Origin of the sequence: Caballeronia jiangsuensis (assembly GCF_046030135.1) — a bacterium.
GTDB classification, from domain to species: Bacteria; Pseudomonadota; Gammaproteobacteria; order Burkholderiales; family Burkholderiaceae; genus Caballeronia; species Caballeronia jiangsuensis.
The window spans coordinates 1-57,671 of sequence record NZ_JAQQDB010000035.1 but is presented as its reverse complement, the minus strand read 5'-3'; the positions used below and the strand labels follow the sequence as shown (position 1 = coordinate 57,671).

Annotated in this window: 50 protein-coding genes and 4 pseudogenes (1 of these 54 running past the window's edge); 21 read left to right on the top strand and 33 right to left on the bottom strand. The window is 61.2% G+C overall.

Annotation, left to right across the window (positions count from 1 at the left end; genetic code table 11):
* Positions 1 to 913 carry the 3' portion of an ATP-binding protein gene (locus PQR08_RS29180; RefSeq protein ID WP_408163177.1) on the top strand. Its footprint begins 773 nt before the window's first position, so 913 of the gene's 1,686 nt are visible here — the last part of the coding sequence; its start codon lies off the left edge, out of view; the stop codon is at positions 911 to 913.
* Positions 914 to 1,216: 303 nt separating this feature from the next.
* Here the strand turns inward: PQR08_RS29180 and PQR08_RS29175 are convergent, their stop codons facing one another.
* From PQR08_RS29175 to PQR08_RS29165, 3 genes are all read right to left on the bottom strand, one after another.
* The gene (locus PQR08_RS29175; RefSeq protein WP_408163218.1) at positions 1,217 to 3,514 is read right to left on the bottom strand and encodes a c-type cytochrome; all 2,298 of its coding nucleotides are present in this window, start codon (positions 3,512 to 3,514) and stop codon (positions 1,217 to 1,219) included.
* A 19-nt stretch (positions 3,515 to 3,533) separates the two neighbouring features.
* Positions 3,534 to 4,037, bottom strand: coding sequence for a (2Fe-2S)-binding protein (locus tag PQR08_RS29170; protein WP_408163175.1), 504 nt, complete (start codon positions 4,035 to 4,037; stop codon positions 3,534 to 3,536).
* 103 nt (positions 4,038 to 4,140) lie between these two features.
* On the bottom strand, positions 4,141 to 5,298 hold the full coding sequence (locus PQR08_RS29165; protein ID WP_408163173.1) for an FAD-dependent monooxygenase: 1,158 nt from the start codon (positions 5,296 to 5,298) through the stop codon (positions 4,141 to 4,143).
* A 272-nt stretch (positions 5,299 to 5,570) separates the two neighbouring features.
* Here PQR08_RS29165 and PQR08_RS29160 point away from each other — a divergent pair, with 272 nt between their 5' ends.
* From PQR08_RS29160 to PQR08_RS29140, 5 genes are all read left to right on the top strand, one after another.
* Positions 5,571 to 6,323, top strand: coding sequence for a maleate cis-trans isomerase family protein (locus PQR08_RS29160; RefSeq protein ID WP_061176329.1), 753 nt, complete (start codon positions 5,571 to 5,573; stop codon positions 6,321 to 6,323).
* A gap of 30 nt (positions 6,324 to 6,353) precedes the next feature.
* Positions 6,354 to 7,205: an alpha/beta fold hydrolase gene (locus PQR08_RS29155; protein ID WP_408163171.1), complete on the top strand. Its 852-nt coding sequence runs from the start codon at positions 6,354 to 6,356 to the stop codon at positions 7,203 to 7,205.
* 28 nt (positions 7,206 to 7,233) lie between these two features.
* Positions 7,234 to 8,277: a 2,5-dihydroxypyridine 5,6-dioxygenase NicX family protein gene (locus PQR08_RS29150; RefSeq protein WP_408163169.1), complete on the top strand. Its 1,044-nt coding sequence runs from the start codon at positions 7,234 to 7,236 to the stop codon at positions 8,275 to 8,277.
* A 10-nt stretch (positions 8,278 to 8,287) separates the two neighbouring features.
* The gene (locus PQR08_RS29145) at positions 8,288 to 8,941 is read left to right on the top strand and encodes an isochorismatase family protein (protein WP_162068533.1); all 654 of its coding nucleotides are present in this window, start codon (positions 8,288 to 8,290) and stop codon (positions 8,939 to 8,941) included.
* A gap of 73 nt (positions 8,942 to 9,014) precedes the next feature.
* Entirely contained in the window at positions 9,015 to 11,294 is a 2,280-nt protein-coding gene (locus PQR08_RS29140; RefSeq protein WP_408163216.1) for a xanthine dehydrogenase family protein molybdopterin-binding subunit, read from the top strand.
* A 17-nt stretch (positions 11,295 to 11,311) separates the two neighbouring features.
* Here PQR08_RS29140 and PQR08_RS29135 read toward each other — a convergent pair whose 3' ends face one another.
* Positions 11,312 to 11,755, bottom strand: a complete 444-nt coding sequence (locus tag PQR08_RS29135) for a MarR family winged helix-turn-helix transcriptional regulator (protein WP_162069141.1) — start codon at positions 11,753 to 11,755, stop codon at positions 11,312 to 11,314.
* Positions 11,756 to 12,213: 458 nt separating this feature from the next.
* On the opposite strand from PQR08_RS29135, the gene PQR08_RS29130 reads away from it, so the two are divergent.
* Positions 12,214 to 13,518, top strand: a complete 1,305-nt coding sequence (locus PQR08_RS29130; RefSeq protein WP_408163167.1) for an MFS transporter — start codon at positions 12,214 to 12,216, stop codon at positions 13,516 to 13,518.
* On the opposite strand, the pseudogene PQR08_RS29125 reads toward PQR08_RS29130, so the two are convergent.
* Positions 13,508 to 13,672 (bottom strand): annotated as a pseudogene (locus PQR08_RS29125) (Lrp/AsnC family transcriptional regulator); the annotation flags it as partial. The gene PQR08_RS29130 and the pseudogene PQR08_RS29125 sit on opposite strands and share 11 nt — an antisense overlap.
* A gap of 2 nt (positions 13,673 to 13,674) precedes the next feature.
* On the opposite strand from PQR08_RS29125, the gene PQR08_RS29120 reads away from it, so the two are divergent.
* Positions 13,675 to 14,046, top strand: a complete 372-nt coding sequence (locus tag PQR08_RS29120) for a LysR substrate-binding domain-containing protein (protein WP_408163166.1) — start codon at positions 13,675 to 13,677, stop codon at positions 14,044 to 14,046.
* Here the strand turns inward: PQR08_RS29120 and PQR08_RS29115 are convergent.
* The 17 genes and pseudogenes from PQR08_RS29115 to PQR08_RS29035 all read right to left on the bottom strand — a co-directional run bounded on the left by PQR08_RS29115 (position 14,029) and on the right by PQR08_RS29035 (position 35,122).
* Positions 14,029 to 15,134 (bottom strand): annotated as a pseudogene (locus tag PQR08_RS29115) (S-(hydroxymethyl)glutathione dehydrogenase/class III alcohol dehydrogenase). The gene PQR08_RS29120 and the pseudogene PQR08_RS29115 sit on opposite strands and share 18 nt — an antisense overlap.
* A 298-nt stretch (positions 15,135 to 15,432) precedes the next feature.
* Positions 15,433 to 16,371, bottom strand: coding sequence for a substrate-binding domain-containing protein (locus tag PQR08_RS29110; RefSeq protein WP_408163164.1), 939 nt, complete (start codon positions 16,369 to 16,371; stop codon positions 15,433 to 15,435).
* Between the two features lie 28 nt (positions 16,372 to 16,399).
* The gene (locus PQR08_RS29105) at positions 16,400 to 17,392 is read right to left on the bottom strand and encodes an ABC transporter permease (RefSeq protein ID WP_408163162.1); all 993 of its coding nucleotides are present in this window, start codon (positions 17,390 to 17,392) and stop codon (positions 16,400 to 16,402) included.
* Positions 17,393 to 17,395: 3 nt separating this feature from the next.
* Positions 17,396 to 18,922 carry a sugar ABC transporter ATP-binding protein gene (locus PQR08_RS29100; protein ID WP_408163160.1) on the bottom strand — a complete coding sequence of 509 codons (1,527 nt, stop codon included), beginning with the start codon at positions 18,920 to 18,922 and terminating at the stop codon, positions 17,396 to 17,398.
* Positions 18,919 to 19,941 (bottom strand): zinc-dependent alcohol dehydrogenase, encoded by a 1,023-nt coding sequence (locus PQR08_RS29095; protein WP_408163159.1) that lies wholly within the window; start codon positions 19,939 to 19,941, stop codon positions 18,919 to 18,921. The genes PQR08_RS29100 and PQR08_RS29095 overlap by 4 nt, the downstream gene beginning before the upstream one ends.
* A gap of 93 nt (positions 19,942 to 20,034) precedes the next feature.
* Positions 20,035 to 21,051 (bottom strand): aldo/keto reductase, encoded by a 1,017-nt coding sequence (locus PQR08_RS29090; RefSeq protein WP_408163157.1) that lies wholly within the window; start codon positions 21,049 to 21,051, stop codon positions 20,035 to 20,037.
* 739 nt (positions 21,052 to 21,790) lie between these two features.
* Complete coding sequence (locus tag PQR08_RS29085; RefSeq protein ID WP_408163155.1) at positions 21,791 to 23,242, bottom strand: MFS transporter; 1,452 nt, start codon at positions 23,240 to 23,242, stop codon at positions 21,791 to 21,793.
* Between the two features lie 329 nt (positions 23,243 to 23,571).
* A complete protein-coding gene (locus PQR08_RS29080; RefSeq protein ID WP_408163153.1) occupies positions 23,572 to 24,378 on the bottom strand; it encodes a shikimate dehydrogenase family protein in 807 nt (268 codons plus the stop codon).
* Positions 24,375 to 25,382, bottom strand: coding sequence for a Gfo/Idh/MocA family protein (locus PQR08_RS29075; protein ID WP_408163151.1), 1,008 nt, complete (start codon positions 25,380 to 25,382; stop codon positions 24,375 to 24,377). Before PQR08_RS29075 ends, PQR08_RS29080 begins: the two co-directional genes overlap by 4 nt.
* Before the next feature lie 22 nt (positions 25,383 to 25,404).
* Positions 25,405 to 26,337 carry an electron transfer flavoprotein subunit alpha/FixB family protein gene (locus PQR08_RS29070; protein ID WP_408163149.1) on the bottom strand — a complete coding sequence of 311 codons (933 nt, stop codon included), beginning with the start codon at positions 26,335 to 26,337 and terminating at the stop codon, positions 25,405 to 25,407.
* Positions 26,338 to 26,352: 15 nt separating this feature from the next.
* Positions 26,353 to 27,102: an electron transfer flavoprotein subunit beta/FixA family protein gene (locus PQR08_RS29065; RefSeq protein ID WP_408163147.1), complete on the bottom strand. Its 750-nt coding sequence runs from the start codon at positions 27,100 to 27,102 to the stop codon at positions 26,353 to 26,355.
* Between the two features lie 52 nt (positions 27,103 to 27,154).
* A complete protein-coding gene (locus PQR08_RS29060; protein WP_408163146.1) occupies positions 27,155 to 28,114 on the bottom strand; it encodes an ABC transporter permease in 960 nt (319 codons plus the stop codon).
* A gap of 7 nt (positions 28,115 to 28,121) precedes the next feature.
* Positions 28,122 to 29,621, bottom strand: a complete 1,500-nt coding sequence (locus PQR08_RS29055) for a sugar ABC transporter ATP-binding protein (RefSeq protein ID WP_408163145.1) — start codon at positions 29,619 to 29,621, stop codon at positions 28,122 to 28,124.
* 17 nt (positions 29,622 to 29,638) lie between these two features.
* Complete coding sequence (locus PQR08_RS29050; RefSeq protein ID WP_408163144.1) at positions 29,639 to 30,658, bottom strand: ABC transporter permease; 1,020 nt, start codon at positions 30,656 to 30,658, stop codon at positions 29,639 to 29,641.
* Positions 30,655 to 31,734: a sugar ABC transporter substrate-binding protein gene (locus PQR08_RS29045; RefSeq protein ID WP_408163143.1), complete on the bottom strand. Its 1,080-nt coding sequence runs from the start codon at positions 31,732 to 31,734 to the stop codon at positions 30,655 to 30,657. The genes PQR08_RS29050 and PQR08_RS29045 overlap by 4 nt, the downstream gene beginning before the upstream one ends.
* Positions 31,735 to 31,848: 114 nt before the next feature.
* Positions 31,849 to 33,522, bottom strand: a complete 1,674-nt coding sequence (locus PQR08_RS29040) for a GMC family oxidoreductase (protein WP_408163142.1) — start codon at positions 33,520 to 33,522, stop codon at positions 31,849 to 31,851.
* Positions 33,523 to 33,613: 91 nt separating this feature from the next.
* Entirely contained in the window at positions 33,614 to 35,122 is a 1,509-nt protein-coding gene (locus PQR08_RS29035) for an aldehyde dehydrogenase family protein (protein WP_408163141.1), read from the bottom strand.
* A gap of 238 nt (positions 35,123 to 35,360) precedes the next feature.
* Here PQR08_RS29035 and PQR08_RS29030 point away from each other — a divergent pair, with 238 nt between their 5' ends.
* Entirely contained in the window at positions 35,361 to 36,113 is a 753-nt protein-coding gene (locus tag PQR08_RS29030; protein WP_255504216.1) for a TetR/AcrR family transcriptional regulator, read from the top strand.
* A gap of 45 nt (positions 36,114 to 36,158) precedes the next feature.
* Here PQR08_RS29030 and PQR08_RS29025 read toward each other — a convergent pair whose 3' ends face one another.
* Positions 36,159 to 37,703 carry an acyl CoA:acetate/3-ketoacid CoA transferase gene (locus tag PQR08_RS29025; protein WP_408163140.1) on the bottom strand — a complete coding sequence of 515 codons (1,545 nt, stop codon included), beginning with the start codon at positions 37,701 to 37,703 and terminating at the stop codon, positions 36,159 to 36,161.
* A gap of 202 nt (positions 37,704 to 37,905) precedes the next feature.
* Here PQR08_RS29025 and PQR08_RS29020 point away from each other — a divergent pair, with 202 nt between their 5' ends.
* The 7 genes from PQR08_RS29020 (at position 37,906) to PQR08_RS28990 (ending at position 43,931) form a co-directional block, all read left to right on the top strand.
* The gene (locus PQR08_RS29020) at positions 37,906 to 39,051 is read left to right on the top strand and encodes an acyl-CoA dehydrogenase family protein (RefSeq protein WP_408163138.1); all 1,146 of its coding nucleotides are present in this window, start codon (positions 37,906 to 37,908) and stop codon (positions 39,049 to 39,051) included.
* Positions 39,048 to 39,827: a 3-ketoacyl-ACP reductase gene (locus tag PQR08_RS29015; RefSeq protein WP_408163136.1), complete on the top strand. Its 780-nt coding sequence runs from the start codon at positions 39,048 to 39,050 to the stop codon at positions 39,825 to 39,827. The genes PQR08_RS29020 and PQR08_RS29015 overlap by 4 nt, the downstream gene beginning before the upstream one ends.
* Positions 39,828 to 39,835: 8 nt before the next feature.
* Positions 39,836 to 41,005 carry a dihydrodipicolinate synthase family protein gene (locus PQR08_RS29010; RefSeq protein ID WP_408163134.1) on the top strand — a complete coding sequence of 390 codons (1,170 nt, stop codon included), beginning with the start codon at positions 39,836 to 39,838 and terminating at the stop codon, positions 41,003 to 41,005.
* A 2-nt stretch (positions 41,006 to 41,007) separates the two neighbouring features.
* Positions 41,008 to 41,427 (top strand): Dabb family protein, encoded by a 420-nt coding sequence (locus PQR08_RS29005; RefSeq protein ID WP_187609179.1) that lies wholly within the window; start codon positions 41,008 to 41,010, stop codon positions 41,425 to 41,427.
* Positions 41,342 to 42,193, top strand: a complete 852-nt coding sequence (locus tag PQR08_RS29000; RefSeq protein ID WP_408163132.1) for a sugar phosphate isomerase/epimerase family protein — start codon at positions 41,342 to 41,344, stop codon at positions 42,191 to 42,193. Before PQR08_RS29005 ends, PQR08_RS29000 begins: the two co-directional genes overlap by 86 nt.
* 17 nt (positions 42,194 to 42,210) lie before the next feature.
* Positions 42,211 to 43,191: a Gfo/Idh/MocA family protein gene (locus PQR08_RS28995; protein ID WP_408163131.1), complete on the top strand. Its 981-nt coding sequence runs from the start codon at positions 42,211 to 42,213 to the stop codon at positions 43,189 to 43,191.
* A gap of 302 nt (positions 43,192 to 43,493) precedes the next feature.
* Positions 43,494 to 43,931 (top strand): acyl-CoA thioesterase, encoded by a 438-nt coding sequence (locus PQR08_RS28990; RefSeq protein ID WP_408163129.1) that lies wholly within the window; start codon positions 43,494 to 43,496, stop codon positions 43,929 to 43,931.
* 805 nt (positions 43,932 to 44,736) lie between these two features.
* Here the strand turns inward: PQR08_RS28990 and PQR08_RS28985 are convergent.
* The 6 genes and pseudogenes from PQR08_RS28985 to PQR08_RS38835 form a co-directional block, all read right to left on the bottom strand.
* Positions 44,737 to 45,579 (bottom strand): GntR family transcriptional regulator, encoded by an 843-nt coding sequence (locus tag PQR08_RS28985; RefSeq protein WP_408163127.1) that lies wholly within the window; start codon positions 45,577 to 45,579, stop codon positions 44,737 to 44,739.
* A 97-nt stretch (positions 45,580 to 45,676) separates the two neighbouring features.
* Positions 45,677 to 46,642, bottom strand: a complete 966-nt coding sequence (locus PQR08_RS28980) for an ABC transporter permease (RefSeq protein WP_408163214.1) — start codon at positions 46,640 to 46,642, stop codon at positions 45,677 to 45,679.
* 177 nt (positions 46,643 to 46,819) lie between these two features.
* Positions 46,820 to 47,185 (bottom strand): annotated as a pseudogene (locus PQR08_RS28975) (DUF2254 family protein); the annotation flags it as partial.
* Between the two features lie 457 nt (positions 47,186 to 47,642).
* Positions 47,643 to 47,897: a hypothetical protein gene (locus PQR08_RS28970; RefSeq protein WP_408163125.1), complete on the bottom strand. Its 255-nt coding sequence runs from the start codon at positions 47,895 to 47,897 to the stop codon at positions 47,643 to 47,645.
* 150 nt (positions 47,898 to 48,047) lie between these two features.
* The gene (locus PQR08_RS28965) at positions 48,048 to 48,611 is read right to left on the bottom strand and encodes a lipid-binding SYLF domain-containing protein (RefSeq protein ID WP_408163123.1); all 564 of its coding nucleotides are present in this window, start codon (positions 48,609 to 48,611) and stop codon (positions 48,048 to 48,050) included.
* 452 nt (positions 48,612 to 49,063) lie between these two features.
* Positions 49,064 to 49,328 (bottom strand): annotated as a pseudogene (locus tag PQR08_RS38835) (IS110 family transposase); the annotation flags it as partial.
* Between the two features lie 420 nt (positions 49,329 to 49,748).
* Here PQR08_RS38835 and PQR08_RS28960 point away from each other — a divergent pair.
* The 3 genes from PQR08_RS28960 (at position 49,749) to PQR08_RS28950 (ending at position 51,413) form a co-directional block, all read left to right on the top strand.
* A complete protein-coding gene (locus tag PQR08_RS28960; protein WP_408163121.1) occupies positions 49,749 to 49,964 on the top strand; it encodes a DUF2950 family protein in 216 nt (71 codons plus the stop codon).
* 386 nt (positions 49,965 to 50,350) lie between these two features.
* Positions 50,351 to 50,746 (top strand): glycine zipper family protein, encoded by a 396-nt coding sequence (locus PQR08_RS28955; protein ID WP_408163212.1) that lies wholly within the window; start codon positions 50,351 to 50,353, stop codon positions 50,744 to 50,746.
* Between the two features lie 157 nt (positions 50,747 to 50,903).
* Complete coding sequence (locus PQR08_RS28950) at positions 50,904 to 51,413, top strand: hypothetical protein (protein ID WP_408163119.1); 510 nt, start codon at positions 50,904 to 50,906, stop codon at positions 51,411 to 51,413.
* A 62-nt stretch (positions 51,414 to 51,475) separates the two neighbouring features.
* Here PQR08_RS28950 and PQR08_RS28945 read toward each other — a convergent pair whose 3' ends face one another.
* From PQR08_RS28945 to PQR08_RS28935, 3 genes are read right to left on the bottom strand one after another with little or no spacing between them, the layout of a single operon-like run.
* Entirely contained in the window at positions 51,476 to 52,534 is a 1,059-nt protein-coding gene (locus PQR08_RS28945) for a hypothetical protein (protein WP_232470894.1), read from the bottom strand.
* 37 nt (positions 52,535 to 52,571) lie between these two features.
* A complete protein-coding gene (locus PQR08_RS28940; protein ID WP_408163117.1) occupies positions 52,572 to 53,825 on the bottom strand; it encodes an LssY C-terminal domain-containing protein in 1,254 nt (417 codons plus the stop codon).
* Positions 53,822 to 55,111 carry an LssY C-terminal domain-containing protein gene (locus PQR08_RS28935; RefSeq protein WP_408163115.1) on the bottom strand — a complete coding sequence of 430 codons (1,290 nt, stop codon included), beginning with the start codon at positions 55,109 to 55,111 and terminating at the stop codon, positions 53,822 to 53,824. Before PQR08_RS28935 ends, PQR08_RS28940 begins: the two co-directional genes overlap by 4 nt.
* Positions 55,112 to 56,002: 891 nt before the next feature.
* Between PQR08_RS28935 and PQR08_RS28930 the strand changes: the two genes are divergently transcribed.
* Both PQR08_RS28930 and PQR08_RS28925 read left to right on the top strand, forming a co-directional pair.
* On the top strand, positions 56,003 to 56,350 hold the full coding sequence (locus PQR08_RS28930; protein WP_408163113.1) for a hypothetical protein: 348 nt from the start codon (positions 56,003 to 56,005) through the stop codon (positions 56,348 to 56,350).
* A 95-nt stretch (positions 56,351 to 56,445) separates the two neighbouring features.
* A complete protein-coding gene (locus PQR08_RS28925) occupies positions 56,446 to 57,015 on the top strand; it encodes a BPSL1445 family SYLF domain-containing lipoprotein (protein WP_408163111.1) in 570 nt (189 codons plus the stop codon).
* Between the two features lie 475 nt (positions 57,016 to 57,490).
* Here PQR08_RS28925 and PQR08_RS28920 read toward each other — a convergent pair.
* Positions 57,491 to 57,671: hypothetical protein (locus tag PQR08_RS28920; RefSeq protein WP_408163109.1), on the bottom strand; the 181-nt coding region annotated here is incomplete at its 5' end.

Here is a 57,671-nt window from a genome sequence, read left to right as displayed (position 1 = left end):
CACATTCTCACGCACGAGCAATCTCGATCTGAAGGCCGTGAACGTTACTTCGCTGCTCCAGGGCATGCGTGACATCATCTCGATCTCACTCGGACCGGCCATCGCGTTCTACACTCATGCAGATGCGGAAGATCTCTGGACACGGGCGGACGCCAATCAGCTGGAACTCGCCGTGCTCAACCTCGCCATTAACGCGCGTGACGCCATGCCGGGCGGTGGCCGCCTTTCCATCCACGCAGGCGAGCGCCCTGCGCCGGACGAGGCACTTGCCGCCGGACGCTACGTTGTAATCAGCGTGAGCGATTCGGGCACGGGCATCGAGCCAGGCATCGTCTCTCGCGTGTTCGACCCATTCTTTACGACGAAGCCGGTCGGCAAGGGTACTGGACTTGGACTCAGCCAGGTCTACGGAATCGCCCGGCAGGCAGGCGGTATTGCGCGCGTTGAAAGCGAGCTGGGAAAAGGCACAACCGTCGAATTGTGGTTGCCGCTCGTAGCGAAGGAAGCGCCCGAAATTGTCGCCGGTTCAAACTTGGAGAACCGCGCGGTGGAGGGGCGCCACATCCTTGTAATCGAGGACGACGAGGACGTCCGAAGCATGCTTGTCGAATGCCTGCAGGCTTTCGGCTATACCGTTTCTCAAGCTCGTGACGGCGTTAGCGGTCTCGAGCGCCTTCGCGTCGACGACCCCGACCTCCTGATGGTCGACTATGCCATGCCGGGTTTGAATGGATTGCAGGTCATAGAGAAGGCCCACGAATTGCGCGAGAATTTGCCGGTAATTCTGGCCACAGGCTACGCAGACGTCGATATTTCGACAATCATTGATAAGCGTTTCACGGCACTGCGCAAGCCGTTTCAGCTTGACGAGCTTGCACGCGTGGTGCGCTCGGCGCTGAGCGCGCCCGAATAACGAGATCTAAACGTAGCTCGGCTGGATGACCTTACAACCAGCGACGCGATGTGTAGTTTCCTCGACTGCGAAAGCTCATGTACCAGTGACGAACCAAGCACCATAGGCAGATGCGTCCGTGCTCAAGCTGATGTTACGTTAGTAATGCGAATTAATAAGCGTTAAATTCCTTTATGTAAAGGTAAAGGGGAACCTGTTCGAGTTGCGGTCAGCTCGCTGGCGCGATATCGATCGGTATCGATCACTGCGAAGTCGGCGGTTTGCAACGAACCCTCAAGAATCGCGAGCATTCCCGTCTCCGACTCAGTGCGCTGCGTGCCTGACTTGAGCGGAGGCCTGTTCGAGGTCGGTCCACGCCGGCTGGTCAGGCGCATATCGCGCCCGGATGTAGGCCGCGAGTTCCGCCATCTGCCTGTCGTCATAGACATCACCGAAGCCGGGCATATACCCGAGCTCGGCCGTGGCCGGACTGTCGATGCCGTTGTGAAGAACATGCAGCAGGTTGTCGGGCCGGTTCTGCGCCACGCTGGTGTTGAGGCCCATGAGCGGTCTCACGCCCAGATGTCCGACCCCGCCCGATGCCGCGTGGCAGACTGCGCATGCCGTCTCGAAGGTCTGCCGCCCGCGCTCCAGGCCCATGACGCTGACCACATCGGCGCCATCCGACTGCTTTTGGGCCGCGCTGGCGGCAGCCGCCTCGTCGACCTTCGGTGACAAGGACGTGATGTAGTGAGCGATCGCTTTTACATCGGACTCCGGAAGTTCGGACAGCCCGGTCACAACGGGACCCATCGGACCCGCTGCCACGCCATGCTCTCTCGAAAACCCCGTGCGAAGGTAGTCGAACAGCGCCTTCTCAGTCCAGGGAACGGGTCCGCGATGGCCGACCAAAGCCGGCGCATCCCAGCCTTCCGCCTCGCCGCCGGCCAGATATGCCAGACCGCCCTTCTCCGCGCCCAACCGGTTGCGCGGCGTGTGACACGCGCCGCAATGCGCCGCACCATCGACAAGATATTTGCCGCGATTCCACATCGCCGATTTCGATGCATCGGGCTTGAACTCGCTGTCGTCATGAAACAGCCAGTTCCATCCGGCGACCGTTGGGCGCAGGTTCATCGGAAACGGCAGACTCGTCTTCGGCGGTGCGTGCTTCACCGGTGGCTGCGATATCAGATACGCGTAGAGCGCCAGCATGTCGGGCTCGCTCATCTTTGCGAAAGCCGTATAGGGGAAAGCGGGATAGAGATGTGCGCCGTCCCGCGCGATACCCTTGCGCATGGCGCGCTCGAACGCCGCATACGACCAGAGGCCGATGCCCGTCTCCGGGTCCGGCGTGATGTTGGTGGAGTAGATGGTGCCGAACGGCGTTTCGAGCGCAAAACCGCCGGCATTCTTCTGTCCACCGGGCGCCGTATGACAGACCGCGCAGTCGCCGGCCAAGGCGATCTGCCGGCCTCGTTCGAGCGTCGCCGCGCTCCATGTCGACGCACCGAGGCTGCCCGGCGCGATAGGCGCAATCTCTCGCGGACCCGGAATGATCGCGCACGCAAGACCGACTAGGCCGCCGATGAATCCGGCGATGCCGCCTCCGGCGAGCAGCTTTTTGATGCGGCCGGGACGCGGCGCGGCCGCGCCGTGATGAATTGGCTGCGGAGGCTGCGCGCCAGCCAGTTTCGCCTGAAGCCGCTGCGAATCGAACGGCGGTTGTCTTAAACGCACGCCGGTTGCATCGAAGATCGCGTTCGCGATGGCGGCGACCGCCGGCGACGCAGCCCGCTGCTCGGCCGGTGTCGGCAACCCATCCGGCGTGTCGCGCGTACTCAAGGCCGCCGCGATATCGAACGACATCGGCGCGGACGCGGCAACTTCGTCATGCGTGGGTCGCGCGCTCGACGCGTGGCCGAGCGCCAGCGACACCGCGCTCTCGATGAGCGTATGCCGCACGCCATGCAAAACCGGCAGGCTGGCGGAGCCTTCGCCGTATCCGGCGACGACGCGGCGCATCGCGACATCCCCGGTCTGCCGATGCACATCGATATCCACGACCCACGCGGACCAGTTCGGCTCGCCTTCCCGCTCGCCGTCCATCGCGAAACCACGGCCACTGAGCCACTGCGAACCGGCGTCGATACGCGTCTCGCGTCCCCACGCCGCGCGTTCCGTGACCATCCGCACGACTTCCCGCGCGCCCGCATCCTCATTCCCGTCGAGATGACGCAGGCGCAATTCGACGGGATCGAGGGCAAGCTCGCTCGCCGTCTCGTCCATGAAGGACTCGCGCGCGAACACGTGCGCGTGCTCCGGAACGGCGGGCGCCGGGCCGTCGAACGTCAGCGAGGCGTGCGCGTGGCGGTACAGCGTGCTTTGCGGGGACGCGGGTTGCCAGTCCGGCGCGAACAGACCTTTTCCCGATGCGCCCGCGGACTCGTCCAGCGACACGCGGTATCGATAGCTTCGCAGCACGCCCCACGGTGTCGCATCGACGCTCACTTCCAGCAAGGCGAGACCGGCCTCCTGGCCGGCGGGCCAGCGATAGGTGTGCGTCCGATGCGTGGTTGGCTCCGGGGCCGTCGTCCCGGTGCGCGGCGGCACATCCGCCATATCCAAGCTATCGCTCGTTTTACTGTTCATCTTGCTGCTGAAGATAGCGAGCGGCCCGGCGCACTGCGTTCATGATTTCGATATGCGTTCCGCATCGGCACAGGTTATAGCGCAACGCGTCGCGGATTTCGTCGTCGCTGGGAACGGGATTGCGCTCGAGCAGCACGCTGGTGCTCATGATCATGCCGTTGAGACAGTAGCCGCACTGGGCCGCCTGTTCCTCGATGAACGCGCGCTGAATGAAGTGCGCATTATCCGGCGTCCCGAGTCCTTCGAGCGTCACGATATCGCGGCCGGTCGCGGCGACGGCGGGCACGACGCAGGCGCGCGTCGCGTGGCCATCGACGATCACGGTGCACGCGCCGCACTGTCCGAGCCCGCAGCCGAACTTCGGTCCGTTCAACTCGAAATCGTTGCGCAGGACCGTGAGCAACGGAGCATCCGACGCCACGAACTCGACGGTGCGCGTGCGCCCGTTCACGCGAAGCGTGACGGGACCATCGACCGGGCGTGGATGAGACATGACATGAACCCCGAAAAGAAAGCGGCAAACGCCAAACGCAGCGCACACCGGAAACATTCGATGCTAGCCTGCCTCGCCCCCGAAGGCGAGGCAGTCATAAAACTCACGCCTCGACGGGCGCCGTGTCCTTCTGCGGCGAGACGAGCGGAACCTCGTACACGTCGTAGCCGAAGCACCAGGCTGGATCCTCGTTGGTGCGCAGCCAGGTGTTGTTGTGCGAGACGAGCTGGACCTTCGAGGCGCGGGTGGACCGGTTGGCTTCGTAGAGCGCGAACGCGTTCGTGTAGTCGGACACGCCGACTTCATCGAGACAGCGCGTCAGCATGGCCGCATCTTCGATCGCCATCGCGGCGCCCTGCGCCATGTGCGGCTTCATCGGATGGCAGGCATCGCCCAGCAGGACCATGCGGCCACGGCTCCAGAGCGGCAGCGGATCGCGTTCGAGCAGCGGCCACTTGGAGATGGACGGCGAGACATCGATCAGATGCTGGATGTCGGGATGCCAACCTGCGAACGCTTCCTTCATTTCTTCGCGGCTGCTTTCCATGAATGGCACGCCCGCCGGCCATTCCTTCTGCGGCACGCCCGTCACGTAGTAATACTCGTCGTGCTTCTCGGTGACGTAGTAGACCATCATGTGACGGTCGCCCGACCACCACTTCACGCAGGCGTCATACGGCTTGTTATTCAGCAACGACGCCGGAAACACCGCGCGATGCGCGACCCAGCCGGTGTACTTGGGCGGCTCCGCGCCCAGCAGATGATCGCGAATCTTTGAATTGACGCCATCTGCGCCGATCACGATGTCGGCCGTCTCCACGGAGCCATCGGCGAAGGTCATCCGCACTTCATTGCCGGTATCTTCGACCGAGCTCAGCTTCTTGCCGAAACGCACGACGCCCGGGCTGCTCGCCTGCGTCAGCAGCGCGTGAAAGTCGCCGCGATGCACGGTCAGATAGCTCGCGCCGTAGTTCTTCACGGCAAAGTCGCCTAGCGGAATCTGCGACATGATTACCGACGTCTTGCCATCCCGGCTGTACCAGTAGTCGGGGTGCGATCCCATCTTGTTGAGCGCGTCCTCGCAGCCGATGCGGCGCATCACCTTCATCATGTTCGGCCCGACGTGGATGCCCGCGCCCAGCCGCGAGAATGCCTGCGCCTGTTCGTACAAGACGACGTCGTAGCCGCTGCGTTCCAGCAATGCGGCAGCGGTCGCGCCGCCAAGTCCAGCGCCGATGACGGCAATGCGGGCTTTGCTCATGGAAATCTCCTGATCGATATGTGCCCGTGGTGTCACGCGATGACATCCAGCGAGCGGAGTGACGGTGTGATTTATAGCGTACACACTCAATATCACGAAAACAAGCGGAAAAATCGCGGAGACCGTGAAACGCCCTTCATTGGCGGTATTAAGCGCATAAACCTAGGGAAAATACCGACCCAATCGATGCTCTAAGATCTTTTATCAGGTTGTCATTTTATAGCGTACACGCTAGACTTAAATGCAATTCCCCTCACCGGCCAGGAGCATCCATGTTCAAGACCTATCGCATCGGCCAGATCGTGCCGAGTTCCAACACGACAATGGAAACCGAGATTCCCGCGATGCTGCGCCTGCGCGAAGCCATCCGGCCCGAGCGCTTCACGTTCCATTCGAGCCGCATGCGCATGAAAAAGGTCGTCAAGGAAGAACTGGCCGCGATGGACGCCGAATCGGACCGCTGCGCGATCGAACTGTCGGATGCGCGTGTCGATGTGCTCGGTTACGCCTGCCTCGTCGCCATCATGGCGATGGGCCGCGGCTATCACCGCGTGTCGCAGGAGCGCCTGACGAAGCACACCACCGAGAACGGTGCTCACGCGCCCGTGCTCACCAGCGCAGGCGCACTCGTCGATGCATTGAAAGTGATCGGCGCGAAGCGGATCGTGGTCGTCGCCCCGTACATGAAGCCGCTGACAGAACTCGTCGTGGATTACATCGGCAGCGAAGGCTACGAAGTCATCGACTGGCGGGCGCTCGAGATTCCCGACAACCTCGAAGTCGGGCGTCATGACCCGTCGCGGCTGCCGGACATCGTCTCGAAGATGAAGTATCAGGACGCCGATGCCATCGTGCTCTCGGCGTGCGTTCAGATGCCATCCCTGCCTGCGGTTGCAAAGGTCGAAGCGATGACCGGCAAGCCCGTCATCACGGCCGCCATCGCCACCACCTACGCGATGCTGCGCCATCTCGATCTGGAGCCCATCGTTCCCGGCGCGGGCGCGCTGCTGTCCGGCGCGTACTGAGCCGCCCGGCAACTTTTGCGGAGCCACACCATGTCATCCACGTTTCTTCACGGCGGCAATGTGTTCGCCAACGGCATTCGCCAGCATTACCTGCGCTATGGACCCGGCGCAAGCAGCGCGGGCGGGCAATCGACGCGGCCGGCCATCGTCCTGATTCCGGGCATCACCAGTCCGGCGATCACCTGGGGCTTCGTCGGCGAAGTCCTCGGAAGCCGCTTCGATACCTATATTCTGGATGTGCGCGGGCGCGGGCTTTCGTCGGCGTCGGACACGCTCGACTACAGTCTCGACGCGCAAGCCGACGACGTCGTCGCGTTCGTCAAGGCGCTGGGCCTCGACGCCTTCAGTCTTCTCGGCCACTCGATGGGCGCGCGCATCGCCGCGCGCGCGGCGGGACGCATCGAGCGCGGGCTCAGGAGCGTCGTGCTGGTCGATCCGCCCGCGTCCGGTCCGGGGCGCCGTCCTTATCCTTCGCAGTTGCCGTGGTACGTCGATTCGATGGCGCTCGCGCGCAAGGGCATGGACGCGCAAGCCATGAGCCAGTTCTGTCCGACGTGGACCTTCGAGCAGCGCCAGTTGCGCGCGGAATGGCTGCATACGTGCGATGAACGCGCCGTGCTGGCGTCGTTCAAGGGCTTTCATGAAGACGACTTCTTCGCCGATGCAGCGCGCCTGAACGTGCCGTCGCTTCTCATCACCGCCGAGCGCGGCGACGTGGTCCGGCCGGAAGACGTCGCCGAATTGCAACGCGCCACGCCTTCGATGCTGCACACGCGCGTGCCGGATGCAGGCCACATGATCCCGTGGGACAACGAAGCCGGCTTCTATGCGGCGCTGGGCGATTTCCTCGGCGCGCCCGTGTCCCTGAACAAGCCTGCGTGAGCGCACCGCACATTCTTTGGAGATGACGATGGCCATCAGCGACTATCAACTCATCGAAGCGTGGAAGGAAGTGCTCACGCTCTCGAAGCTCGAACGCGGGCAGACGGTCACCATTCTGACGAGCGCGGGCACGCATCCTCAGACCTTGTCGTGCGCGCTCATCGCAACGCAGTCGATGGGCGCGATCGTGAACCGGTTGGACCTGCCGCCCATCAACGGCGAGAAAGGCTTCAGCCGCGATTCGCTCGCGTATCTCGGCACGACGCCGCTCACCGGCAATCAGGCGGCGATCGCCGCGCTCAAGAACAGCGATCTCGTGCTGGACCTGATGACCTTGTTGTTCTCGCCGGAGCAGCACGAAATCCTGCAGTCGGGGACCAAGATCCTGCTCGCGGTGGAGCCGCCCGAAGTGCTCGTGCGCCTCGTGCCGACGCTCGCGGACCGCACCCGCGTGCTCGCCGCGACCGAGCGCATCAAGGCGGCGCGTCAGATGCACGTGCATTCCGACGCGGGCACGGACTTCACCTGCCCGATGGGCAACTTTCCCGCCATCGCCGAATACGGTTTCGTCGATGAACCCGGCCGCTGGGACCACTGGCCGAGCGGCTTCGCGCTGACGTTTCCGAACGACAGGACCGCGCACGGCAAGATCGTCATCGACCGGGGCGATATTCTGCTGCCGCAAAAGCACTACGTCAGCGAGCCGATCACGCTTACGGTGGAAGGCGGCTATGCGGTGCGCATCGAAGGCGGCACGGATGCGGCGCTTTTGCGCGACTACATGGAAACCTTCGACGATCCCGAGGGCTATGCGATCTCGCACATCGGCTGGGGGCTGCAGCCGCGCGCGCGCTGGTCGACGCTCGGTCTCTACGATCGCGAAGCCACCATCGGCATGGACGCGCGCGCGTTCGAGGGCAACTTCCTGTTCTCGCTCGGACCGAACAACGAAGGCGGCGGCGATCGCACGACGACCTGCCATATCGACATCCCGCTGCGCCATTGCACCGTCTCTCTCGACAACGAGGTCGTCGTCCGGGATGGCCGCGTGCTCGACGCCAACCACGCATAGAAGGCACGACATGAACGATCTCACCCAGCATGCGGAAGCGCATGTCTACCGGCAACAGGGCTTCGGCACGCCGATGGCGCCCAAGGGCCGGGTCGCGCTGCTGATCGTGGATCTCGTGGTTGGCTTCGCCGACCCCGCGGTCTTCGGCGGCGGCAATATCCCGCAGGCGATCGAGCGCACGAAGCACGCGCTCAAGGCCGCGCGCGAGAACGGCTGGCCCGTCGCGCACAGCCGCATCGTCTACGCGGCCGACGGCAGCGACGATAACGTCTTCTCGCTGAAAGTCCCCGGCATGGCGACGCTCACCGAGGACAATCCCAACAGCGCCATCGTCGCGGAACTGACTCCGGCAAAGGGCGAACTGGTGGTTCGCAAGACGGTTCCCTCGGCATTCTTCGGCACGCAACTGACGCCGTGGCTCGCGCAGCAAGGCATCCAGACGCTGCTGGTGGCGGGCGCGGTCACGAGCGGCTGCGTGCGCGCGAGCGTCGTCGACGCCATGTCGTTCGGCTTCCGACCGTTCGTGCTGTCGGACTGCGTCGGCGATCGCGCGCTGGCGCCGCACGAAGCGAGTCTCTTCGACATGGCGCAGAAATACGCGACCGTACTTCCGCTGTCCGACGCGCTCGCGGCGATCTCGGCAGCCGAAGCCGAAGCGCGGTAGTGTAGGAAGCGGGCGCGGACCGCTTCGGCGGTTCACGCGCCGAGAGATGCCCGAGTGCATGACGAGGAAGAACGTGAATCGCGCCGATCTGCTTGCCCGAAACGGCCGCCTGGCCATCATTCGCCAGCCGCTTAGCCCGGTCGCCCCCGCGCGGGGCCAGCCGGGAAGCCATTCGACCTTCGTGCCGGATGTGCCCGAGGTGTTCGTGGCCGTTCTCGACGACGAAAGCATCCTCGCGTTCAACGGGCATGTGGATCTGGGCACGGGCATTCGCACGTCGCTCGCGCAAATCGTGGCGGAAGAGCTCGACGTTCCCGCCGAACGCGTTCGTATGATCCTCGGCTCGACCGCCGCGACGCCGAATCAGGGGCCGACTATCGCCAGCGCCACGATCCAGATATCGGCGGTTCCGCTTCGCTGCGCGGCGGCGCAGGCACGGCTCTCCCTCCTCGACCTGGCCGCGCAACGCATGGACGCCGCCATCGAGCGCCTCACGGCGGCGAACGGGCGTGTGTTCCTCAAAGACGCCGATGCCACCGGCGGCCGTACTTTCGGCGAGCTGGTGAAAGACCGGCAGATCACGGCCGAACTCGATACGCAGGTCAAGACGAAAGACCCGGCCGACTATCGGCTCATCGGCCGTTCGTCGAGACGTGTGGATATGCCTGCCAAAGCCACCGGAGAGCTGACCTTCGTGCACGACGTGCGCGTGCCCGGCATGCTGCATGGCCGCGTGGTGCGGCCGCCTTACAGCGGCATCGACTCGGGTCCGTTCGTCGGCCGGTCCCTGATTTCGGTCGATGAATCTTCCGTCGCCGATATCCCCGGACTTCGCGCGGTGGTCGTCGTCGGCGATTTCGTGGGTGTCGTGGCCGAGCGCGAGGAGTTCGCCGCGCGCGCCGCGCGCAGACTCAAGGTGCAATGGCGCGAAACGCCGGCCCTGACGTCGATGGACGATATTGGGCAAGCCATCTCGAATGCGCCAGCGACACGCCGGCTTCTGCTCGAAGAAGGCGATGTCGAACGCGTGCGCGACGCGACGGGCACCACGACCCTTTCGCGCACTTACGTGTGGCCTTATCAGATGCACGGGTCCATCGGACCATCGTGCGCGGTCGCGGATTATCGCGAGCCCGGCGACGGACGCATCACGGTCTGGTCCGGCACGCAGAATCCGGTTTCGTTGCGGCATGACCTTGCGAAGCTCGTCGGACGCAGCGAAGCCGACTTCGACATCGAACGCATGGAAGCGGCCGGATGCTACGGCCGCAACTGCGCGGACGATGTCTGCGGCGATGCGCTGCTGCTCTCACGCGCGGCCGGGCATCCGGTCCGGGTCCAGTTGACGCGTCAGGACGAGCACCTTTGGGAACCCAAGGGCACCGGGCAGGTGATGCAGGTCACGGGCACGGTCACGGACGGCGGCGAACTCGTCGGCTACGACTTCTCGACGCGCTATCCGTCCAACGATGCGCCGCTGCTCGCCCTGCTGCTGAGCGGTGTTCAGCCGGCCGTTTCCGGTGTGTTCGAAATGGGCGACCGCACGGCTGTGTCGCCCTACGAGTCGCCGAACCGGCGTTTCGTCTGCGAGGATCTGGCGTCGATCGTGCGTGCGTCGTGGCTGCGCGGCGTCTCGGCGCTGCCCAATTCCTTCGCCCACGACGCGTTTGCCGATGAGTGCGCGGCGCTGACGGGCACCGACCCGCTCGAGTATCGCCTCCGGCATCTGAAGGACGATCGGGCGATCGACCTCCTGCGCGCCGTCGCTCAGCGCGCCGGGTGGCAGGCTCGGCCAAAGCGTATCGAGAAGCACGGCCGCCTCGTGCGCGGAAGAGGCATCGCCTACGCGCGCTATGTGCATAGCCGCTTCCCCGGCTTCGGCGCGGCGTGGGCTGCGTGGATCGTCGATCTCGTGGTCGACAGGTTGAGCGGCGAGATCACAGTCGAGCGCGTCGTGATCGGACAGGACACGGGCACGATGATCAACCCGGATGGCGTGCGTCACCAGATTCACGGCAATGTGATCCAGGTGCTGAGCCGTTCGTTGAAAGAGCGCGTGCGTTTCAGCGAAGGCAAGACCGCGGCGCGCGACTGGTCGAGCTACCCGATACTCACCTTCGCCGAGGTGCCCGCGATCGACGTGGTGCTCATGCCCCGGCAAGGCGAACCGCCGATGGGTGCGGGCGAATCCGCTTCGGTGCCCGGCCCTGCCGCGCTGGCCAACGCCATCTTCGATGCAACCGGCGTGCGATTCTTCGCCCCGCCGTACACGCCGGACGCCATCCGCGCCGGTCTGGACGAAGCCGGGCGGCGCTACGCGTCGAACGAGGACGCTCGCACCGTTTCTTCTTAGCGAGCCGTCGGCGGCGATCAGCTTTCGTCGAGCTCGAGCATCTTGCGCAGCAAGTACTGCAGCGCCACCCGCTCGCCCGGATTTAGCTTGCCGTAGGTGCGCTCCGTGACCTGCGCGGCGAACGGCACGGTCGCGTCGATCAGCGCTTCCCCCTGGGGCGTGGCGTTCACCACCAGCTTGCGGCCATCCGTCGGGTCCGGCACGACTTGCACCAGCGCGCGCGCCTTGAGGCGATCTACGACGCCACGGATCGTCGCCTGGTCGATCGCCGTCGTCTTGACGATGTCGTTGAGCGAACATCCCCTGCTCTCCTTGACCGCGGACAACGCCACGAACTGCGCGGCGGTCAGTTGCGAATCGGGAATCGCCTCCTGAAAGATCGCGACGTGACGCTGATACGCACGACGCAACAGGTGACCGATCTGGTCATGAAAGTCGTAATCGTCGTTGGGAAGCGACATATCCGGAGAGGCGGTTTCAAAAGAGTGAGGCGCGGGGCGACGCGCTTGCAGGGCTTCCATTTTAACGGACCGACTCCGAAGCAAGACTGGATGATCGACGGCGGCCGACGAGAGGGCCACCAGGACGTGTTGCGCCACCTCGACGACACCTGCACGAAGATGGTGCCGGCGATTGTCGTCTCGGTGCATATTTGAGCGCATACGCTTAATATGTGTGCGAAACTTGCTTTCATCCATGGGGTTTTACCCCCGTAATGGCGATGTCCAGTATCGCGAACCTAATTGCTATATGAAGCAGTAACACGTAGTTTCGCGGCTCCCTTCCCGCCGCGCGCACCGCAAACGGCTCTTAGGGTATTTTCTAGCGTGTACGCTGTATTTTGACATGCTATACAGAATCCTGCGGACGCAAAACACATGTTTTCGTCAAGGAACCTTCACCTAACCAGGGTCGCCCCATGTCAACTGTTCAATCTGGCGTAAGCGTCGCGTCGAGAGACACACATCAAGAGCTATACCGAAAGGTCACGTTTCGCCTCATCACGCTGTTCTGCCTGTGCTATTTCGCGGCGTACCTGGACCGCGTGAACATCGGTCTGGCCAAGCTTCAGATGCTCGACGCATTGAAGTTCGGCGATGCCGTCTACGGACTCGGCGCGGGCCTGTTCTTCGTGGGCTACGTGCTGTTCGAAGTCCCGAGCAATCTCATCCTCCAGCGCGTGGGCGCGAAGTTCTGGATTGCGCGCATCATGATCACCTGGGGTCTGTTGTCGGGTGCGACGATGTTCGTGCATACGCCGATGCAGTTCTACATCGTGCGATTCCTGCTGGGTGTGGCCGAAGCAGGCTTCCTGCCGGGCGTGTTGCTCTATCTCACGCAGTGGTATCCGGATGCGCGGCGTGCACGGATCGTGGCGCTGTTCATGGTCGGCCTGCCGATGTCGAGCATGGTCGGCAGCCCGATCTCCGGCTGGATCATGCGCTTCTTCGACGGAACACATGGACTCGGCGGCTGGCAATGGCTGTTTCTGCTCGAAGCACTGCCTTCCATCCTGCTGGGCCTCGCGGTGCTGCGCTGGCTGCCAAACACCATCGAATCGGCGAAGTGGCTGACCGACGATGAAAAGAAGATGCTGCGCGCGCAGCTCGCCGAAGAAGGCTCGGACCACAAGAGCCACAAGCTGAGCGAAGCCTTCACGAACCGTAAAGTGTGGTCGCTTGGACTCATCGATCTGTGTGTGCTGCTCGGCCTGTACGCCGTGAGCTTCTGGTTGCCGACCATTCTTCGTGACACGGGCGTCACGGACTCGTATCACATCGGCTGGCTGATGGTCATTCCGAACGCCGCCGCCGTCGTCGGCACGTTGCTTTGCGGTTCGAGCTCGGACCGGGCGCGCGAGCGGCGGTGGCATATCGTCGTGCCATTCGCAGTGGCTGCCGCTGCGCTGGTGATCGCCGGGGCGATGACACCGAGTACGGCGATGACGGTCCTGCTCTTCTCGCTCGTGAATGCAGGCGCGGCAGCAGCGATGCCCGTGGTATGGGCCCTTCCTTCGACGTTTCTTCGGGGCACAGCGGCGGCCGGGGGGATTGCTTTCGCGTGCTCGATAGCGAACGTGGGTGGCTTCGGAAGCACATATCTCATCGGCTATCTTCGCGACACGTTCCACACGCAAAGCGCCGGTCTCTACGCGTTCGCCGCGTTCATCCTGTTCGGTTGCGCGCTGGCGCTCGCATTCCCGAAGAAGCTGGTCAATCGTTGACTCGGCTGCACTCGAAACCCCAGGACGGCACCACGTCACCGCGCTCCTTCACGACCTTCGCCACGACGTACGTGAAGTAGCGCTCGATCCCGAGACCTTCGGTGAGCAGACCATCCATGAAGCGCTGGTAATGATCGATGTCGCGGGATAACAGTGTTGAATCGGAGAGCTGATCTCGTTGAGGGGCCGTTTGACGTAGCGATCTGGGCGCGCGAGCGGTTGGACTCTGAAGCCGGGTTGATTGTTCGGAAACTCGGTGTCAGCCGGCGCATCCTCGTCGTGGCTCCCGACTATTTGAAGCGGCGACCGCCGATCGGCGATCCCGCCGATCTGCAGCACGAACAGGTGGTGACGCTCGCGGAAGACGGAGCTGAGACCGAATGGATCGTGATGCGGCAGAGCAGCGAACAGCGAGTCGTTGAGCTCACCCCGCGTTTCATGCTTATAGATACGCTGCATGCCGCCGAACGACGCGTGCGATTCGATCAGTTCGAGCATCGCGTCACTCCTCTAGTAGATGACGACTGAGCGGATCGACTCGCCCTTCTTCATTAAATCGAAGCCTTCGCTGATCTGGTCGAGCCTCAGGTGGTGCGTGATCAGATCGTCGATGTTGATCTTGCCTTCCATGTACCGGTCGACGATCTTCGGCACCTCGGTGCGGCCACGCGCGCCGCCGAATGCCGAGCCCTTCCACTGACGGCCCGTGACCAGCTGGAACGGCCGCGTGCTGATCTCTTCGCCCGCCGCTGCCACGCCGATAATGAACGACTGGCCCCAGCCCTTGTGCGTACATTCGAGCGCCTGGCGCATTAGCGTCGTGTTGCCGACGCACTCGAACGAATAGTCCGCGCCGCCATCCGTCAGCTGCACGATGTAATCGACAACGTTCTCGACCTCCTTCGGGTTGACGAAGTGCGTCATGCCGAACTTCTTCGCGAGTTCGACGCGGCCCGGATTGATATCGACACCGATGATCTTGTCAGCACCTACCATTTTGGCGCCCTGGATCACATTCAAACCGATGCCGCCTAGACCGAACACGACGACATTCGCGCCCGCCTCCACATTGGCCGAATAAACGACAGCGCCGATGCCCGTCGTCACGCCGCAGCCGATGTAGCAGACCTTGTCGAACGGTGCATCTTCGCGAATCTTCGCGACCGCGATTTCCGGCACCACGATGTAGTCGAGAACGTGGACGTGCCCATGTAGTGGAACAAAGGCTTGCCGTCGAGCGAGAAGCACGACGTCGCGTCGGGCATCAAGCCCTTGCCCTGCGTCGAGCGGATCGCCTAGCACAGGTTCGTCTTGCGCGACAGACAGAACTTGCATTGGCGGCACTCGGGCGTGTAGAGCGGAATCACGTGATCGCCCTTCTTCAGCGTGCCCACGCCTGGACCGGTATCGACGACGACGCCCGCGCCTTCGTGGCCGAGAATCGCGGGGAAGATGCCTTCCGGATCAGCGCCGGACAGCGTGTAATAGTCGGTATGGCAGATGCCCGTCGCCTTCACCTCGATCAGCACTTCACCCGCGCGCGGACCGTCGAGGTCGACTTCTTCGATCGTCAACGGTGCGCCTGCCTTCCATGCAACGGCTGCTCTTGTCTTCATGAATCTTTGCCCGCTGATGGTGGGTTCGGTCCAAATATTTCCCATGCGTCACCTCGTTGCGTATGCCTTCCATAATAGCGTGGGCGGGTTACCGCGTCACGGCATAGACGCAGGCGCCTGCGGTCTGACGATGCGGCGGTTATTGCTCGGTCTCCAGTTGAGACAGGCGGTATTCAATTAGCGATCCTAAGGTAATGCGCTAATTCCTTTTATGTAAAGGCTAGGTTCTGGTGACTAAGCTTGTCTTCGATTGAAAGGAATTGCGCCATTCATAGCGACAACGCAATTCCGTTGCTTTTTAAAACGCCGGCTTCACCGAATCAATGTTGTCCTTTGTGACTCGCACGGTAGGCAATACGAACTTGGGGGGCACCTTTTCGCCCTTCAAGATCTTGACCGCGACGGCCATACTCTCTGTACCGGCGGGCGGGTACAGCCACGTCGCAGCCTCATCGCCTGCGCGGATCGCGTCAAATTCCTCCTTTTGCCCGTCGAGCCCGAGCACCTTGATCTCGCCCGATCGGCCGCTTTCCTTGATCGCTTGAATCGCACCGAGCGCCATCTCGCCATTCGCTGCGAACACGAGATCGATTGTGCCGGCCGGATGCGCCTGCAGGATGTTCTGCATCGTCGCATAGGCCTTCGGGCGACGGTAATCCGCGGGTTGCCTTGCGATTACTTTGATGTCCGCATATTTTCCGGTCACCGACGTGACACCGCCAATACGGTTTACCGATGTTTCGTCACCCGGAATTCCTTCAAGCAAAACAATATTGCCTTTGGGCTTGCCATACTTCTTCGTCAGCGTTTCGACAATGTATTGACCAGCGTCCGCTCCGAGCGCACGATTATCGCCTGAGACCATGGTGATAGCGCCGGCATTATCAATAGGTTTGCCGACAAACATGTATGGCACCCCTCGCTCCTTTAACGACGCCAACTCCTGACGCAGCCCTTCGGCTTTCCCCGCCTGTACAAGCAACAGCTTGATGCCCTTGGATTCCATGTCCTCGATACCGGCAATTTGGCCAGCGACGTTGCCCTGCCCGTCAGTGGCAAGAACCTTGATACCGGCAACCGCTGCAGCTTCGTTGACCTGCTTGCGCTGCGTGGCAAGCCACGGATGATCAAGGCTCTCCTGCGAGAGTCCGATCGTGTCGGCCGCAAGCGCGCTCGCGGAGGCGCTAAAGGCAAGCGCTGTGGCGGCTGCGAGCTGCATCAATTTCGCGTTGAACATGGTTGTCTCCTTGGATTATGGAACCGCTTTAGCGGCCTTTTGAACGATTGAGTTGCGCGTGGATCAACACCGCGCCGACAATGATTGCGCCCTTCACGATTAGCTGCGTATAGGCAGGAATGTTGAGCAAATTGAGAAGGTTGTTCAGAACGCCGATCAGCAAGACGCCGACGATCGTGCCGCCGATGCCACCCGCGCCACCCGATAGGCTCGTGCCGCCGACGACCACTGCGGCGATCGCATCGAGTTCGAGGCCCTTGCCGAGATTCGCCTCGCCAATATTGAGTTGCGTCGACATGACGAGGCCACCGAGACCTGCGAACAATCCGGAGAGGCAATAGGCGATCACACGAACCTTGTCCACCGGCACGCCTGACAGACGCGCTGCTTCCGCATTGCCTCCTACTGCGTACACATGTCTCCCATAGCGCGTCATCCGCAATATCACCGCCGACGCGATCGCCATGACGATGAACAGCAATGCCTGCACCGGCACGCCACCAAGTTTGCCGCGTCCGATCCACGACAGCGACACCGGCACACCGATGACCGGCTGTCCATCCGAATAAGCGAGCCCGACGCCAACAAGTGCCGTCATCATCCCGAGCGTGACAATGAACGGCTGGATGCGCCCCTTCGTGGTAATGAAACCATTGGCCCAGCCGCACGCGATAGCGACCGCAAGGCCGCCAGCCAGTGACGCGAACGGTCCGTAGGGCTTGAGCCCAGCGATGGCGAGCGTGGTGAGCGCGAGAATGGATCCCACCGAAAGATCAATGCCTGCCGTGAGAATAACGAACGTCATGCCAAGCGATGTCAGCCCGACGACCGACACCTGACGCACGACGTTCAACAGGTTCTCCGCTGTGAGGAAGTAAGGCGAGGACACCGCCGCCGTCACACACAAGAGCATGAAGATGGCGAGAATTCCGAAGCGCTGGATAAGTTCGATACGCCGATAAGCACCGCTCGAAAATCGTCCGTTCGAAGTCGCGCCAGAAATGGGTTCTACTAGTGCCATGATTTACCTCGCTATCATATGAAGGACCGACTCTTCCGTCGCGCCGTGTGCGGAAGCTTCTCCCGTGACCACGCCATCGCGCAGCGCGACGATGCGATCGGCCATCCCGAGCAACTCCGGCAATTCCGACGAGATCAGGAGCACCGCTTTACCGGAACGTGCGATCTCATCGATCAACCTGTAGAACTCGACCTTCGCGCCAACATCGACGCCGCGCGTCGGTTCGTCCAAAATCAGCAGCGTGTAATCGTGAGCGATCCACTTCCCGAACACGACCTTTTGCTGATTACCACCGGACAGTGTGCCGACCGGCACTTCCGCGCTCGACGCCGATACGGCTAGTTGCTTGCAGACGGACGCTACCCGCGCTTGCTCGCGGCGCCGATTGATGAAGCCCAACCGGCAAACGCTCTCGAGTGTGGGAAGCATGGCGTTCTCGCGAATGCTGAGGCCGAGCACAAGTCCTTGCGCCTTGCGATCTTCAGGCACAAGCGCGACGCCTGCGTCGATCGCCTCCGCAGCCGTTTTGGGGCGATGAATGCGGCCCCCCAGCGATATCTCGCCCGACTCGATGTCGTCGAGTCCGAATATCGCGCGTGCCACTTCCGTGCGCCCCGCGCCGACAAGTCCTGCTAGTCCCACGATCTCGCCTGCACGAACGCTGAAGGTGACGTCTTTTACTCGTTCCGCGAGCCGCAGCGCTTTTACATCGAGCACGATGTCGTTGCTGGTCGCATCACCGCCACGCCGATCGGGAAAGCGCGTGTCGACTTCGCGGCCTACCATGAGACGGATCATCGCCGCGCGGTCGAGGTCTGCTACCTTGCGCGTGCAGACCGATCGACCGTCCTTTAGGATCGTGCAGGTGTCGCAGAGGTCGAAGATCTCATCCATTCGATGCGACACATAGAGAATCGTGACGCCATCGCGAGACAACGTCCGCACTACGTTGTAGAGCAGCGTCATCTCGTGATCGGAGAGGGTCGCAGACGGTTCGTCCATGATCAGCACGCGAGCCGAAACCGCGAGTGCCTTCGCGATCTCGACGAGTTGCTGTTCGGCCACAGACAGCGTGCTAACACGCCTGCGCACGTCGATCGGTGCGCCGATGCGCGCGAGCAGCGCCTTCGCTTCGCTACGCATCGAAGCGGCATCGAGAAGACCGCGCGTGATTCGCTCGCGGCCCAGGAAGATGTTTTCGGCGACACTCAATGCTGGGATCAGGTTGAATTCCTGATAGATCGTCGATACGCCCGCGTCCACCGCCTCGCTCGGCGATGCCGGCGCGTAGACCACGCCATCGAGCATGAGTTGGCCTTCGTTCGGAGCGGTCGCGCCGCTCAGTATCTTGATCAATGTGGATTTACCCGCGCCGTTCTCGCCGATGAGAGCATGCACGGAACCCTTGGCACATGAAAATTCCACGCGATCCAGGGCCCGTACGCCGGGGTACGTCTTGCTGATTCCCTTCACTTCCAGCACGTTCATGGACAACCTCAACTGCGCGTTGGTGACGATGGGTCGACTCAAGCGATTTGCAACTGAATTTTCAGGACACTCTTGTCCTCAGCTAGTCGCTTGAACGCAGCCTGAACGTCATCCAGCCGATAGATGGTGGTGAGGAACGGCGCGACATCTACGCGTCGATAGCCGAGCAATGTGGCCGCTTCGTGCATGTCGTCTCCCATGCCGGCGACGCTGCCTTGCACACCCTGCTCGCGCAGCACGAAAGCGAGCGCGGAGATCCTGAACGTGTGGCCTGGTTTGGCGATACCGAACGCAATCACGCGGCCTCCGGGGCGGATCAGTGTGAACGCCTGCTCGTAAAGTTCAGTCGAACCCACGCTTTCGATCGCGACATCCACACCCCGTCCGTCGGTCGCTGCACGCACGGTGGCGTCGAGTTGCGACGGATCGGTGACGACGAAATCCGCGCCCAGCTCCTTCGCAAGCGCCGCGCGCTGTGCATTCGGCTCGACGACGATCACGGGCGCCGCACCCGCGCGCACGGCCAATTGCATGTGCATCTGCCCGATGGGCCCGGCTCCGATGACTAGTACGCTTTCGCCAAGTCGCAAATGTCCTTTGCGGAACGCGCGCACGATGCATGAGAGCGGTTCAACCATCGCGCCCTCCTCCACCGGCATTGCAGCGGGCAGCGGAACGACCGCATACGCCGGCACGCGCACGTACTCAGCCATGCCGCCGTTCACATGGATGCCGAGTTGAACCATCTGTGTGCAATTGAGGATCTCGTTCTTGCGGCAATAGAAGCAACTGCGGCATCCGAGATTGATGTCGGCAGTCACGGCCTGACCCACCTTCAAACCGTTCACCGCCGAGCCGACTTCAGCAATCGTCCCAGAGAATTCGTGTCCGGGAATCAGCGGCAGGCGGTCGCTCGAATAGTTGCCGTGATAGATATGCAGGTCGGTCCCGCAGATGCCGCAACGCTCAACTTTAATCAGCACGTCGGACGCGCCGCACTCTGGAACGGGCACATCGCGCAACTCGAACTGCATCGGAGCAACAAGAACAGCAGCTTTCATGAATTCTCCCTAACGGTGAAGCGTGGACGCGAGCTGACCCAGCCGCCGCTGCGATGCGCAGCGGCGGAACACGCGCGCACGATAACGCGTGAGTTATTGCGGTGTCGGTGCGTCCTGCCGGATCAATTCGCGACGCTTTAGCTCGTCCCAGAACGCCGGAGGGATATCTGCCCGGAAGGTCTGCAAGTTGTCTTCGAGCTGCGCAACGGTACGCACGCCAGGAATGTTGGTCGGAATCGCAGGATGGCCCAGCACGAACTGCAACGACGCCGCTTTCAACGGCACCGCGTATTCGCGACACACCTGCTCGATCTGCCGAACCCGTTCGAGAATTGCTTCCGGGGCGGGCGAATAGTTGTATTTTGCGCCGGCCACGGCGCCTGTCGCGAGGATGCCGCTGTTGTATCCACCACCGAGGATCACGGACACCTGACGTTTTTCGCATAGCGGCAGGAAGCCATCGAGCGCGTCCTGCTCGAGCAGTGTGTAGCGCCCGGCTAGCAGCAGGCAATCGAAGTCAGCCTGCTTGATGGCTTCGTGGGCGACTTGCCATTCGTTGACGCCCACGCCCACTGCTTTTACGACGCCTTCGTCGCGCAACTTCAACAGCGCCTTTGCCGCGCCCGACATCGCCGCGTCGAACATTTCAGGCTGCCGGTCGCCGTGCGTGAAGGCGTCGATGTCGTGGATCAGCGCGATGTCAATGTGCTCAAGCGCCAGCCGCTGCAGGCTGTCTTCGATCGAGCGCATTGTGCCGTCGTAGCTATAGTCGAAGCGCATTTCGAACGGCAGACCGTCGACCCACGGCGTGAAGTTGATCTCTGCGCGCTTGCGTGGTTTAAGAAGTCGGCCGACCTTTGTGGACAGCACATACTGATCGCGCGGATACCAGCGTAAGCCCTGCCCGCACCGCGCTTCGCTCAAGCCGTGGCCGTACATCGGCGCAGTGTCGAAGTAGCGCACGCCGGCGTCCCATGCGGCCTTAATTAAGGCCGCCGAATCGTCTTCGGAAATCGGCCGGAAAATGTTGCCTATCGGCGCGGCACCGAAACCCATCAGCGTCGTTTCGAGTCCCGATCGCGGCCATCTACGCTTTTCTGCTGGATTCATCCTTGTCTCCTGTCGACTTTAGAGGTGGGCGTTTCAACGCATGTGTGGTTCCGTGTGGCAGTGCGACCGAAGTGGTCATTCGCGGAGCCTTTCCACCTCTACTCTATAACCCACCGGATAGTTACTTGATACCTATGCTAAGCGCAGCTGCAGGATCAATCAAACGGGGTTTTCCCGGGGCTACCATGTGCCGTCGAGAGTTCGTGGGCCGCTCCTCGTGCTCAATCAAGCGAACGCCCAAGAATTGGCTGTCCGCAGACGTGCGCGGAATCATCTAGCACTGCGTGGAGAACTTAGCTCGTGATCTCGTTCGCGCCCCTGCAGCGCTGTGGTGCTCGAGCGAAAGGACACGATGGCGCTTGTTTTAGAGGTGGCAACTGGTGGCACAGTGGACGCCCGCCTGCATCAATCGCGACGATCTGAGCCTCCGGGATCGGCGTCTCATAGCTTCGACAGGACGTATTCTTATCGCTTGTGCCGCGATGGCTTCACGATGCCCTGCCTCCCGTTTTATGCGACGCAGTCACGCATGTCGCGGCTACGTGAATAACCTTCTGCCGGTGACCCGAGCCTGTCCATGGGCGAGTCGAAGCATCAGGTTGCACAATGCGGGCGAGGCCGTCAGCACCGGTAACCCGTGTTCGGGGATGAACGACGCCGAACCCAGCGCGTCCGATTATCCGCATATCTGCGCTGCTATCATCCAGGCGGCGGCCAAAGGCAGGCCGCCGATTTTGCTTCAATCTCTTGCTGATTTTGAATTTCCCAACGGCGGTATTGACCGCTCCGCTTTGACAAGTCTCGCATCGACCAGCGACTGCGCCCGTATCCGCCGGTATTCTCGCTCGTCGACGGGCACGGCACGCGGCTTACCCAGATCGTTCAGGTGCACGCGGAAGGTTTCCCGCGCGGTCAGCGCCGCAACCGCCGCGACGATCGTCGCAACAAACGTAATGGCACCGATTGTGAGCGGAACGTTGGCCGACCCTCCCGGCGGTGCGACGGCGACAAACAGCGCAGGCAGCAGCGCCGCGATGGTGATTCCGACGTTATGCCCGATCGCCACCCCGGTGACTCGATTGCGAGTGCGGAACAACTCGGGATAAAAGCTTGGGAAGATAGCATTGAAGCCCTGGTAAGCAACACCCCACATCAGCAGCGCCATGATGATCGCCAAAGGCGTGTTACGGATGCTGATGGAATAGAGATAGCCGAACGACAGCAGACCTGAGGCGAGCGCACCGACGATCGCCGGGAGTCGACGACCAATTCTGTCCGACAGATTGCCGACATAGGGGATCAAGATCACCGCCAGAATGTTGCCAAGCACCGGAATCCAAAGATATACGTCCGCATGGAAGCCGATTCCATAAGCTGGCTGGACCGCATACGCAGCACCGAAGATCGTCGCTACGACCGGAATAACGGTCGTCAACGACATGCAGGCGACGCGCAAGATATTGGCCCAACTATCGGCGAAGGCATGGATGATTGGCGACTTCGCAATCTCACCATGCTCGTCTTCTTCGACAAACGCCGGAGTCTCATCGACATCGCGTCGAATGAAATAACCCGCGACGATGATAAAAAAGCTCAAGAGGAAGGGTATGCGCCAGCCCCAGGCAGTGAACGCGTCCGTCGGTATATAGTGGGCAAGGGGCAAGAACACCGCCGCAGCCAGAATCTGGCCCGCCTGCACACCCTGCAGCGTGAAGCTCGCAAAGAATCCACGCCGGCCAAATGGGGCGTGCTCAAGAACCATCGAGCTCGCTCCCGCAATTTCTCCAGCCACCGCGAAGCCCTGAATCAGGCGCATGGCGACCAATCCGATCGGCGCCCAAAGGCCAACCTGTTCATAGGTGGGCAGCAGGCCGACGGCCATGGTCGAAAAGCCCATCATGAACATGCAAAGAATCAGCACGTACTTGCGGCCGTGAGTGTCACCCAAATGACCGAGTACAAGGGCCCCGATCGGACGGGCCACGTAGCCGACACCGTATGTCGCCAGCGACGCGATGATGGCGATCTTGGGATCGTTCTTCGAAAAAAAGATCTGCGGGAAAATCAGTGATGCCGCCGTGGCGTATATGAAGAAGTCGTAATACTCCAGCATCGAGCCGATCCAGCCACTAGCGGCGGCTTTCTTCGACTGGTGCCTGCCTTTCGGTTCGTTATTTTTTAGATTGGCCATATGTCTCTCCAGGGTGATAGGCCGCTTCGCCGTACTGTCGCTAGCTTGCTGTGGAAGATGGTTCGCCCGACCGCGAGATGACGATAGTGCGGATGGCCTGTGTGATGACGGGCGATTTCGAGCAGGAGTGTCTGCTTCAGCTTTCTGCCGGTTTCAATCTTGTCTCAATCGGTGAGGCAGGTTCGTCGACCTTTTAAATAAATAACCCACCGGATAGTTACCTATGGCGTATTCTAAGCCCGATTTCGCCTTCCATCAAAGGAGGGTTTTCCCACCTCCTGCGATGCGATGCCGGGGCTTTCTCCGCCTTGCAGGTGGTGCGCCCAGCGCTATGCGGGAGCGATGAGTCCCAGAAACGCCGCCATCGGTTCGACTGAATTCTCGAGCAAGTAACGGCCGGGGTGCACGGCGAGGCCACGTGCCTTCGCGTTTTCCAACAGGCGCGTTTCTGCCGGTTTCATGATCAGGTCAGCAATAACGGCGTGTGGAGCAGCCTCGGCAAGATCAATCGGCACGGGGTCATCCGGGTGCATTCCGCACGGCGTCGCGTTGACGACAAGATCATGCTTCGCCCGCGCACACGCCTGGCTTTCGCCGATGACCGTTTTGCTCCCACGCGCCCGCAATGACCCCGCCAGCCGCTGCAACGATGCCGCACTACGGTCAAAGAGATCGAGCGAGACGATGCCCGCATCGATCAACGCATGCGCCACTGCCACGCCCGCTCCGCCTGTACCGACGATGAGTGCGGACTTCCCGCGCACGATGTGTTGGCGCCCTTCCAAACCCTTGACGAAGCCGACGCCATCGAACATGGCGCCTGTCCACGATCCATCGGCTTCACGGCGCAGACAGTTGACCGCGCCCGTTTGCTGCGCCGTGTCCGATAACTGCGTCGCATACGCGGTCGCATGCAACTTGTGTGGCACCGTCACGACCACGCCGGCGAGGTTGGCTACGCCGCGCAGCCCTTCGAGGACCCTCTCGAGGTTGGTTGCCGGCACATGAAACGGTACGAGCGCCGCGTTCACCCCATGCCGTTCGAACAAGGCATTGAAGAGCTGCGGGGATTTCGCCTGTACAATGGGATCGCCCAGAATCGCGACGATCCGTGTTTCTCCGTCTGTGTGTGTCACTGCCGGTGTCCTTTGCTGGTGGTGATGCGCTCGATCAGTCGCTGCACGCGCAGCGCGTCGTCGCCAGTTATCAATGGAGCGCGATCCTCACGGATGGCGGCGAAAAAATCCCTCAACAGATCACGATGGGCCGTGTGAGAGAAGTCCATCGGCTTCGCACCGAAGCCGGACGACGATGGGTCATTAAACTCATCGGCACGGCCGTCATGGAAGAACACCCGCAGATGTCCGCCTTCGAGCACCGCCGTCCCGTTGGCGCCAATCAGTTCAGCGCGCTCAGGAAAACCGGGGAACGCCGCCGTCGTCGCGAGTATTTGGCCGGCGGCGCCGCTCTCAAATGTGAGCGCGGCGTTCGCGAAATCTTCCGCCTCCATTGAATGGAGATGGGTTGTTGCGGTTGCCGCCACGACCGATGACACGTCGCCCGCCAGCCACATCAGGATGTCGAGCGAGTGAATGGCCTGCGTCATCAGCACCCCGCCGCCGTCGCGTGCATACGTGCCGCGGCCGGGCTCATCGTAGTAGGACTGCGGTCGCCACCAGCGCAAATCGACACCCGCATAGGCGAGCGGCCCGAGCGCGCCACTCTTGGCCAACGCTGCCAGCCGCTGCACAGCGGGACGGAAGCGGTTCTGGAAGACCACACCAAGTCGCACACCGGCATCGCGGCAGGCTTGGACGGCGCGTTCCGCCCGAGCCACCGATATGTCGAGCGGCTTTTCGAGCAGCACGTGCTTGCGTGCGGCAGCGGCCCGCTGAACCAGCTCAAGATGTGTGTTGGGCGGCGTAAGCACCAGAACGGCGTCAACGCTTTGGTCGTTCAGTACTGCGTCGAACGACTCGCTAACCGGGAAGCCGTGCGTCTTGGCGAAGTGCTTCAGCCGCTCCCGTGAACGGCCGACCACGCCCACCACTTCTACTTCATCATTCAGTTCGTTCAGGGCAAGTGCATGAGGCGTGGCGGCCAGTCCTGCCCCCACAATCACGATTCGTGTCTTTCGCATCGGCACGTCCTTTGGAGAGAAGTCAAATTAGCGCGGTCAATTCCGGAACGGCTTGGAACAGGTCCTGAGCCAGTCCGTAATCGGCGACGCTAAAAATCGGCGCTTCCGGGTCCTTGTTGATCGCGACGATGACCTTCGAGTCCTTCATACCGGCCAGGTGCTGGATCGCGCCCGAGATACCCACTGCGACGTAGAGTTGCGGCGCGACGATCTTGCCGGTTTGGCCGACTTGGTAATCGTTCGGGACGAAGCCCGCATCGACTGCCGCGCGCGATGCACCGAGCGCTGCGCCGAGTTTGTCGGCGAGCGGTTCCAGCACTTTGGTGTAGTTCTCGCCATTGCCTAAGCCGCGACCGCCCGACACGATGATCGAAGCCGACGTCAGTTCCGGACGATCCAGCTTCGTCAGTTCGCGGCTGACGAATCGCGAGATGCCCGCGTCAGCAGCCGCTTCGATCTTTTCCACCGATGCGCTACCGCCTTCCGCTACCATCGGATCGAAACCCGTCGAGCGGACGGTGATCACTTTGATCGAATCGCTCGATTGCACAATGGCGATCGCGTTGCCGGCGTAGATCGAACGCTCGAAGGTGTCGGCGGAATCCACGGAGGTGATGTCGCTGATTTGCGCAACGTCCAGATGCGCCGCGATACGCGGTGCGATGTTCTTACCATAGGCCGTAGCCGGAGCCAGAATGTGCGAGTAGTCCTTCGCGATATTTAGCACCGTTCCTTCGATGTTCTCAGCTAGGCCTTCGGCGAGGTGCGGGGCATTGGCGAGCAGGACTTTGGAAACGCCTGCAATTTTCGCGGCTTGATCCGCTGCGGCCTGCGCGTTCGAACCCGCGACCAGCACGTGAATGTCTCCGCCGATCTCCGAAGCAGCGGCCACCGTGTTCAGCGTTGCAGCCTTGATCAATGCGTTATCGTGTTCTGCAATTACCAAAATCGTCATTTTCGTGCGTCTCCCTTACAGAACCTTAGCTTCGTTCTTCAGTTTTTCGACCAGCGTCTTCACGTCCGGCACCATCACGCCGGCAGAGCGCTTCGCCGGCTCGGTAACTTTCAGCGTCTTTAGACGCGGCGTCACGTCGACGCCAAGGTCAACGGGCTTCATCGTTTCCAAAGGCTTCTTCTTCGCCTTCATGATGTTGGGCAGCGTGACGTAGCGCGGCTCGTTCAGGCGTAAGTCAGCGGTTACCACCGCCGGCAAAGTCAGCGAGAGCGTTTCAGCACCACCATCGACTTCACGCGAAACCGTTGCCTTGCCATCGGCCACGAGGACCTTTGAGGCAAAGGTTGCTTGCGGCAAGCCGGCCAAAGCGGCAACCATCTGACCGGTTTGATTCGAATCATCGTCGATGGCCTGCTTGCCAAGGATCACAAGCTGAGGTTGCTCTTTGTCGATCAGCGCCTTCAAAACTTTCGCGACTGCGAGTGGTTGTAGTTCCTCATTCGATTCGACGAGAATGGCGCGATCCGCGCCAATCGCCAATGCGGTGCGCAGGGTCTCCTGACACTGCGTCGCGCCGCACGACACCGCAACGACCTCGGTCGCCACACCCGCCTCGCGCAAGCGCACCGCCTCTTCAACCGCGATCTCATCAAACGGGTTCATCGACATCTTCACGTTCGCGATATCGACGCCGCTGCCATCCGACTTCACGCGCACCTTGACGTTGTAGTCGACCACCCTCTTTACAGTCACCAGAATCTTCATGTGCAAACCCTTCCTTCAACAATAGCCCGCGCGATACGGGCCGGATCGAAACTCACTTGATGACCAGCACCTTCGAACGATCGAATGCAACGGTCACCGCGACGATCAGAATTAGCCCGAACACAATCTGCTGTGCGAAAACGCTGATACCGACGAACGTCATGCCCACACGCGCCACGGACACCAGAAGCGCTCCCACCAGCGTCCTGCCGATACCACCGGCGCCACCCGTCAACGCGGTGCCGCCGACGATTACTGCAGCGATGGCCGGAAGCAGAAACTGGTCCGCCAGCGTGGGCGAGCCACTTCCCAGTCGCCCAGCCATCACCACCCCCGCCAGCCCCGCGAAGAATGACGACGTTCCAAACACAAGGCATTTGGTCACCGACACGCGCACGCCCGATGCAATAGCCGCCGGTTCGCCTGCACCAATCGCATCGGTTTGCCTGCCGAATACTGTCGAGCGGTGCAGAAACACGCAGAAGGCGAAGACCGCGACGGCAAGCAGGATTTCGTGCGGCACGCCGAACGAGGAGCCGGTGGTCCAACCCAGCGAGGCGTTGCGCATCTCATCGCTGATACCGATCGAACGGGTACCGGAAAGCGTCAACGCCGCTGCCGATGCAATCCCGCCCACCGCCAACGTCGCGATGAAAGACGGAATCCGCAGCACCGTCTGGATTACGCCGCTCAACAGACCGATGCCGAACGATGCCGCGAGCGCGACGACAGCCGCCATCGCGCCATAGCGCGGCAGCAACATCGCGACGATGACGCTCGAAAACGACGCCACCGCCTGCAGCGAAAGATCGATACTGCCGAGCAACACGACGAACGTCGTGCCGGCGGCCATAATAAAAAGCGTCGAACTGTCGGCGAGCAGGCCGAGTTGCGTCGACGGTGCGAGGAAGCTCGGTTGCGCAATCTCGATTAGCACGTACAGCACGATGAGCGCGAGGAAGGGCGCGTTGTCGCGCAGCTTCGTCGCGATGGATGCGTTCAGTTTTGGCATGTTGACCTCAGACCATGTGTTCGACGATTTCAACCTGCGAGGGCTTGTGACCCACCTCGCACGGCAGGATCCTTTCGGCGCGGCCGTCGCGCATGACCATCACGCGGTGGCTGAGCCCCAGAATCTCTTCGAGCGTGTCGCCGGTCAGCACGACAGCCACACCCTCCGCCGTCAGTTCGCGGATGAGCTGATAGACCTCCTCCTTCGCACCGACATCGAGACCGCGTGTCGGGTGATCGAGCACGAGAATCCGGCTGCCTGCGAAACGCCATTTCGCGAGCACCACCTTCTGCTGATTCCCTCCTGAGAGGTTGCGGCATGACGCATCTGGACCCGGCGTCTTGATATGCAAGCGCTGGATCCAGTCGTTAGCGAGCGCCCGTTCGCTTGCCTTGCGCACCACGCCCGCACGGCTGACAGCGCCGAGACGAGGCAGCGTCAGGTTCTGCGCGACGCTCATCTGCGTGACGAGTCCTTCGATCTTGCGCTCGCGCGGAACGTATCCGATGCCGAGTGAAACCGCGTGATTCGCCTGCGGCTTGAGTCGCGTGTTACCCACCATGACCTCGCCGCTATCGAGACTCTCCAGGCCCGCAATGACGCGGCACAGTTCCTCGCGCCCGGACCCGACCACGCCCGCCACGCCGAATACTTCGCCACAGTGCACGTCGAACGAGACGTCGTTGAGCACGTGCCCAAGCGTCGCGTTGCGCACCGACAGCGCCACTTCTGCGCGGCACGGCTTTTGCAGGTTCTCCCGGTAATACTCGCTGTGCAGCGAGCGTCCGACCATCAGCTCATGAAGCTTTGCCACTGACGCCGTCCCCGAAGCCATCTCGGAGACGACCTTCCCGTCCTTCATCACATACACGCGATCGCTCAACGACAGCAGTTCATCGAGCCGATGCGAAACGAACACGAACGACGCACGCGACTTCAACTCACGCACGAGGCCAAACAAGATTTCGATTTCCCCGGCTTCGAGCACGGACGTGGGTTCGTCGAGCAGAATGATCGGCGTGCCGCCGGTGCGGCTCGCGAGCGACAACGCTCTCGCGAGTTCCACCATCTGCCGCTGGCCGAACGACATGTCCTCGCACAGCGTCAGCGGATCGATGTCGAGATGCACCGTGGCAAGTTCCTTCTTCGCGGCGCGCTTGAGCTTCGTCCAGTTCACGCGGCCGAACGTAACGAACTCTTCTTCGCGCCCAAGAAACAGGTTCTCCGCGACGGTGAGATTCGGCAGGATCGACTGCTCCTGATAAACCATCGCGATGCCCTTGGACGTCGCGTCGCGCGGATTGCGGATGACGAGCGGCTTGCCGCCCAGTTCGATCTCGCCTGTATCTTGGCGATACGCACCGGTCAACAGCTTCATCAGCGTGGACTTGCCCGCGCCGTTCTCACCGATCAAGCCCACGATTTCATTCGGGCGGACTTCGATCGATACATTGTCCAGCGCAAGCACGCCCGGGAAGCGCTTGGTGATGTTCTTGAGTGAAAGCATGTCTATTCTCCTCTCGCTCACTTGACGATGCGCCGGCGCGAGCGATTCAGCGCGAGCGTCACGGCGGCGATGATCAACACGCCCTGGATTCCCTGCTGCACATAGGGCGGGACACCAAGCAGCACCATGCCATTGCCCAGCACGATCACGATCAGCGTGCCGATTAGCGTGTTCATCGGGGTGCCGTTTCCGCCTGCGAGTGACGTTCCGCCCACCACGATCGCGGTAATCGCAACGAAAAGCTGACCGTCGGCAATGCGCGCATGTCCCTGCCCGAATTGCGCCACGGCAAGGATGCCCGCGACACCATAGAAAGCCCCGGCCAGCGCAAATACCGCAATGCGCACGCGCGAAACCCGCACGCCGCTCAACCGCGCCAAATCCTCGCCACCACCGATCGCCAGCGTGTGACGGCCAAGCAGCGTGTGCTTGTAGACGAACCAGGCGACGCCGAGCATCAGCACCGCGATCCAGACGGACAGCGGCAGACCCAGATAGCGCGTGATCGAGATGGCACGCAGCGAAGGGTCGCTCACACGGATCGTGTTCCCCGACAGCCACGCAGTTCCAATCCCGGTTGCGACAAAACCGATTGCCAGCGTCGTGATGAACGAGGGAATGCGCAGGAACACGTGCAGCACGCCGTTGACGAGGCCCAATATCGCGCCAGCGGCCAGGGCCACGGCCAGCACCCAGAGGCCGAAGTGGTTGTCGTTATACGAGTTTTCGACCAGCGTCGACACCGCGATCGCCGCAACCGCGACGATGCCTTCGGCGGACAAATCGATGCTTCCCAGTTGAATGACAAACGCGGCACCGAGTGCGATGGTGAGCGGAATCGCCGCACCCACCGCAATCCGCGAAAGGTTCATCGGATCGAAGAAGTCGTGATTGAGCGCGCCGATGCAAAGACCGAGCGCCACCAATACGAGCAACGGTGCAAAACGCCGCACAAGTGCTTGCTTCGATACGATTGGAATCCCGGTTGTTTTTGTGGACGTGGCCTGCCGGGTGGGCGCTGCGGTCAGCTTGTTCATCGATACACCACAGGACCCGCGACGCGGGCATAGAGGTTGTTCCAATCAGCGTTGGGCGCGCTCGCGCGCTTGATGACGTCCTGGATGTTCGCTTTGGTCACAAACGTGGCCTTGCAATACGACTCGCGACGGTCTTTGGGCAGCGTCGCGACGTCGATCTTTTTCTGCTTTGCCTGCAAACCCATCGACAGGCCGATGCCGCCCAGCCAGTATGGGTCCCAGTCAACCGACGCGATCAGCTCACCCGCCTTGATCGCGGCGAGTCCGGGCGGTGTGCCGTCCATGCCGGTCACCGGCATCTGGCCGGCAAGGCCTTCCGCGCGCAGTGCCTCGATCGCGCCGAGCGCCATGTCGTCGTTCGCAGCCCATACGCCCTTGATCTTCGCGTTGAAACGCGTCATCCAGGCCTGCATGATCGGAAATGCCTTTTGCGAGTTCCAGTCCGCGACCTGGAAGTCGAGCAACTGGATGTTGGGGAACTTCTTCAGCGCAGCGTCGAGACCGGCTTTGCGCTCGATCGCTGGCACGTTGCTGAAGATTCCGCCGAGCGCGACCACGCCGCCCTTGCCGCCCATCGCCTTGAACAGTTGTGTGGCGGTCTCTTCGCCGTATGCGACGCCGTCATAGGACAGATGTGCCACGTAGTTCGGGTTGTAGTCCCAGGGGTGCAGGTCTTTCGGCTTGTTCCAAATCGTGGTGACGAACGCGCCCGCCTTCGAGCACGCTTCGACGATCACCCGCGCGTCAGCCGAATCGTTCGGATCGACATTGAGCACGAGATCTCCGCCGGTCCTTTGCAAGAGCGCACGAATATCGGCGATGCCTTTTTCCGAGCTTCCTTCGGTGGTCAGCGGCACGTACGGCAAGCCCGCGCTCGACGCGAAGGCCTGCGCGCCCTTGTTGAAAGCCGCGTGGTACGGATTGGTGAGCGATCGGAAGGAACAGGCCAGCGTGGTTTGACTCGCGCCGAGCGACAGGCCAGAAAGACCGCCACCGGCCACGGCAAACGCCGCGCCTGCACCAAGCTTCATGAAGTCCCGGCGTGAAAGGGCCGAGCGGTTATCTTGTTTGGACATGGTGTCTCCTGCAAATTGGTGGGCTTGCACCCTTGTTGGCGATAAATATGCAGATAGTTACTGAATCGACGGGGCTCTATTGTCAGGCCCCACGCGTGTACCTCGCGCCGCGTATTACGCTGCCGTCGTGGAGGCGTCGCGCACCACTCGACCCGAATAACTGGCCAACTGGCCGGCAACCGGCGCTTGGCTCGCCACGCGCCCGCGAATCAGGTCCGAGGCTTTCTCCGCAATCATCAGCGTCGGCGCATTCGTATTGGAGCTGACGATGCGCGGCATCACCGACGAATCCGCGACCCGCAGCCCTTCGATACCGCGCACTCGCAACTGCGGATCGACCACTGACATCTCGTCGACTCCCATCTTGCAAGTGCCGACCGGGTGATAGCCGGTGCGTCCGTACTGCTGCGCATACTCCTCGTATTGCGCCTGTGTGCGCACGGTGCTTCCGGGGAAATGCTCGCTCTTGATGTACTTGGAGAGCGCGTGCTGGCTCATGATTTCGCGGCTTTGACGAATACCTTCCACCGCTACCTTCAGGTCATACGGATCGCGAATGTAGGCAGGATCGATGATGGGCGCATCGGCGGGATCGGCGCTGTTGAGCGTGACGCTGCCGCGGCTCTTCGGGCGCAGGAAGTAGGAGTTGAGCGTGCACCCCGAGCCGGAAGGAACCGGCGGCACACCGGCCTCCACACCGGCGCCGGGCAGGAAGTGAAATTGCAGGTCGGGGGTCGGCACGCTGCTGTCCGAGTACCAGAACGCCCCACCCTCGGCAATGTTCGACGTGACCGGCCCCTTGTTAAAGATTTTGTATTCGAGGCCGGCGAGGAGCATCAGGTGCTTCTTCGCGTACTTGTCGAGGCTGTAGGGGCCATTAAGTTCGTACACGATATCGATGTCGAAATGATCCTGCAGGTTCTCTCCAACGCCATTCAGGACATGCAAGGGCTTCACACCTACGCGCTCGAGATCGACCGCACGACCGATGCCGGAAAGCATCAGCAGCTTGGGCGAGCCGATGGCGCCCGCCGTCACGATTACCTCGCGCTCGGCCCGTGCAACCTCAACGTTCGACCGCGTGTTCTGATCGGCGAATTCGACGCCCACCGCACGTCCATTTTCGATCACGATGCGCGACACCAGGCAGTTCGTCTTGACCGTCAGGTTGCTGCGGGAGCGCGCCTCACGAAGATAGCCGACCGCCGCGCTGCAACGCCGTCCGCCACGCTGCGTGACCTGATAAACCCCGACGCCCTCTTGCTGCGCGCCGTTGAAATCGCTGTTGTAGGGCAAGCCCGCTTCCTGGCCAGCCAGCACGAAGGCTTTGGTAACCTCATTGACGCTGATGAGATCAGAAACGCCGAGGGGTCCGCCTACGCCGTGATATTCGTTGCACAGGCGCTCGTTGTCTTCCATCCGGCGCAGATAAGGCAGCACGCCGTCGCGAAAGCCCCAGCCCGTGCAACCATCGCGCTCCCAGCCGTCGTAGTCTTCTGGCTGGCCGCGGGTATAAACCATCGCATTGATCGAGCCGCCGCCGCCGAGCACGCGGCCCTGCGCGAACGGAATCTGCCGGCGTTGCGTTTCCGCCGCCTCCGCCGTGCGATAGCCCCACGTCAACGGCCCGCCCGTCATCTTGAAGAAACCGACCGGCATATGGATGTAGGGGTCGGTATCGGCAGGACCGGCTTCGAGCAACAGCACCCGGCTGCCGGCGTCTTCGCTTAGACGCGCGGCCAGCGCACATCCCGCCGCGCCACCGCCCACGATCACATAGTCATACATTGCTGTCTCCGATTCTTTGTTCGCTGCCCGCGTTGCGCGGGAAGCCTTCCGTGCGGCTCTTTGTGGCCGCTTTCGTTGAAGTGAATTCGCCTTAAGCGATCCAGCGCGGCCGGTTACCGAGCTGGACATGCACCGACTTGAGTTCGGTGTATTCTTCGACGCCATAGCGCCCGGTCTCGCGGCCGATCCCCGATTGCTTGACGCCGCCGATCGGCAGCTCAGGGCCGCCGGTAATCGTGCAATTGACCCAGATGCGCCCGGCCTGTACCTCGCGCAGGCTCTTGAACGCGTCTTGCAGATCGCGCGTCCAGATGCTCGCCGCAAGCCCGTAAGGCACGCCGTTCGCGAGCTGGATCGCCTGATCGAAGGTGTCGAACGCGGTGACCGAGAGCACCGGCCCGAAGATTTCCTCCTGCGCGAGCGTGCTGCCGGGTTGCACGTTGCGAAACACCGTTGGCTGGATAAAGTAGCGCTCGCCTTCGCTGCTTGTCGTGCCGCCGCAGACGAGCTGGGCGCCCTCCTGCGTGCCGGCGTCGATGAAGCCGCGAATTTTCTCGAACTGACGCGCCTCGACGATCGCGCCGACATGATTCGACGCATCAAGCGGATCGCCGACGCGCACCTTCGCGAGCACCGCCTGCACCCGCTCGACGAGTTCCTGCTCGACCGAGCGGTGCACGACGAGCCGGCTGCCCGACACGCAGCACTGGCCCGCGTTGAACGCGATGCCAAAGGCGATGGCATCGGCTGCATCGTCCAGATCGGCGTCGGCAAAGACGATCTGCGGATTTTTTCCGCCCAGCTCCAGCCCGACCTTCTTCATGTTGCCGCCGGCGGCAGCGAGCACCGAGCGGCCGACCGGCGTCGAGCCAGTGAACGAGATCATGTCGACGTCCATGTGTTCCGCGAGCGCCTGGCCAACCACCGAGCCGAGTCCCGTCACCACGTTGACGACGCCATCGGGCAGGCCCGCTTCGGTCAGCAGTGCGGCGAGCTTGAGCGTTGTGCTGGACGTGAGTTCCGCGGGCTTGACAACGACCGTGCATCCCGCCGCGAGGGCAAACGGCAGGCGCTCCGACAGGATGAAGAACGGAAAATTCCACGGCGTGACGATGCCCACCACGCCGACCGGCTGCCGCACGACCAGCCCGAACATATCGGGGCCGAGCGTGTCGTGCGAGTCGCCGTGCACGACACGGGCGAGGCCCGCCGCGTATTCCCAGATGCCTGCTGCCGCGGTGACTTCGCCGCGCGACTGGCCGATGGGCTTGCCACTTTCGAGCGTCTCGAGATAGGCGAGCGTTTCGACGTTGTCGCGGATCAGTTGTGCTGCCTTGAGCAGCACCGTCGCGCGTTGCTCGCCCGTGAGCCGCGACCAGCGGCCGTCATCGAATGCGCGCCGCGCCGATGCGACCGCGAGGTCCAGGTCGCTGCTCGATGCCCGCGTCGTGGCAGTTACCGCAACGCCATGGCCGGGACTCTTCCGAGTCACCCACTCGCCATTCGCGCCAGCATAGTCCTTGCCGTCGATGAACATCGGCGTGCGCACCGGCTGGGTGGGTAGGCGCAGCGCGGCTGCCAGTTCGCTTAAATCCGTCATTCCTGTCTCCAAATAAGCAATTCTTTACGGTCGACGCTTAAAACCCATCTTGTGTCGAGCTGAGCGTGTTGAATCTGTATCGGGCCTTTGATCCACTATACAGTTACTTACTAAAGTCAGATTTTTTCATTTATAGTCATGGACATGGCGCGTTACGCGTCGCATATCTACAACAGCTTCACCGCTCTGAAACAGGTCTTCATTCTGCACCACCCGGTTACTTCCTGGCAACTATTTTTTGGTTTATAGTTACCGCGATGGCGTCGGCGAGATTGACGTCCCGATCCCCTCTTTTTTCGACGACCCTATGCCCCCAGAAGCAATCCCACAAAGTCGCGCATCAAAGCCCGCCGACGCGGCAGTCACGCGCCAGCCGAGGCAGCGAGATCCGGAGGTCACACGCGCTCGCATCCTCGAGGCCGCGAAGAAAGAATTCGCGAAGCTCGGTCTCGCCGGTGCCCGCGTGGAAGCGATTGCGACCCGCTCCAAAGCAAACAAGCGGATGATCTATCACTACTTCGGCAGCAAGGAGGAGCTGTTCGTCGCAGTGCTCGAGGACGCCTACGCCGATATCCGTTCCGCCGAACAGAAGCTGAACCTCGATCACTTGTCGCCCGAGGACGCGATCGTTGCGCTCACCACGCATACCTGGAACTACTACCTGCGAAACCCCGAATTCATGACGCTCGTGAACAGCGAGAATCTTCATAAGGCACGCCACGTCAAGAAGTCTCAGCGGTTTCACGAACTGCACAAAGGGTTCATCTCCATGTTGCAGGGCATACTTGATCGCGGCGTCGAAGCAGGCGTATTTCGAAGCGGCGTCGATGCACGGCAACTGCACATCACCATGGCTGCAATCGGCTACTACTATCTGACGAACCGCTTCACGAGCGGGGTGATCTTCGACATCGACTTCATGGACAAAGCCGCCCTGAAAAGCCGTCTCGACTTCAACATCGAAACCATCCTGCGGCTCGTACGTCCCTGATAGTTACGGCGCATGGAAGCGTGGACCACTCCACGCGCCGCGGTTTCAGGCCACCTTCTCCTGAGTCGGGGACGCGCTTGGCTGCGTTCTCGCGAGCAACGCTTCATCGACGAGCGGGCGGAATGCCATGCGCGCGAGCACGTCTCGCTCGACATCGGCTCCCTCCGCAACCTCGATCAGACGTACTCCGTCTGCCTCCAGGCGAAACACCGCGCGCTCGGTCACGTACAGCACTTCCTGCTTCGAGCGCCGTGCCTGCTCGCCGCTGAACGTGATGTGCTGCACCCGCTCGACGAGCTTCGGCACGCTCCCCGCCGAGACGATATTCAGACGCGTTCCAACTTGTTCGACCTCCAGCCCCTTCGCCTCGAAGCTGCCGCAAAACACGATCTTGCGTGCACCCTGCGTGATGTCGATAAAGCCGCCCGGCCCCACCACCATCGCACCAAGCTTCGACACGTTGATGTTGCCCTCGCCGTCCATTTCGCCCATGCCGAGGAACGAGACGTCGACACCGCCACCGCTATAGAAATCGAACTGATCGACGCTTGAGAGGATCGCGTCAGCGTTGCGCGCGGTACCGAACATCGGACCGTCGAGCATTGCGCCGTTGTGGATGCCCTGCTCGACCGAGCCCCAGAACGTGCCGAGCCGTCCTTGTTCCGCCAGCAAGGCAGGGATGCCGCCGGGAATGCCGAAGCCGAAATTCGCCGACTGCCCCTCGTGCAACTCTATCGCTGCCCGCGCGGCAATGATGCGTCGAATACCCGTCGGCACTTCGTAAAAGCCTTCACCGATTGTGCATAGCGATTCGCCGCTCAACGCCGGGTCGTAGTCCGATATGACGCATTGAACCTGATCGGGCGTATCCACGAGCGTATCGACAAGAATTCCTGGAATCCGCACGAGGCGCGCGGGCACATAGCCCTCGGGTTCGCGTTCCTTCACCTGCACGATCACGCGGCCGCCGCAGTTGTGCGATGCGAGTGCGGCGGCATAGACGTCGAGATCGGCGGGTTCGCGCCGCAGCGTGACATTGCCGCTCTCATCCGCCGACGAGCCGCGCAAAACCGCAAAATCGACCTTGAACGGCTTGTAGCGCAGATATTCGCGCCCATCCAGTTCGATCAGTTCGACCAGGTCCTCAGTAGCGCGCTCGTTGATCTTGCCGCCATCGATACGCGGATCGACGAACGTGCGCAGGCCCACGTGTGTGACAAGTCCAGGCCGGCCGGCACCAATTTCCCGCAGCAGCGTGGAGATCGCGCCAGCGGGAAAGCTATAGGCTTCGAAGGCATTTTCCTTGGCCAGTTTCTGCATCGCAGGCGCCCAACTCCAGTGCCCGCCGATCACGCGTTTCACCATGCCCGGATGTGCAAAACGGCCTAGTCCGCTGCCCTTCGCGTCACCGATACCGAGTGCGTGTACCACGGTCAGATCACGCGGATGTCCGGTCTCGAGGAAACGCTGTTCGAGCTTCGCAAGCACCGCATCCGCTTCCAGCAAACCGCCGCCGGAACCCGCCAGCGCGATCGTTGCACCGTCGAAAATCTGCTCGACCGCATCTGCAGCCGCCGTCCATTTGCTCACACTACCCTCCGTTCTGATCGGCCGCAAAACCCATTGACAGCGGCCATTCGTTGGTTTTAAATAACCCACCAGATGGTTACATGTTGCGAATGTTGGCACACGAAACCTCTGAATTCAAGGCCTATTGCGTGGCGCTCGGGTTTACCTGAACCGGCGTGTCGAACCGCAAAAATCAGGTATGACGATTACATACGGAGACAGCATGAGACTCTCGGAAACCCACGAGCAGATCCGCGACACGACGCGGCGCTTCGCGCAGGAAGTGATTCGCCCCTTGGCAGAAGAACTGGACCGCGAAGAGCGCTTTCCAGCGGAGATTTACAAGCAGATGGGCGAGCTCGGCCTGTTCGGCATCACGGTGCCCGAGGCATTCGGTGGCGCCGGTCTCGATGTCACTGCTTATGCGCTCGTGATGGAGGAGTTGTCGCGCGGCTATGCGTCGGTGGCGGACCAGTGCGGATTGCTCGAACTGGTCGGTACGTTGCTCAGCGTGCACGGCTCCGACGCGCAGCGCGCGAAATACATGGAATCGCTGCTGCGCGCCGAGTTGCGGCCGGCATACTGCATCACCGAATCGGATGCGGGTACCGATGTGTCCGGCATTCGCACCACCGCAACGCGCACCGCCGAAGGATGGGAACTCAGCGGCGCAAAGCTCTGGATTCACAACGCGCCGGTCGCGGATCTCGCCTTCGTGCTCGCACGCACCGACCCGACAGCCGGCAAGCGCGGCATGAGCATCTTCATCGTCGACTGCCATTCGGCGGGTGTGTCGAAGGGTCCGAAGGAACACAAGATGGGCCAGCGCGCATCGCAGGTTGGCGAGCTGCATTTCGATCGCGTGAAGCTCCCGCATGACGCCTTGCTCGGCCAAGAAGGCCGTGGCTTCCACATCATGATGAGCGCGCTCGACAAGGGACGCGTAGGCATCGCCGCGCTGGCCGTCGGGATCGCGCAGGCGGGTCTCGAAGCCGCGCTCGAGTATGCGCAGACCCGCAAGCAGTTCGGCAGTCACATCGCCGATTTTCAAGGGGTCCAATGGATGCTCGCCGACATGGCCAAGGACATTCAGGCCGCGCGCCTGCTCGTGCACGACGCGGCTGAGCGACTCGAAGCCGGTGACCGCGCGAGCATCGCTTGCTCGATGGCGAAGTGCTTCGCCGGCGACACGGCGGTCAAGCACAGCGCGAACGCGGTACAGATTTTCGGTGGCAGTGGCTACATCCGCGGCTACGAAGTCGAACGGCTCTATCGCGATGCGAAGATCACACAGATCTATGAAGGCACGAACCAAATCCAGCGCACGATCATCGCGCGTGATTTGATCGCCAATGGAGCGCAGTTGTGAGCGGCCGTCCTGTTGCACTTGTCACAGGCAGCCGTCGCGGGATCGGGCGGGCGATTGCGGTCGAACTCGGCCGCGCTGGCTTCGACGTCGCATTGACCGACGCGGTGGCATCCGACGAGCTCGATCAGGCGGTCGCCGAAGTCGAACAGACCGGTGCCCATGCAATCGCAGTCGTGTCCGATCTCTCCGATATTGGCTCGCATCGGGCCACGCTGCTCGATATCGAAGCGCGGCTCGGTGGCCCGATCGATTGCCTCGTGAACAACGCGGGCGTATCGGTGATGTCGCGCGGCGATCTGCTCGACGTGACGCCCGAGAGCTTCGATCGCTGCATCGCCGTGAACACGCGCGGCACGTTCTTTCTGACCCAGACGTTCGCCAAACACTTTCTCGGCCGCACGCAAGCCAGCATCGCGCCTCACCCAAGCGTCATCACGATTACGTCATCGAACGCGGTCGCCGCTTCGCCTTTGCGCGGCGAGTACTGCGTGTCGAAGGCAGGGCTCTCGATGGCGAACACGCTGTTTGCGCTGCGCCTCGCCGAAAACGGCGTCGGCGTCTATGAAGTGCAGCCCGGCCTGATCGAAACCGAGATGACCGCGCCGTCCCGTGCGCGCTACGACGTCCAGATGGAACAGGGTCTCACGGCCATCAAACGCTGGGGCACGCCGCAGGAAGTCGCGACCGCCGTGCGCACGCTCGCAACCGGCGGCTTGCCCTACAGCGTAGGACAGGCCATCCGAGTCGACGGTGGCCTCCTCGTAACCAAATACTGACCACGCATATGAACCCGACAATCAAGCTGCCGACAGCCCTCGGCACGATGGACAGCTATCGCCTGCAAGGCACGCCGCTCGCCGTTCGCGTGCCGGCGCGGCCATTCAACCGCATCGCGTACTCGGCTGCTCACGTCGTCGCAGACCCGCTTCGCGCCGGCGAACTGAACACGTCTCCCGCCATCGACTGGGAACGCACGCTCGAATACCGCCGCTACCTGATCAAGAAGGGTCTCGGTATCGCTGAAGCGATGGACACCGCGCAACGCGGCATGGGTCTGCCGTGGCACAGTGCACTCGAATTGATCACGCGCACGGTCGAAGGCACGCGCGATCTCCCCGGTGCGTTGATCGCATCGGGCTGCGGGACGGATCACGTCGCGCTCAGCGCAATCACGAACTGCGACCAGGTGATCCGCGCCTACGCCGAGCAACTGGACGCCGTGCAACGCGTGGGCGGACGCGTCATTCTGATGGCAAGCCGCGCACTCGCTCGTGTCGCACATTCGCCGGACGACTACCGCCGCGTCTATCGCGAAGTGCTGGCGATGTGCGATCAGCCGGTGATCCTGCACTGGCTCGGCGAGATGTTCGATCCTGAACTTGCAGGCTACTGGGGCGTGTCGGAGTATGAAAGCGCAGCGCAGGTCTGCCTCGACGTGATCGGCGCGAGCGTGGATCGTGTCGATGGCATCAAGATTTCCCTGCTCGACGACGCCAAGGAAATCTCCTTCCGCCAGCAACTACCGAAGACGGTCAAGATGTACACCGGCGACGACTTTAACTACCCGAGTCTGATCGCGGGCGATGACGCCGGCTATTCGCATGCGTTGCTGGGCATCTTCGATGCAATCGCGCCGGCTGCATCGCAAGCGCTCGATGCGCTCGCCAACGACGACCTCGACACGTTCCATATGCTGCTTGCGCCCACGGTGCCGCTGTCGCGCCACATCTTCCGCGCGCCGACGCAGTACTACAAGACCGGTGTGGTGTTTCTCGCCTATCTGAACGGCTTTCAGGACCACTTTTTCATGCTCGGCGGCCACCACGGCATGCGCCCGCCCGCCTATCTCGCGGATATCTTTCGTCTTGCCGATCAGGCAGGTCTGCTGCGCGATCCCGACGATGCCATCGGCCGCGTGCGCAAGGTCATGGCGGCGCTCGGCTGCGGCGAATGATCATGTCTCATTCGAACGCACCCGTGCGGCATATCGTGCTGTGTCGCTTTCGTAGCGACGTCGCGGCTGCGAGCCGGCTGGTTTTCTTCGAGCAGATCGGACGGCTCGCGGAAATTCCCGGCATTGCGTTCACGAACTTCCAGTGCGGCGCCAACGTCTCTCCCGAAGGCTTCGGCATGGACTTCGCCGATGGCTTCATGATGGACTTCGCGAGCCGTGCCGCATGCTTCGCGTATCTCGCGCATCCGACCCATCGCGCCATCGGCGAGCGGCTCATCGAGGCACTCGAAGGCGGCGCTCATGGGCTGCTCGTCTTCGACATCACACTGGACAACCATGAGAAACCTGCAGGGAAGACTCGATCTGTGCTCCGTCAACACCGCGACGCTCGGCCATCGCGAACCGCTGAGCATCACGATTGACCGCATTGCGGCGGCAGGATTCGGCGGTATCGCGCCGTGGCGTCACGAGGTGGAAAACGCGAACGTCACCGACGTGGCAAGACAGATCCGGGCGCTCGGCCTGAGCGTGACGGGTTATTGCCGGTCGACCTATCTGCCGGCGACCAGCCAGGCGCAGTTCGCGGCGAACATCGAAGCGAACAAGGCCGCCCTGCGCGATGCCGCAATCCTTAAGGCACGCGCTTTCGTCATGGTGGTCGGTGGCCTGCCCGAAGGCAGCCGCGATCTCGATGGCGCACGCGCTCAGGTCATCGACGGAATCGGCGAACTGCTCGAGACCGCGCGCGGTTGTGGCGTGCCGCTCGCGCTCGAACCGCTCCATCCGATGTACGCGGCGGACCGCGCCGTGCTCAACACGCTTGCGCAGGCGCTCGACATCTGCGCCGAACTCGATCCCGGTCACGAAGGTCATCTCGGGGTCGCGGTCGATGTCTATCACTGCTGGTGGGACCCGGCGCTGCGCGCATCAATCGCGCGAGCGGGACAGGACGACCGCCTGCTCGCTTTTCATGTGTGCGACTGGCTGCGCGACACCCGCGATCTGCTGCTGGATCGCGGCATGATGGGCGATGGTGTTGTCGATCTCCCGGACATCCGACGGAGCGTCGAGCAAGCGGGTTATGACGGTCTGGTCGAAGTCGAAATATTTTCAAAAGAGAACTGGTGGCGCCGCGATCCGGGTGAAGTGCTGCGCATGTGCGCAGATCGCCTGCAGACGGTGTGTTGAACTTCAAGGAAAACACGATGCGTGACAAGATCCGCTGGGGCGTGCTTGGCGCCGCGAGAATCGCCGACCATTTCGTGGTGCCCGCCATCCAGCGTTCGGCGAATGGCCGTGTGACGTGCGTCGCCGCCCGGGACCGTGAGCGCGCAGCCGCGTTCGCCGCACGGCATGACATCGCGGCAACCCATGCAAGTTACGAAGAAGTCGTCGCAAGTGATGAGGTCGATGCCGTGTACATTCCTTTGCCGACGGCCAGTCACTTCGAGTGGTGCCGGAAGGCGCTTCTTGCCGGCAAGCACGTGCTGTGCGAAAAGCCGATCGCGATGACTGCCTCACAGGTTCGTGAGTTGATCGAGCTGCGGGACGCGACCGGTCTGATCTGCGGCGAGGCCTTCATGGTTGCGCACCATCCGCAGTGGGCATTTGTGAGAGCGCGCATCGCAGACGGGACACTCGGCGAATGGCAGCGCGTGGAAGGGTCCTTCACTTATTTCAACGACGATCCGCACGCGCTCAAGAACGATCTGGCGCTGGGCGGCGGAGGTGTGCGTGACATCGGCGTCTATCCGGTGGTCACGACGCGCATCGCGACCGGTCTGGAGCCTGTCGCGATCCACGCCGACATCACCATCGATCCGCGCTTCGGCACGGACAAGCTGGCAGTCTGCGAACTGACATTTCCGGGCTTCGATCTTCACTTTTACTGCGGCACTCAACTCGCCCGCCATCAGCAGATGATCTTCCATGGTTCGAAAGGCTGGCTCTTGCTGGATGCGCCGTTCAACCCCGGCGTGTATGCCGACGCAAGAGTTCACATTCGTTCAGATCACACCGGAAAAGTCGAAACGGTCGAGTTCGGAAACGCCGATCAGTATCAGTCGATGGTGGAAAACTTCAGTGCGGCGGTGCTTGGGCCGGACAAATCGATTGTATTTGCGCTCGAGAATTCGCTGGGCAACCAGCTTGTCATCGACGAGGTGCTGTCTCATGCCAGCCACTAGCGCGACCGCAAGGAAGAAAGCCACGTCAATGATCGATGTTCGGCAACTTCGCGAAACCCGCGCGCTGGCGGCGGCTGGCGCCAACGCGGAGGACGCGTCCTTATGGCGATGGTTTTCGGCCCTGATGGACGGTGGCAAGATTCGCTGGTGTCTCTCGGACGGAGGATGGCTCGTCAGCGTCGACCATCGGCATGTGGCGACGGCCGCGTCCTTCGATGAGGCCATTCGCATCGCGAAAGCGAGATCCGATTTTTTGCTCATGTGATGATGCCGCCTACTGCACTCTCGACCGAGACGCCGAAATGACGACAGACACGGCCTTTTATTGCGACAAGCTCGTGCGGTTCCAGCACTGCGACCCTGCAGGCATCGTGTTCTATCCGCAGTACTTCGTCCTCTTCCATGAGGTACTGGAGGACTGGTTCAACCATGGACTGCGTGTCGACTACGCGCGCTTCATCGGCACTCGGAAACTTGGCATTCCGACAGTGAACATTCAGGCGGATTTCGTGGCACCGAGCAAACATGGTGAGACGCTCCGGTTCGCTTTGGGGGTGCGCGAGATCGGCAGGAGTTCCATCAAGCTAAGTTTGACGGCGACCGTTGAAAATGAACTGCGCGCGAAGATCGAGCAGACGGTAGTGGTGTTTTCGCTTGAGCATCGAGCTGCGATCGCGGTGCCAACAGAATTGCGGCAGCAAATGATGAAGTTCGCGGCTCAGGAGCCTCGCCTCTCATAACCCGTGGGCAAACTTCCCACAATTCCTGCCTCGCACCAGGAGCGGTCGACCGTACTTCTGGATAACAAGATAGGCCTGGCGGCCTTTGCGTGCGTCTTTAGACGTTAGGCTCGCCCGACGACGACGAACCTGCTTTGCTCCGATGACGTAGAACTCATGAAAGAGGTCACCGTTGAGACTATAAATTGGTCAACTGGGGACTTTGGAGCACCCTAGGCCGAAGGCATCAGACAGCATGCGACTTCTCGCATCCCGCGCTGCTTTCGCGTCCGACCGCGCACGCGAAGCTAAAATTGATGACCACCATTCTAATAGGTATCCTAACGAAAATGCGGCAATACTATTTTGTCAAGTTGTCACTCGTTTCGTTCGCTTTACGACTGTCGTTCGCCGCCCATCAGCATGCTTTACTGGTCTAAATCAGGGGTCAGCGCCGCTTCGTAAACTTGGCCGCCGTAGAATACACCAACGATCGAGACAACCTCCGTCTCCAACGTACAGGCGATGATGGTCCGCTTGTGGGATGAGCGACTCGAAGTCCGGACATGTCACGTGCGACACCACGCGCCGGGAATGTCTGGAGCTTTATGCAGAAATCGACGATCGAATCAACGTGTCGTTCGGCCGTCATCGGAGTGAAAATCGTCGCGAAATCAGAGCGACCGTTCGTTCCTTGAGGGCTTGTTCTTCTCAAGGATCGTTAATTCGAGGTCAAGAAGGTGCGGAAGGTGAGCGTCGGATAAGCGGTGCATGAGAGTTCGGGAAAGCATAAACACCATAATCCGCAGACGCCCCGTGCATTGCTCTACTCGGAGAGTGGCACCGTCTCACGCTCATCAACCTCGAACCAGGCAGGATTACGTGCAACGATCGGCCCGAGCGTCACAAGGATTTCGCGCAGATGCCCGCGCATGGCCGCCTCGGCTGCATCCGGATCATGCGCCCGCAACGCGCCCAGTATCTTCGCGTGCTGCTTGATCAGGTGATCGAGTGGAGAATCGTCTGGCAAGCTGAGATAGCGCACGCGATCCATTTGCGCCTTGATGTCCTGTATCGCCTCCCACGCGGCTCCGCAGTCGATCGTCTGTGCGATTGTGAAATGAAACTTTTCGTCCAGCGCCAAAAAAGCAGCCGTATCGTTTGCCTTGGCCGCAATGCGCTGGTCGCGCAGATTGTCGGCCAGTTGCTTCAATTGTTCGTCTGTGATGTGCTGCGCCGCCTTGCGGGCGACAGCCGTTTCGATCGCCTCGCGAATGAAGCGACCCTCACGCACGCGGCGCGGCGAAATACGCTTCACGAACGTTCCGCGCTGCGGCAGCACCTGAAGCACGCCCGCTTCGACAAGCTTGATGAACGCCTCGCGCACCGGCTGGCGCGACACATGAAACATGTCGGACACTTCTTTTTCCGAAAGCGGCGTGCCCGGTGCCATTTCGCCCATGAAGATCGCCTGACGAAGCGCGCGAAAAATTTGCCGCGTGATCGGTTCGTGCGAATCCATCGACACTTGCGCGAGCAGGTCCGGCAGCTTGGACGAACCCTGCGCCGTCTCGCCAAGGCGACGGCGCAATCGCCTCCGCGGCGGATTCAGCGGCGCGTCGCCGCCGGCACTCATCGGGGAAGTGATTTCGGAATTGGATGCTTTCATCGTCATTGATGCAGTGGAAAGAGGCATCGCGACATCGCATGCTCCGACACCATACTACTATGTTTGCACGCCGCCTCGATACCATCGGCGATGCAACTCATCGGCGTGCAGCCGGCGAGCCGCCCGCGATCGTTGTTACAACGATGATCAGCCCGCCGTACACGACCGCCCGCACGCCCGCGCCCGCGCCGCTTGCATTCAGCAGCGCATTGATCAGGAAAAGGAAGCACGCCGCACCCCAGACGCCGGTCGGACTCGCGCGGCCACCGGAGACCTGCGTTCCGCCGATCACCACCACCGCGACCGACAGGAGCATGTAGTCCGCGCCCATGTCTAGCGTCGCACCGCCCGAGAACGAAGCTAGCAGCAACGCGGCGATTGCGACGAGCACCGAGCAGCTTACGTAGGTCGCACAGCGCACGCGTTCGACGCGCACGCCGGCTAGATTCGCAGCGCGGGCGTTCTGTCCGACGGCGGAAAGGCTGCGCCCCGGCACGAGCCGGAAAAGGGCGATGGCCACAAGCGCCGTCGCCGCGAGCGCCACGAAAGCCAGGCTCGACACGCCCGCGACATGACTGAGCGCGAAGTTCTCGAGCATCGGCGGAGGCGCCGCGCTGCCGCGTCCGAGACTGATCGCGGTGGACTGCAACACAAAGCTCGATGACAACGTTGCGATGATCGGTGGTATGCGCAGCAGGCGGATTAACGCGTAATTGAAGAGACCTATTGCGATGCCCGTGCCAACCGCGGCCACGATGCCCGCCGCGAGTGCGCCATCGTGCGCGGCCATCACGCGCATCGCGACGCCGCCAGACAGCGCAATCGTCGCCGGTATCGACAGGTCGATGTTGCCCGGACCGCTCGTCACGACGAGCATCTGCCCGAGTCCGACGAGCACCGTGAAGACCACGAATGCCGACGCCGCCGACAGCATGTTGCCCGCCGTGAACGCGCCGAAGGACATCATGGCGGCAATGCCGACGATGACCGCGCCCGCCACGGACCATAGCCAGGGTAAATCGCGCAGGGTGGCGAAAAACGTTGTGTTGTTGGCGGGTTTCATTGACGGCCTCCCCTGTTTCGGAACACGAGTCTCAGCGACAGGACCACGATGAGAATCAGCCCTTGCAGGCCGATCTGCCACTCGGGCGGAATTTGCACGAACGACAGGAATTGCGCCAGAATTCCCGTACAAATAAAACATGGGTTCGCCCACAGCGACGAAATCACCGACTTGCGGTACAAATTCGATAACTGAGTCAGTGCGCCGCGCCTTGGCCACCAGCCTTTCCAAGTTCACGGCCAGAACGATGCCAGATTCGCCGCGGTGAAGGACAGTGCGATTAGGTACGCCTGGCGCTTTATCACTTTCCAGCGGGATAGTTGCACCGCTAGTCGGAGCGGGATAAACGCTTTCTATGACCGCCATCCCGTGCTTCCCAACGCGTGCGACGAGGCTTACAGGACGCAGAGATTTCGCGGCGTAGTCAATCAGGAAGAGGAACGCGGCGACCGAAGCGAATCCGAATATCGCTGCAATGAACACTTGAAGTTGGTGTACCTCGTTTTCACCGATCCAGCCCAATGTTCTATCGGCAAACAGCATGGATCACGTTATCGCGCAGCAGTGTGATCGCGATTATCCGGGGAGTGTACTGCCCGCCAGCGACCTGGATTGCGACGAGCAACGAACCAAGCGTGAACACCAGAAACCCCAGGTCTGCGGAAACGATGTCGTCCGAGCAACGACCGCGCTCCAGTCATAGAAAGCTCAAGAAAGCCGGTTTTCGGATCGCTTGCCTGATCATCCATCTTCCTAGCATTTCGGTCAGAGGTTTGACCACGGCATAGATCGCGACCACCATGAGCGGCACAGCCCACAGCGAGGATCTTAGGTAGCTCTTTAAGCTGTACCAGCGATTCCAGCCCATGTTTGCTCTCCTACGATCTATTTGCAGCAGAGACCAGAGTCTTCGCGGTTTGGCAAGCCGCATGCACATCTGTTGGCGCATACGATGCATGGCAAGGACCGCTCGCTAGCCCTCGGTTTTGACGGTAACGGCTTACTCGGCATCTGTCACCATCCTGATCGTCCGCGCATCTGCAGGATCGTTCTTGTTACCGATGTCGAAGGCCTTAATGAACTTTGCGGGCATCAATCTGTGCCCCATCTTGGACAGCGCGCTGGTCAGGCGCTGGCTCCCGCAAGCTTCCATCCCGATTAGAGACACGGTGCGCAAATGCTCGAGACACGCCGACCTCTTGATCGACCTGTGCATGGTTTCGGCCATAATTACAGCCACTGTCATATAGTTCACTTTGGATCCTCTGGTTACCAGTGAAGACCTCGTGGTCTTCCAATGTCGGCACTCTGACGTGAGGATCCACCGCATGCGCACCTTCCAGGCTAGCGTCGCCGTTCATATAATTTTGCGCCTTGCCGGCGCATACGTTTTATCAAGCGAAAATCAACGAGGCTTGTAGGAGAATTTCTGGCCGCCAACGCTTGCCTCATACATCAGCCCACCCTTGGCCACCGTGAATACAGCCATCCCTTTTCGATAGGCGCCTGTGGTTTTGGCATCTTTCTTGCCGCCGCTTACATTAGCAGACGTGCCCGCCGTGCCTGCCTGTGCGCCAGCTGCCGCAGTGATCGCGATCGCATTGGCATCTGCACCGAATTCAAAGTTGCCATTGGTGAATTCTTTTAGGGATCGTTCGTCTTGGAACAAGATGAGTTCACTGTACACTTGGCCGCCTAGTTGCAAGCCGACAGTGAGCTGGGTCATGGATGTATCGCCGATATATTTCCCTTTCGCATAGACGCGGCCCTTGCCGTGGGCACCGCCTATGCCGACCCCGGCCTTGCCAATCTTTGGAAACACAGCGTAGCCATAGGCACTGTGCAGAAGATTGCTGCTTTCTCCCGCATTTTTGAACAGGTTGAGCGTGGCCGTATATTCGTCTGCAAGAGCGGCGGAAGTAGGCAACATCAAAAGGATTGCGAGCGTCAGTATCAGACGTTTGAGCATGATGTGTTCTCCATGGATTGATCGTATTGGCGCACTGCCGACCTACACCCACCCAAATCGGCGCTTTTGACTCCTGGTCCCCGTTCACACAATCGGTATGAATATCGGAACTGCACGACGCCGAGGACCTTCGTGTGAAGTCAGTACCCACAAAAAGGCCCGCAGAAGCGGGCCCGGAAAGCCGCGATTCACGGTTGCAAAGACGAAAGTCGTCCGTGAGCGGTCGACGCGCATCAGTGCTCTGAATTCGCGCCGACTTTCAGTATAGGCTGCGTTTCTCGCCGGTGCGTAAAATTCCGTCGCCGATCGCGGACCGGTAAACTTTTTAATCAAACATAAGTCAGCCGCCCGGTCCGCGGGCTTATTTGAGGCCCGCGACGAAATCCATCACTTGCTGCACGCCTTGCCAGATGGTCTTCATCAGTTGCACGCTATAGCGCGAGAATTGCCTACTGTGCTTCTGTTTTAACGGCAACAAACCGCGCTTCGGGCTGCTGATCAGCTGTCCAGATCGCCCGCGCGGCGGCGTCAGTCTTGTCACCCAAAACGAAGGGACGCACCGAGCGCGGGGCAATGAGCCTCAAGTCGTGGTCGAGGTTCTTCAGTTGTCCAGCCCTGCAGCGTGCGGCTGCCGGTCGCTTCTATCACAAACTACGAAAGCTCGCGCCTAGCGAAGAATTCAATGACCTGGTTGCGTTTGAGTTTGATGCGCTGAATTGTCCTCGGCATTGACTGGCACAGCGACTCCTCATGGTCCGCATGATAAGTGTGTCACAAATATTCCCTTACCAGCGACGCCGCGGGAATTAGGTGACGTTTAAATGAATTAATTCATAAGCGGCTTGGGAGAACTGGTTGCGGGCGACCTCCATATTTGGAACACGGGCTGATTGGTGAATCGCGAGCCACGAAAACGTGGAAAATGTGTCGATCCCGTTCACTAAAAATTGCTTGTATTGCTCGGAATATGTTCTTAAATTACGGGAGTGATGCTCGACACTTTTATTTTGCCGACGAGACAAAAGCACAAGAGGAAGTCCGTGTCAGCTCAAGATGCCGGGACTGCCGTGAAACGTGTGAGTCCAGCGATTGAAGTTGCGGTGATCTCATTCGCGATGGGCGCGGCCGCAGAGCGATATGAACAAACGGATCACTGCGGCGCACAGTGGCAGTAATGATGAGATCGTGAAGATTCGGATGCACGTCGAGTCTTACGTATTAGATCCCCGCGTCGGCGCGAAGGAGCGCGAAGCGATCAAGGTGTTGAGCGCCTATTTCGATGCGAAACGTGAGTACACTTCGCGCGACGGATGGGCGACGGCGTGCCGCAATACCCGCTCGCTGCGCCGATAGCCTCGAGCGCGCATTCGTTACGCATCGCACTTCCCGCGACGCATGCCACGGCTACCACTTTCGCATCCGAAGCTGCAAGACAAGAACGTACCGGGCGGTGCTTTCAGCTGTGTGATCAACGGTCGCTGCTCGCGGGCTTCGCGATGGTCGTCTACACGGCGCAATACGGCACGAGCGAAGTGACGACGTTCATCTGAGCAGCAACAGCGGCCTTTATCAGAAGGATAGCGGGAAATCCCGAGCACCGACGGAACGCGATCCCGATGCGTCGCCTGGCCGCGAGGACGAGCCCAATGGACCCTACATGTCGCATGTCGAACGCTCTAAAACGAGTCAAAGGAGTCGGCATGAATGCGAAGAAAACTCACCAGCTGTGTGTCGCGCTGATGATGCTGCTCGCGCTGGATGCCATTGCGCAAAGCAAGCCGATACCGTATCCGGCGAAAGGCCAAAGCGCTCAGCAACAACAGAAGGACGACGGTGCGTGCTACAGCTGGGCAAAGAGCAACACGGGTATTGACCCCGCGACGGCTTCTGCAGCGCCCCCGCCGCAGAGCGGTCCGGCGGTGGGCGGCGGAGAACGCGTCCAGGGAGCCGCACGCGGTGCGGCGGGAGGCGCAGTAGTCGGGGCCATTGCGGGCGATGCGGGAAAGGGCGCGGCGGTCGGCGCGACAGCCGGCACTATGGTGGGCGGTTCACGCGCACGACAGAACCGTCGCGCGCAGCAGGCGAATACGCAAGCGCAATCACAGGGTGCGATGGACACGTACTACCGCGCTTAGGCGGCCTGCATGCAGGGCCGTGGCTATACGATCCAGTGAGATTGCCCATTCATTCATCCGAGGAGCAACAATAATGAAGCGCATGAGCATGAGCCTGTTTGTCGCAGCGTGTCTAGTGCTATCCGGAACCGCATGGACCGCCGAGCCCGAGACCAGCGTGAACGTCACAAAGAGCGAGAATGGAGCATCCGTGCAGGGCACCTCGAAGGTGACGGCTACCATCGTCGGCATCGACGCCGCCACGCGCACCGTCACGCTCAAGACGCGTTCCGGCAAGGTGATCGAGCTGGAGGTCACGGACGAGGTACGCAATTTCGATCGACTGGCTGTGGGCGATACCGTGAAGGTCGCCTATCACGAATCGCTGAGCCTGAGCCTGCTCGACAAGAAGAGCGAGGCATCGAGGACCGAGAGCCAGTCCGCGGAACGCTCGGTTCCGGGCGCCAAGCCGGGCGGATCGGTCGGTCGCGAAGTGACGGTTATCGCAGACGTCGTCGCGGTGAATGCCAAGACGCAGATGGTGATGCTCAAGGGCCCCAAGGGCGACACGATCGATCTTCGTGTGGAAGACCCCGAGCGTCTCAAGCGCGTAAAGAAGGGCGATCAGATCAAAGCTGTCTACACCGAAGCATTGGCCGTATCCGTCGAACCGGCCACGACAAAGTAGAACCGGTGAGCATGATGCTTTGAGACCGCCGGGTCGACCCGGCTTTGCGCAGGTGCGCAGCGTCACTTTCCGGAGGTCGCGAGATCTTCCTCGATGAAGCGCAGAATTGCTTCAGTCAGCGCCTCACGAGGATAGGCATTCTGCGTGACGAACAGCGCGGCGATTGTGCTGTGCGTTCGGGCAATGGGCACGGCCAGCGCCCAATGGTCGGCATTCACAAAGGCGAGCAGCGCGCTTCCCGGTACGATTTGATCGTAGAAGATAACTTGGCTATCGTTGCGCGCATCGATTTGCGAAAGTTTGTCGTAGCTCGATTTGAGTATCGACGATATGCGTTCCGGCTGGGGAAACGTGACGAGCGAGAAATAGCGTAGCTCTTTTGGTAGGGGATGCTGCGCCATCCAGGCCTGGCGTGTCGCCGGACGCAGGCTTTCTACGGCGCCGCCGTCGCCTGAGGTACAGGTAGCGCTGGGAAAGTACCGCAACAGGTCGGCCTGATACTGCTCTGCATCGTTGGCGAGCGCCGATCCGCCAACCGCGCCCGCCGCGCTCACGACGGCCGCCACTCGGCTTCGGATCTCCGGATACTCGACGACAGCCTCCAGGATGTCGGCGGCGCCCTTTGAGTAACCGACCAGCACGAGTACACCTGGCTCGCTGGACAGTTGCATCGCCAGAATGGCGTCGCGGATCTGACGTGCGTTGTTCTTCGAACTCGACAGGCCGTCGACGTTGAGCATGATGGCGTCGTATCCAAATTGCTGCACATGTTTCGCGACGGCGTTCTGCGAATTCAACCACGGCTTGAAACAGTCATAACCGATGCCGGGAACCACTGCCGCGATGAGGTGACGCTTCGATTCACCCAGATCCACAGGCGCACCAGTGCCAGCGGGCTCGGTACCGACGCGTGTCAGTGCGTCTTCACAGGGACGGTAGTCGGGAAGCGCCTTGCCGTGTGCTTCGAGCACCGCGCAGAATGTCTCGCGAAAGCGTGACCGCTTGTCCAGCACACCCGCTTGAGATGCGGGAACGAGCGCGAGCGGAGGCGTATTCGTCGTGTAGGGGACGAGCGGCTTCGTTGCGCACGCCACGAGCGCAAGGCAGGCAAGAGCGGCCATAAGACGGGCAACGCCTCTGCGTGGCCTGATGACGGAGCTATTCGCCGGCATCGCCCTGCTCCTCGCGTGCACCGGTTTCGCGCTGCTCAAGGTAAGGCACCCAGTCTAGAATCTGCACGTTGGTGAAGTTGAGCGGGCGGGTGGCGAAGAACATGACGGCGCGCAGCCCATTGGTGTAATACGACGCGCCGTTCAACGTTGTTCGCGGGTTTGCGGGCGGCGCCGCGCCTACGCCGTACACGAAGCCGAGCTGCTCCAGACCACCCGAATACATCATGTCCTGGATCAGAAAGTTGCGCGCCTCGTCGACGTCGCCATGCAACGCGGGGCTTGCCGCATCGTGATGCGCGAAGCGGCCGCCGATGGGTCGTCCACATTGCGCCAGATACACCCAGCTGCCGTTGTACCGGATTGGCGCGAGCCATGCGCGCAACGTAGTGGAAGGCGCGCCCCCTTGCGCTTCCTTGCGCAGGACGACGTCGGGTCTGCGTCCAAACAGCGCTTGGGCAAGGTCCGTGTCACGCAATTCGCGACGATAGCCGCGCCGAACCATTGCAGTGCCTATATCGCCCAGCGTACCAATGATAATCACGTTCAGCGGGTCCGCTTCGGTCGTGCCTTTTGCATCGGTGGCGCAACACGGCATTCGTTCGAGCGCCGTGCGTAATGAAGCAAGATCGTGATAATCGATGATTTCAGACTCCGAGTACCGGAACGGTATCAGCGCAAAACGCGCGTCTCCGGCGTCGTTCGGTACCGGCAGGAACAAGGAGAAAGGGATCAGCGTTTTGCTGCCGAACAGATCGATATTGACCAACTTGATTTGCCGGTCCGGGTTGGTGAACAGGAACCCGGAACGCGTTTCGCCAGCGGGGATGGGATTTCTGAATCCCAGCTTGTTCAGGTGATCGTCGATACTTGCATTCGTCGCACTTCCGAACAGCGCGTGCATGGACCACGCTACTTCGAGCGGCGAGAAGTAATCCGGATCGGTTCCGGAGTGGAGCAACCACAAGTTCTGCGAAGTCCGGTTCTCAACTTCGACCCAGACCGGCTGGATATTGGCCTTGGTGATATCGGCGCCGAACATGCGCTTGCTGTCGTCGGCGCCCAGCACGGCCACGCTGACATGCGCATCCTGCTTCGTTGCGCTTACGGCACGCTCGCGCAGAGGCGCGTCGTCGATGCTGGTTGCCGCCGTCCATGTCGCGCAGCCCGCGAGCGCCGACGCGAGGAAAACGCAGCCAGCGGCACGCTTGAACGCCTGTCGCAGCCACGCCGACGCGCTCATCGCTTTGCTCCCGAGGGCAGGGCGTTGAGCCGGGCGGCAGCTTCCCACTGAAAGAATTCGATCTCGGAGAGCGACGTCGGCTGCCGGTCGAACACGAGCACCGCTCGATAGCCGTCAGTGTAATACGGATCCGTCGTAAGATTCTGACGCGTCGTGCCTTGCGGGGCGCCACCGACGCCCCGGACGAATCCGATCTTCTGCAGATTTTGCGAATAGGCCATGTCCTCGGTGAGCGCTGTGCGCGCCTCGTCGACATCCGGGTCGATCTTGTGCGTCGTGAATGTCGGCGAGTGCCACGTAAGCCGCACCCCGATGTCCCGGCTGATCTGTCCGACCCACACAGGCTTCCCCCGGTAGCGCATTGGGGTTAGCCAGAGCCGTAAGTGATTGCGCTGGTGAATCGTGTCGCGTGCTTTTTGCAGCGCAAGATCCTGCGCTCGGCCGAAGAGATACAGATCGCTGACCGGCGCATTGATGTAACGCTCGCCGGAGAGCGCGGACGTTACTGTCTTCGTGATTGCGCCCGACCATTTCTCTTCGGTCGGCGTCCAGCCGCGCCGCACGAGTGCGGGAAACGCATCATCGAGGCCACCCACGATGACGAGATTGAGCGGATCGCCATTTTTCGAACCGTCCTCGTTGGTCGCGCAACAGGGTAGTGCTTCGAGCGCCGAGCGGAAGGCGTCATCGTCCGTGTAATCGACGATTCTTTCAGGCGGATAGATCTCGCGGCGAAACACGGCGCTGACATGATAATCGGCATGGAAGCCGGGCACGACCATCAGGATCGAGAATGTCTTTGCGCCACCGCTCGCAACGAGATCGAGCTGAACGAGCTTCGCACCTTCACGGAGGTTCGTGAGCACGAATCCGGATACGGTTCGCCCAGGCAGGACCGGGTTGTGAAAGGCGAGACGGCGAAAGCGCTGGTCAAGTTCGTCCTTGGTTACGAGTGCCTTGCTGTCAGCAAATGCTTCGGCCGCTTCGGAGGCCGGGAAGAAGTTTGGATCGAGGCCCGGTGACATCAGGAAATAGCTGACCGGATCGTCGTTCTGCACCTCGATCCAAACGGGCTGAATCCCTTTTTGCGATAGTGGCACGCCATAGACCGCAACGCAGTCTTCGGCCGAAAGCACCGAAGCGTAAACCCTGAGACCGCCTTCCGCGCGGGTCATGGCGCGGCTCTTATAGTCGAGTGCGCTGTCGTTCGGCGGTGTAGTGCCGCAACTGCACAGGAACAAGGCGATAACAACTGCACTCAGCAGTCGATTCACGATGCGGTTCATCGCGTCACCTCTTTTCCGCGAGTCGGGGGCTCTCAGCGGGCTAGTGTGAATTGATATTCGCGCTGCCAAGGTTCTTCGTGAGGCGTATGGATTATAGTGTCCGGGCCGGGGCGCGTCACTGTTAACGAGCGCCAGGAGCAGCGCTTCGTATGAACCGAGTCACCGACCTCCGGGTGGACTCGGTCAAGGGCGCAATTCGCACGCCTTTGGTGGAAAACCAAACGCATACCGCCTATATTGCATGAGAAGATGAGCGCCTGCCCGCCCCCGTTTTCGTACCATCAACCTGGAAGAATTCAGCAGTCGTCTAAAAGCCACGAGCTCTGTGCACCGAGGGACTGTCTGACCTAATAACACAGTCGGATTGTTCAAGGACGTTGATGAGGATAGCGACGCTTTCGGGTTGGTCGACATATCGGGTGACTGTCTACTGCATTGGTAAAACAGACGGCTCCGCCCGAGTGCGCCCGGCTTCTTCCGGTTTCGCTCAAAGCCCGCGCCGACTTGATTAAAACGAAGAGAGCGAGAACGCCGCCAGGTGAGTCAGCTTATGAGCTTAGTCGTGTAGACGCTGGCGGCGAACGGAATTGCTTTGCGCGGTCGGTGCTGTAAGACAACGAAGCGAGCGCTACGAACGCGGATTCAGCGTCTGGTTTTGATCAGCAAGCCCGGAATGCTGCTAGTTCTTCAATTCGAATCGTTCCATATATGCCATGGACGATCATCAGGCATCGCGCGTTCATTTGGGTGAACTTGTTGTTGCCTTAGCCGAGAAAGGCGATCCCCTTTCAAGGGCGACATGACGCAATAGCGAGAGAAGATTTCACTGTGTCCACGGAGGAGGTCGCGGCTTTTTACGACCGATCGCATTTCAACAGGAGGGTGATAAAAATGAAATTGCTACCGCTTCTCGTCGTAACCATTGCCGTGTCAGGCTGTGCAACTCAACCCATGCCTCAGAGCGCGCAATCGGTCGGGGAAAGTCAACAGTCGGTCGCGGCGGTCTCGCAATGCATCGCTCAGAGATGGGCGAATCAGTCACAGCAACAAGTGATATCGCAAGTGATCGTGGCGAACAATCAGGCGATGGACGTCTATGTTCCGGGCCAGCGGCCACCGGATGGCGCAGCCGCGCTCGTGCGGCCGTCCTGGACAGGCAACAGCAAAACGTGGGTGGGCTTTCGCCCGGGTGCCGGAGGCGGCAGCGACGCCGGCGGCGCTGTTGGCAGCTGCCTCTAGCCAGTGCGTCAGCCGACGCGTCTTCGTTTTTCTATGAGCAGCAACTCCGGACGCTTCAAATCTCAATCTTGCACAGTTCGATCGAGGAGAGTCTCATGAATCGTCGCACCTTCTTTTCGCTCACTGCTATTGCCCTCGCCAGCTCGCTGGTCGCTTGTGGCTCGACCTCGACGCCGACCGAAGCAGCCAGCAAGCGCAAGGAAATCGATGCCGGCGTCGACGGCGCCCTCAACAAGCTCTACAGTTCGACGCCAGGCGCGCAGGCGCAAGCCGCCAAGGCCAAGGGTATTCTGGTCTTTCCGTCGGTGCTTGCCGCAGGCCTGGTGGTCGGCGGCGAGTACGGCGAAGGTGCGCTCCGTCAGGCAGGCACGTCCGTTGGCTACTACAAGACCAGTACCGCTTCCTTTGGCTTGCAGATTGGCGCCCAGTCCAAGGCGGTTATCATGATGTTCATGACCCAGGACGCGCTTGAAAAATTCCGCACGAGCGATAAGGGCTGGACAGCGGGCGTGGATGGCTCGGTAGCGGTGGCCAAGACCGGCGCCAACGGTGCGCTCGACACCGCAACGACGAATGCGCCGATTGTCGGGTTCGTGCTGACAAATTCCGGCCTGATGGCCAATCTCAGCTTCGAAGGAACGAAGGTCAGCAAGCTCGATATCTGATAACCGAACGGCTATACGGGGCGTCGAATCAACGGGGAGTATTGGACGCGCTGGGGTGAACGCAGGAAAGCGCCCTCCCGCAGCCTCTCTCGCTATGTATTCCTTATGATGGCACGTCTACGGCGGCAGGTGCATGCTTTTAACGACATTGGAGCGTGGCGCCTTCATCGCGAGGCTTAAGCCTAATTGGACGAGGCGGGCAGCAATGCGACGGTGCGCGTCGATGAACTCGTAAGCCGCAACCGAGGAGGTTAGAAGCTCGGTCTCACCGGCGCACGCGCCCCATCGCCCTGCAGGTTGGGGCGCACGTCCGCGCGGCTGACTGGCAAGTGGCCAATGATGGGGGCGGTATAAGTGCATTGAAGGCGTATTCGAGGGTGACCGCCTATGCCGAACATACAGTGAAGCGAGACCCGCAAGGTAGCGCGTCGGCAGCAAGTTCATGTTGGCGTTGGCAGCAACATAGAACGGCGCATTAAAGCATCGCCCGCCGGGAGGGCGCGGATGTTTTGAACGTGTCGTCATTTGGTCCTTTTGCAAGTGACCGGCCGGAGCGGACGATTTCTTCGCGTCCGCCTTTAACGGGACTCGACGAGCTGAACGACAGCTGCACTCTGGGAACGGTCAGGTCCGCAGGAAGTTGGTGAATGTCGCTT

Coding starts and splice junctions, on each gene's coding strand:
- PQR08_RS29175 (WP_408163218.1), bottom strand. CDS start 3,514: ATGGCGGATGTGCCGCCGCGCACCGGGACGACGGCCCCGGAGCCAACC.
- PQR08_RS29170 (WP_408163175.1), bottom strand. CDS start 4,037: ATGTCTCATCCACGCCCGGTCGATGGTCCCGTCACGCTTCGCGTGAAC.
- PQR08_RS29165 (WP_408163173.1), bottom strand. CDS start 5,298: ATGAGCAAAGCCCGCATTGCCGTCATCGGCGCTGGACTTGGCGGCGCG.
- PQR08_RS29160 (WP_061176329.1), top strand. CDS start 5,571: ATGTTCAAGACCTATCGCATCGGCCAGATCGTGCCGAGTTCCAACACG.
- PQR08_RS29155 (WP_408163171.1), top strand. CDS start 6,354: ATGTCATCCACGTTTCTTCACGGCGGCAATGTGTTCGCCAACGGCATT.
- PQR08_RS29150 (WP_408163169.1), top strand. CDS start 7,234: ATGGCCATCAGCGACTATCAACTCATCGAAGCGTGGAAGGAAGTGCTC.
- PQR08_RS29145 (WP_162068533.1), top strand. CDS start 8,288: ATGAACGATCTCACCCAGCATGCGGAAGCGCATGTCTACCGGCAACAG.
- PQR08_RS29135 (WP_162069141.1), bottom strand. CDS start 11,755: ATGTCGCTTCCCAACGACGATTACGACTTTCATGACCAGATCGGTCAC.
- PQR08_RS29130 (WP_408163167.1), top strand. CDS start 12,214: ATGTCAACTGTTCAATCTGGCGTAAGCGTCGCGTCGAGAGACACACAT.
- PQR08_RS29110 (WP_408163164.1), bottom strand. CDS start 16,371: ATGTTCAACGCGAAATTGATGCAGCTCGCAGCCGCCACAGCGCTTGCC.
- PQR08_RS29105 (WP_408163162.1), bottom strand. CDS start 17,392: ATGGCACTAGTAGAACCCATTTCTGGCGCGACTTCGAACGGACGATTT.
- PQR08_RS29095 (WP_408163159.1), bottom strand. CDS start 19,941: ATGAAAGCTGCTGTTCTTGTTGCTCCGATGCAGTTCGAGTTGCGCGAT.
- PQR08_RS29090 (WP_408163157.1), bottom strand. CDS start 21,051: ATGAATCCAGCAGAAAAGCGTAGATGGCCGCGATCGGGACTCGAAACG.
- PQR08_RS29085 (WP_408163155.1), bottom strand. CDS start 23,242: ATGGCCAATCTAAAAAATAACGAACCGAAAGGCAGGCACCAGTCGAAG.
- PQR08_RS29075 (WP_408163151.1), bottom strand. CDS start 25,382: ATGCGAAAGACACGAATCGTGATTGTGGGGGCAGGACTGGCCGCCACG.
- PQR08_RS29070 (WP_408163149.1), bottom strand. CDS start 26,337: ATGACGATTTTGGTAATTGCAGAACACGATAACGCATTGATCAAGGCT.
- PQR08_RS29065 (WP_408163147.1), bottom strand. CDS start 27,102: ATGAAGATTCTGGTGACTGTAAAGAGGGTGGTCGACTACAACGTCAAG.
- PQR08_RS29060 (WP_408163146.1), bottom strand. CDS start 28,114: ATGCCAAAACTGAACGCATCCATCGCGACGAAGCTGCGCGACAACGCG.
- PQR08_RS29055 (WP_408163145.1), bottom strand. CDS start 29,621: ATGCTTTCACTCAAGAACATCACCAAGCGCTTCCCGGGCGTGCTTGCG.
- PQR08_RS29050 (WP_408163144.1), bottom strand. CDS start 30,658: ATGAACAAGCTGACCGCAGCGCCCACCCGGCAGGCCACGTCCACAAAA.
- PQR08_RS29045 (WP_408163143.1), bottom strand. CDS start 31,734: ATGTCCAAACAAGATAACCGCTCGGCCCTTTCACGCCGGGACTTCATG.
- PQR08_RS29040 (WP_408163142.1), bottom strand. CDS start 33,522: ATGTATGACTATGTGATCGTGGGCGGTGGCGCGGCGGGATGTGCGCTG.
- PQR08_RS29035 (WP_408163141.1), bottom strand. CDS start 35,122: ATGACGGATTTAAGCGAACTGGCAGCCGCGCTGCGCCTACCCACCCAG.
- PQR08_RS29020 (WP_408163138.1), top strand. CDS start 37,906: ATGAGACTCTCGGAAACCCACGAGCAGATCCGCGACACGACGCGGCGC.
- PQR08_RS29010 (WP_408163134.1), top strand. CDS start 39,836: ATGAACCCGACAATCAAGCTGCCGACAGCCCTCGGCACGATGGACAGC.
- PQR08_RS29005 (WP_187609179.1), top strand. CDS start 41,008: ATGTCTCATTCGAACGCACCCGTGCGGCATATCGTGCTGTGTCGCTTT.
- PQR08_RS29000 (WP_408163132.1), top strand. CDS start 41,342: ATGAGAAACCTGCAGGGAAGACTCGATCTGTGCTCCGTCAACACCGCG.
- PQR08_RS28995 (WP_408163131.1), top strand. CDS start 42,211: ATGCGTGACAAGATCCGCTGGGGCGTGCTTGGCGCCGCGAGAATCGCC.
- PQR08_RS28990 (WP_408163129.1), top strand. CDS start 43,494: ATGACGACAGACACGGCCTTTTATTGCGACAAGCTCGTGCGGTTCCAG.
- PQR08_RS28985 (WP_408163127.1), bottom strand. CDS start 45,579: ATGAAAGCATCCAATTCCGAAATCACTTCCCCGATGAGTGCCGGCGGC.
- PQR08_RS28980 (WP_408163214.1), bottom strand. CDS start 46,642: ATGAAACCCGCCAACAACACAACGTTTTTCGCCACCCTGCGCGATTTA.
- PQR08_RS28965 (WP_408163123.1), bottom strand. CDS start 48,611: ATGCTCAAACGTCTGATACTGACGCTCGCAATCCTTTTGATGTTGCCT.
- PQR08_RS28960 (WP_408163121.1), top strand. CDS start 49,749: ATGAACAAACGGATCACTGCGGCGCACAGTGGCAGTAATGATGAGATC.
- PQR08_RS28955 (WP_408163212.1), top strand. CDS start 50,351: ATGATGCTGCTCGCGCTGGATGCCATTGCGCAAAGCAAGCCGATACCG.
- PQR08_RS28945 (WP_232470894.1), bottom strand. CDS start 52,534: ATGGCCGCTCTTGCCTGCCTTGCGCTCGTGGCGTGCGCAACGAAGCCG.
- PQR08_RS28940 (WP_408163117.1), bottom strand. CDS start 53,825: ATGAGCGCGTCGGCGTGGCTGCGACAGGCGTTCAAGCGTGCCGCTGGC.
- PQR08_RS28935 (WP_408163115.1), bottom strand. CDS start 55,111: ATGAACCGCATCGTGAATCGACTGCTGAGTGCAGTTGTTATCGCCTTG.
- PQR08_RS28930 (WP_408163113.1), top strand. CDS start 56,003: ATGAAATTGCTACCGCTTCTCGTCGTAACCATTGCCGTGTCAGGCTGT.
- PQR08_RS28925 (WP_408163111.1), top strand. CDS start 56,446: ATGAATCGTCGCACCTTCTTTTCGCTCACTGCTATTGCCCTCGCCAGC.